Consider the following 51,122-nt stretch of genomic DNA (forward strand, 5'->3'; position numbering starts at 1 on the left):
CACCGCTGGGCGCTCCAGCCGCCCGCGGGCGCGGCGAAGCGCCAGACGACCGGGCGCTTCTCGCCGTCGCCACGCCGCATGCCATTGTTGTCGACGCCGATCCAGGCGCCCTCGGCATCGACCCAGAGGCTTCGACGTTGCCGTAGAGCGCCGAGTAGCGGCGTTCCTCGGTCAGCGCCTCGGCGGCGAACGACCAGCAGCGCTCGACCGCTCCGCTGGCAGGGTCGCGCCGGCAGAGCCGGTAGGCCGATGGTTCCAGGACGAACAGCTTGCCGTCGAAGAACGACAGCGCCGAGAAACTGCGCGACACCGGCGTGTCCCCCAGTGCCGCCGGCGGCAGTTCGCTGCCACCTTCGGACATCAGCACACAGCTGCCGGTGCATTGCCAGCTGCTCTGCTGACGATGCAGCACCAACAACCCGCGGCGCTCGCGCTCGGCGGCCAGCCACAGGCGTTCGGCATTCGGGTCGACGGCAATGCCTTCGAGCATCGCGTTGAAGTGCAGCAGCATGCCGCTGGCGCGCGCCTGGCGCACCAGCGAATCGGGCAACGGCAGCCATTGCGCGGTACCGGCCGGACTTACCTGAAGCACCGCGGCATGGGCCTCGCTGACCAGATAGCGATTGCCCAGGGCGTCGCAGCTGAGCCCTTCGAAGTCCATCTGCCCGCCGCGCACCTGGCCGCTGACCCAGGCGCGTATGCGCATGCCCCAGGGCAAGCCGCTGTTCGCTGGCGGCGGCAACTCGAAGCGCTCCGCCTCGGCCTGCCAGGGCGTGGTGCCGGTATCCAGACGAAACAGCTGGTCGTCCTGGCGATCGGACACGGCCCACAGCGCATCGCCGCACCAGGCCAGGCCGGAGAGGTTGCCGTCGGGCATGCCTTCCAGCGGATGCTCGCTGAGCAGCTTCAGTTCCACCGGTGCGTCGCTGGCGTACAGCGGCGCCGCAGCGAGGCACAAAAGCGCTAGGGTCCGTTGCCACTTCGTTCGCGGCCGCGCCGGAGCCGGTTTTTGCGCGGAGCAAGGCATGAGGAGTGAAGTTTGTTCAGCACATCCCTGTGCTTCACCCCTTCGGGGCTTGCGCGCAAAACGCTCCAGGCGTTTTTGTGGTCATTCCAAATGAACGACGAAAAACGCCGCACCGCGCGAAAACCGGCCCGGCCCGAAGGGTTGCGCGTCAAATGGCGCCATACGGCGTTGCGGGACTTGGCAAGGGAACCACCATTACCTGCGTCCCGCGCCTTGCCTGGCGCCATTTGACGCGGCAACGCGGCTCGCGACGAAACGGCAACGGACCCTAACCAGCGGCGGATCAAACCAGCACCTCGGCCAGGTTGCCCTTGGATTCGAGCCAGCTCTTGCGGTCGCCGGCGCGCTTCTTGGCCAGCAGCATGTCCATGATCTCGCGGGTGTTGTCGACGTCGTCCAGGGTCAGCTGCACCAGCCGGCGGGTGTTGGGGTCCATGGTGGTCTCGCGCAGCTGCGGCGGGTTCATCTCGCCGAGGCCCTTGAAGCGCGTCACCTGCGGCTTGCCGCGACGCTTCTCGGCCACCAGGCGCTCGAGGATGCCGTCGCGCTCGGCTTCGTCGAGGGCATAGAAGATGTCCTTGCCCAGGTCGATGCGGTACAGCGGCGGCATGGCGACGTAGACGTGGCCGGCCTCCACCAGCGGGCGGAAGTGCTGGACGAACAGCGCGCAGAGCAGCGTGGCGATGTGCAGGCCATCGGAGTCGGCGTCGGCGAGGATGCAGATCTTGCCGTAGCGCAGTTGCGCGAGGTCGGCAGCGCCCGGATCGACGCCGATGGCCACGGCGATGTCGTGGACCTCCTGGCTGGCGAGCACCTCGCCGCCGTCCACTTCCCAGGTGTTGAGGATCTTCCCGCGCAGCGGCATGATCGCCTGGAATTCCTTGTCCCGCGCCTGCTTGGCCGAGCCGCCGGCCGAATCGCCCTCGACCAGGAACAGCTCGGCGCGCATCGGGTCCTGCCCGGCGCAGTCGGCCAGCTTGCCCGGCAGCGCCGGGCCCTGGGTGATCTTCTTGCGCTCGACCTTCTTGCCCGCCTTGAGGCGGCGCCCGGCGTTGCTGATCGCCAGTTCGGCCAACTGCAGGCCGAGTTCCGGATGGGCGTTGAGCCAGAGGCTGAAGGCGTCCTTGACCACGCCGGATACGAACGCCGCGGCCTCGCGCGAGGACAGCCGCTCCTTGGTCTGCCCGGAGAACTGCGGCTCCTGCATCTTCATCGAGAGGACGAAGGCGATACGCTCCCAGATGTCCTCGGGCGCCAGCTTCACGCCGCGCGGCAGCAGGCTGCGGAACTCGCAGAATTCGCGCATGGCATCCAGCAGACCCTGGCGCAGGCCGTTGACGTGGGTACCGCCCTGGGCGGTGGGGATCAGGTTGACATAGCTTTCCTGGACGCTGTCGCCACCCTCGGGTAGCCACAGCAGCGCCCAGTCCACGGCCTCGGTGTTGCCGGCCAGCGCGCCGACGAAGGGCTCGTCGGGCAGGCGGACGAAGTCGCTGACCGAATCGACCAGGTACGAGCGCAGGCCATCCTCGTAATGCCACTCGACCTTCTCGCCGGTGCTCTTGTCCTCGAAGCTGACGCTCAGCCCCGGGCACAGCACGGCCTTGGCCTTGAGCACGTGCTTGAGGCGGCTGATGGAGAACTTCGGCGAGTCGAAATATTTCGGGTCGGCCCAGAACTGTACGCTGGTGCCGGTGTTGCGCTTGCCAACGCTGCCGACGATTTCCAGATCGCTGGCCTTGAAGCCGTCGGCGAAGCTCATGCGGTACTCGTTGCCGTCGCGCTTGACGGTCACCACCACCCGCGTCGACAGCGCGTTGACCACCGAGATACCGACCCCGTGCAGGCCGCCGGAGAACTGGTAGTTCTTGTTGGAGAACTTGCCGCCGGCATGCAGCTTGGTGAGGATCAGCTCGACGCCCGGCACGCCCTCTTCCGGGTGGATGTCCACCGGCATGCCGCGGCCGTCGTCGATCACTTCCAGCGAATTGTCCTGGTGCAGGATCACCTGGACCGAACGGGCATGCCCGGCGAGGGCCTCGTCGACGCTGTTGTCGATGACTTCCTGGGCCAGGTGGTTGGGCCGCGTGGTGTCGGTGTACATGCCCGGGCGCTTGCGCACCGGATCGAGGCCGGAGAGGACCTCGATGGCTTCTGCGGTATACGACATCTGTCTGGCACTGTCCTTATGTTCTGAACGATCGGCCCGTGCGGGCCGCGAAAAAATCGGCGCACCGACCAGGAGTGGCGCCTGCCGGGCAGGCTCGCCGAGCTGCGGACGTCTGCCTGCGCCCAGTGGTCGAGGCCATTGCGCTCAGAGCCGCCCCTGCCACGTCTGCGGGTCGAAGCCGGCAAAGGCCAGCAGCGCCGGCAGGCGCTCGTCGAAGCCCTGGAAACCATGGTCGCCGCCGGCCTGGATGCGCAGCGCACAGCCGCGATAGAAGCGCTCCGCATCGCGGTAGTCGAGCGTTTCGTCACCGGTCTGCAGCCATACCTGGTAGCGCCCGGTATCCTGCGGTGGCGCGGTTTCCAGCTCGGCCAGCGCCGCCACGTGATCCTTGGTGAGTTCCCAGACTTCGCCACTGTAGAGATTGGTCTGCGGCCCGAGATAGCCGTCGAATCGTCGGTGCGGCGTCACCGCTGGATTGATCAACAGGGCCTTCAGGCCATGACGCTCGGCGAGGTGCGTCGCATAGTAGCCGCCAAGCGAGCTGCCGACCAGCACGGGGCGCCCGAGCTCGGCGATGCAGGCCTCGAGCTGTGCGATGGCCTGCCGGGGATGATGGTGCAAGGCCGGAACCCGCAGGCGATCGGCCAGGCCGAGACCGTCCAGCGCGACGCTCAGCCGGCTGGCCTTCTGCGAGAGCGGCGAGCTGTTGAGGCCGTGGATATAGAGGATCGAGGGCGGGCAACTGGACATGGATACAGTTCGATGGAAAAAGGGCAAGGCTACAAGGCAGCCGATACCTCCTGCAACCCGTGAAGCCCATGGGAGACAACGCATTCACATTCGCAACCCTACGCCGACTACCCCTGTAGGAGCAGGTCATGCCTGCGAACAACCCCAGGGACAGGTGCGGCTGCCTTTTCGCGGGCATGGCCCGCGCCTACAAGAAGGCCTTCAGCATATCCGCGGGGGCGAGCCATGCCTGCGAGACATACCCATCCGCGGGCGTAACACCCCTTCGCGAATCTGCCCCGCCCCCTACGGCCTTCAATATCCCTTGACGCTGTAATCCACCTCGAAATCGATACCGCTGACGCGCGAGACCCCGGTCTCCAGGCGGCCATCGGCATACAGGCGCAGCCAACGGTAGCCCGGCGCCTGGCTATCGATCTGGAAAGCCTCGCTGCGCGGCGCGAACTGCACGCCGGTGGAGGGCGACGCCAGCAGGCGCACGCCGTTGCGCCACTGGTCGAATTCCTGGTGGATATGCCCCCAGAGCAGGGCGCGGACATTGCTATGGCGATCCAGCACCTCGAACAGCGCCTCGGGGTTGCGCAGCCCGATGCTGTCCATCCAGCGGCTGCCGATGGACACCGGATGGTGGTGCAGACAGACCAGGTGATGCTGATCGGGGGCCTCGCGCAGCGCCTGCTCGAGCAGTTCGAGCTGATCGCCACGCAGCATGCCGTACACCGAACCGGCCACCAGGGTATCGAGCATGACCACCCGCCAGCCGCCGAGCTCGAGCACCGGCTCCATCAGCGCGGTGCCGCGGGTCGCCTCGCGCATTGCACACAATTCGTCGTGATTGCCGGGGCACCAGCGGGCCGGCGCCTCGATGCGTTCGGCCATGCGGCGAAAACGCTGATAGGACGCCACCGAACCATCCTGCGACAGGTCGCCGGTGGCGAGCACCAGGTCGATACGCGGCTGCTCGTCGATGGCCAGTTCGATCACCTGCCGCAGACTGTCGCAGGTATCCATGCCCAGCAGCTTGCCGTCCGCCTCGGCGAACAGGTGGCTGTCGGTAAGCTGCACCAGCAATACCGAATCTTCAACAGCAGTCAGGGACGCACCAGGCAAGGCCCTTCTCCTCGAGCGAAATCGCAACGGAATTATGGTAGGAGCCAATCGGAGGGGTAAACCTCGGGATGTGGGCCTGGATCACAGAACCGCGCGACCACTCCCTGGGCCTAGACATTCGCACCCTCCTGGTGCTCCGTGCTTCTAACGGATCAGACCACCGGCTCCAGTTCGTGCCCGCAGGCCAGGCAATGCCCCAGCCATTCGCCGAGAAACAGGTTGAGCTGATTCTTCTCGTCCGGCTGATGCATCTGCGCGTTGGGGTAGTGGTAGATGCCGCGGAAGCGCCGCGTGTTCTCCGCGCGAACGACCTCGGCCATGCGCGCATCGTGGTACACCCGCACCTCCATCTGCGGCACCGGCAGCCAGCTCAGGCAGTGTTCCTGGCTGACCCGCAGGGTGGTGGTGTAGGGGCAGCTTTCCAGCACCTCGAGCACCAGCACGCCGAGCAGCAGGTCGCCCTGGCTGATGGCGATGCGGCGTGTCTCGCACGGTTGGCGCATCTGCGGCAGCAAGCGCATCAGCCGCAGGTAGTTGGCCTCGCAGGCTGCCTGCAGTTCGAGCAGGTCGACTCGGTAACGTTCACGCACCGTTCTCATGTCCACTCCCCCCGCACCCGCTCGCGATTCAAGGCCAGCCATTGCAGGGCGATGATGCTCGCAGCATTGTCTATGCGCCCATCGTCCACGGCCTGCAGCGCCTGCTGCAGGGGCCAGACGTGCACGCGGATGTCCTCCCCCTCCTCGGCCAGGCCGAAGATGCCGTCGACGCCTTCGCTGTCGCAGCGGCCGACGTACAGGTATACACGCTCGTCGCTGCCGCCAGGCGAAGGAAAATACTGGCTGACCGGCCACAGCGCCCCCAACTCGAGCCCCGCCTCCTCGACCGCCTCGCGCCGTGCGACCTCCTCGGGCTGCTCGTCCTTGTCGATCAACCCGGCCACCAGCTCGATCAGCCACGGATTCTCGACCTTGCCCAGCGCCCCGACACGGAACTGCTCGATCAGCACGACCCGGTCCAGACGCGGGTCGTAGGGCAGTACGCAGACGGCATCGTGGCGCACGAACAGCTCGCGGCTCAGCTCCGCGCCCATCAGCCCGCTGAACTGGCGATGACGCAGGTGCAGGCGTTCCAGCCGGTAGAAACCGCTGAAGCATTGCTCTCGACGAAGGATCTCGACATCATCCGGGCCGGGCTTGAAGGTCTCGCTCATGGGGCACTACTCACATATCGGTTGATCCGCCGCCAGCCTCTTCGAGGCAGCATCGGACTGACTACAGCCGTCACTTCGTGAGCGGTCTCCGTGGTCATCGTAGGGTCTGTTCCCGCCTCGTCGCAAGCCGCGTCGCTGCGCCACATGTCGCCCTGGCCGGACGGCAGGACGGCAGGACGGCAGGACGGCAGGACGCGGACGCGGACGCGGACGCGGACGATGGTCCCTTGCCAAGTCCCGCAACGTCGCATGGCGACATTTGCCGCGCAGTCCTTTGCAGACCACCGCGCGCAGAGAAAACTCCGCCGACCGCGTGTCGCGAACTTCGCGCCCCCTCGGCAATCGAAAGCGCACCGTCACGTATGGACGAACCATGACCCCATCCGCCACCACCCGCAACGCCATCACCCTGGTCATCCTCACCCTGCTGCTGAGCGCCTGCCAGCACCTTGTCCCGGAGCGCTCCGTCGAGGTCCACCGGAACCTCAGCGAGCAGCGCCCGGCCGGTTGCCACGAGGAAAGCTGCCCGCTGGTGAACATCGACAGCCTGCAGTTCGCCGACGAACCAGCACTGGACCGGCTCATCGACGAGCGCCTGCGGCGGATGACCGTCAACGCTCCGGACGACCGGCTGCCCGAGTCGCTGCAGGGCTACCAGGAGCGCTTCCTCAGCACTGCCGAGCCGAACTGGAGCAGCTACCTGCAGGCCAAGCTGCGCGAACAGCATGGCGATCTCCTGGTCGTCGAGCTGTCCAGCTACCTCTATACCGGCGGCGCCCACGGCATGCCGGGGCGCGGCTTCATCAACTACGACCGGAAGCGGGACCGCGAACTGCGCCTGGAGGACGTCCTGATCCCGGGGCAGGAAGGCAGCTTCTGGCGCGTCGCACGCCAGGCCCACCAGCGCTGGCTGGCGGAGAACGGGCATGCCCAGGATGCCGAATTCATCGACTTCTGGCCGTTCCAGCAGACCGCGCATATCGCGCTGCTGAAGGATCGGGTGCTGCTCAAGTACGACGTCTACAGCATCGCGCCCTACTCCAGCGGCCACCCCGAGCTGTTCATTCCCCATGACCAGCTCAAGGGCATCCTGAAAGCGGAATACCTCTGAGGACAGGAAGCGGACCGGACTCCACCGGCCCGCTTCGCCACGCCTCGCCGGTCACACCTGCTTGTAGATCACCGAGCCCTCGTCCTTGAAGCGCGAGGACTGCTCGGCGAAGCCCGCCTCGATAGCCTTCTGCTCGTCGGTCAGGCCGTGCTCGGCAGCGTATTCGCGCACTTCCTGAGTAATCTTCATCGAGCAGAACTTCGGCCCGCACATGGAGCAGAAGTGCGCGACCTTGGCCGATTCCTTCGGCAGCGTCTCGTCGTGGAAGGCGCGCGCGGTGTCGGGATCGAGGCCGAGGTTGAACTGGTCTTCCCAGCGGAACTCGAAGCGCGCCTTGGACAGGGCGTTGTCGCGGATCTGCGCACCGGGATGGCCCTTGGCCAGGTCGGCGGCGTGGGCGGCGATCTTGTAGGTGATGATGCCGGTCTTGACGTCATCCTTGTTCGGCAGGCCGAGGTGCTCCTTCGGCGTGACGTAGCAGAGCATGGCGCAGCCGAACCAGCCGATCATCGCCGCGCCGATGCCGCTGGTGATGTGGTCGTAGCCCGGGGCGATGTCGGTGGTCAGCGGGCCGAGGGTGTAGAACGGCGCCTCGTCGCAGCATTCCAGCTGCTTGTCCATGTTCTCCTTGATCATCTGCATCGGCACGTGGCCGGGGCCTTCGATCATGCACTGCACATCGTGCTTCCAGGCGATCTTGGTCAGTTCGCCGAGGGTTTCCAGCTCGCCGAACTGCGCGGCGTCGTTGGCATCGGCGATGGAGCCCGGGCGCAGGCCGTCGCCCAGCGAGAAGCTGACGTCGTAGGCCTTCATGATTTCGCAGATTTCCTCGAAGTTCGTGTAGAGGAAATTCTCCTTATGGTGCGCCAGGCACCACTTGGCCATGATCGAGCCGCCGCGCGAGACGATGCCGGTGACGCGCTTGGCCGTCAGCGGCACGTAGCGCAGCAGCACGCCGGCATGGATGGTGAAGTAGTCCACGCCCTGCTCGGCCTGCTCGATCAGGGTGTCGCGGAACAGCTCCCAGGTCAGATCCTCGGCGATGCCATTGACCTTCTCCAGCGCCTGGTAGATCGGCACCGTGCCGATCGGCACCGGCGAGTTGCGGATGATCCACTCGCGGGTCTCGTGGATATGCTTGCCGGTGGACAGGTCCATCACCGTGTCCGAACCCCAGCGGATGCCCCAGGTCAGCTTGGCCACTTCTTCCTCGATGGAGGAGCCCAGCGCCGAGTTGCCGATATTGCCGTTGATCTTCACCAGGAAGTTGCGGCCGATGATCATCGGCTCCAGCTCGGTGTGGTTGATGTTGGCCGGGATGATGGCGCGGCCGCGGGCGACTTCCTGGCGGACGAACTCGGGGGTGATTTCCTTGGGAATCGACGCGCCGAAGCTGTGGCCGGCGTGCTGTTCCTTGAGCAGCCCGGCCTCGCGGGCCTCGGCCAGCTTCATGTTCTCGCGAATGGCGACGAATTCCATCTCCGGGGTGATGATCCCCTTCTTGGCATAGTGCATCTGGCTGACGTTGTGACCGGCCTTGGCCCGGCGCGGGTTGCGCACGTGGGCGAAGCGCATGGCGGTCAGTTCGGCGTCGTTGAGGCGGCGCTGGCCGAATTCGGAGGTCAGCCCCGGCAGCTTCTCGGTGTCGCCGCGATCCTCGATCCAGGCGCTGCGCACGTCGGCCAGGCCCTTGCGCACGTCGATCTGCACATTCGGGTCGGTGTAGGGGCCGGAGGTGTCGTAGACGGTGACCGGGGCGTTGATCTCGCCACCGAAGTCCGTGGGCGTGACATCGAGGCTGATTTCGCGCATCGGCACGCGGATATCCGCTCGTGTGCCCTGCACATAGACCTTCTGCGAACGCGGGAAGGGCTGGATGGACTGCTGGTCGACCTGGGCGGACTCGCTCAGGTTCTTGTTGGTTTGCACGCTCATCGGCTTCTCCTGGGGAAATGTCGGAGCGAACCTGAGCAACACGGCGGATCAAGGGCATCGGGGGCGCCGCAGCGGCGGCTAGAGACTCGCCAAGAGGCGGGCGAGGACATCTTGTTCCCTACGCAGGCCTTAACCTGATCAGGTTCAACGGGATCCGGAACTGTCCGATCTCAGCCTTCGCTTCAAGGCACCCCGACAAGAACGGGAGTGAGTCTAATCAAGAGCCGCAGGGAAAACCATCGCGCCGGAGCAAATCGCCGACCGTTCGGTCATTTTCGCGCCCCGATGCCATGCGCGTCGAAACCCGGCGGACGGCGCGTACGCCCGCCTTGACCCTCCGCCACGTGCCGCTTAGCCTTGCCCATCAGCTTTGTTCAGGATGAATCCAAAATGCTGCGCAGACTTCCCCTGGCTCTTGCCGTGGCCGCCCTCTCCAGCGGAGCGGCCTGGGCGGAAAGCCCCGTTCCGCTCGCCAGCAAGACCGACCTGGTCAGCGTCTATCAGCAAGCCGTCAACAACAACGCCGACCTGGCCGCGGCCCGCGCGCAGTTCCGCGCCCGCCAGGAAGTCGTGCCCCAGGCGCGAGCGGGCTTGCTGCCCAACCTCAGCGCCGGTGCCGACCTGAGCGATACCGAGACCGACGTGGACACCAGCATGGGCTCAAGCTCGCTGTCACGCAGCGGCACCGCCTACCAGGCCACCCTGAGCCAGCCGCTCTTCCGCGCCGACCGCTGGTTCCAGCTCAAGGCCGCCGAAGCCGTCGGCGAGCAGGCGGCACTGGAATATTCGGTCGCCGAACAGGACCTGATCCTGCAGAGCGCCCAGGCCTACTTCGCGGTGCTGCGCGCGCAGGACAACCTGGCCGCGCTGAAGGCCGAGGAAGCCGCATTCAAGCGCCAACTGGACCAGGCCAACGAGCGCTTCGAGGTCGGCCTGTCCGACCGTACCGATGTGCTCGAGGCCCAGGCCGGCTTCGATACCGCACGCGCCAACCGCCTCATCGCCCAACGCCAGGTGGATGACGCCTTCCAGGCGCTGTTCACCCTGACCAACCGCGAATACATCGCCCTGGAAGGCATCCGCCACACCCTGCCGGTGCTGGCGCCGACGCCGAACGACGCCAAGGCCTGGGTCGATACCGCCACGCAGCAGAACCTCAACCTGCTGGCGGTGAACTACGCGGTGACCGCCGCCGAGGAGACCCTGCGCCAGCGCCGCGCCGGCCATGCGCCGACGCTCGATGCGGTGGCGTCCTACCGCAAGGGCGACAATGACTTGCTGGGGTTCAGCAATACCCAAAGCATTCCGGGTTTCGACCTGCCGCGCTACACCGGCGATGCCGAGCAGCGCAGCATCGGCCTGCAGCTGAACATCCCTATCTACAGCGGCGGCCTGACCAGCTCGCAGAGCCGCGAGGCCTATCACCTGCTCAGCCAGAGCGAACAGCAGCGCGAAAGCCTGCGCCGGCAGGTGGTCGAAACCACGCGCAACCTGCACCGGGCGGTGAACACCGATATCGAACAGGTACAGGCGCGCCGGCAGTCGATCATCTCCAACCAGAGCGCCCTGGAAGCCACCGAGATCGGCTACCAGGTGGGTACCCGCAACATCGTCGACGTGCTCGACACCCAGCGCCGGCTGTACGCGGCCGTGCGCGACTACAACGACGCACGCTACGACTACATCCTCGACAACCTGCGCCTGAAACAGGCCGCCGGTACGCTCAACCCGGGCGACCTGCAGGAGCTGGCCGCCTACCTCAAGCCCGACTACGACCCGGATAGCGACTTCCTGCCGCCGGACCTGCCGCAGACCATCGGCCAGCCGGTGCGGATGGATTATTAGGGGGCACCCTCGCAGGCCTGCCATCTTGAAAGCATCGCCCCGGGGCGGGCCTCCCACTCAAAGCAGCCGGTGCACACCGAACCCTGTGGGAGGCGCGACCTCGCGGCGATGCAGGCCGAAGGACTGCCAAAAGAAATGTGAAGGCTGGGTCGGTGCGCGCTATCGAACCAACCGCTCCAGCCCCGCCAGTAACCGCTGCAGCGCGCCCTGATTGTTCCGCAACACCATCAGTCCCGCCGTACGCATCCGCTCGGCAAGGGGCGGATCGCTCCAGAGCGCCTCGACCGCACTCGCCAGTTCGGCCGCACTGGCCACTTCCCGCAACGCACCGGCGTCACGCAGCTGCGCGGCGATCTCGAGGAAATTGAACAGGTGCGGGCCACTGAGCACCGGTTTGCCCAGTGCCGCCGGCTCCAGCAGGTTGTGCCCGCCATTGGGCACCAGGCTGCCGCCGACGAAGGCGACATCCGCCAGCGCATAGAGAAACAGCAGCTCGCCCATGGTGTCGCCGACCAGCACTTCGATCCCGGCGCCGACCGCCTCGCCCTGGGAGCGCCGCACGCTGGCAAAACCCTCCTTGCGGCACAGCTCGGCCACCGCGGCGAAGCGCTCCGGGTGCCGTGGCACCAGCACCAGCAGGGCCTGCGGATGCTGCGCCAGCAACTGCCGGTGCGCCGCCAGGACGATCTCGTCCTCGCCGACATGAGTGCTGGCGGCGATCCACAGCGGCCGCTGCCGGGCATCCCACTGCGTGCGCAACGCCGCCGCCCGCTCCAGCAGTGCCGGATCGATGCTCAGGTCGAACTTGATCGAACCGGTCACCTCGACGCTTGCCGGGCGCGCACCCAGCTGGCGAAAGCGCTCGGCCTCGGCCGCAGTCTGCACTGCTATCAGGCTCAGCTCGGCCAGCATCGGCGCGGTCAGCCGGGCGAAGCGCGCATAGCCGCGGGCCGAGCGCTCGGACAACCGCGCATTGGCCAGCGCCACCGGAATGCCGCGGCGTGCGCACTGGTGGATATGGTTGGGCCAGAGCTCGGTTTCCATCACCACCGCCAGCCTCGGCCGCACGCGATCGAGAAAACGCGCCGCGGCCCACGGCAGGTCGTAGGGCAGGTAGCAGTGCTGTACCCGGTCGCCGAACAGCGCCTGGATGCGCTCCGAGCCGGTCGGCGTCATGCAGGTGACGGTGATCGGCAGCCCGGGGTGACGCGCCATCAGTTCGCGGATCAGCGGCGCTGCGGCGATGCTCTCGCCCACCGATACCGCATGTACCCAGATACCGCCCGGCGCGAGCGGCGGCAGGCCGATGGCAAAGCGCTCGCCGATGCGCCGCGCGTAAGCCGGCGCGCGCCAGGCACGCCAGAGCAGACGCAGGAAGATCAGGGGCAGGCCGAGATGGAACAGCAGGGTATAGAGGGTACGGTTCATGGAGGCGGAGTTTACTCGAAAGCTGGAAGCTGGAAGCTGGAAGCTGGAAGCTGGTCAGTGTATGCGCGCCAAATGGGGAACGGCGGCCTTAGGGCCTTCATACCTGCCCGCGAGCCTGGCGAGTCTCAAAGCATCGCCCCGGGGCGACCCTCCCACAAAAAGCAGCCAGCACAACCGTCCCCTGTGGGAGGCGCGACCTCGCGGCGATGCAGGCCGCAGGCCTGCCCGAGAATCAAAAGCATCGCCCCGGGGCGGGCCTCCCACAACAGCAACAAAGCAGCCAGTGCACACCGGCCCCATGACGGCGCTGGCCGGGCTCCGGGTTATACTGCCGCCCCGTATTTACAGCTTTACAGGCGAGGTCTGCCCATGCCCGAATCCCTCAGCACCGACGTCCTCATCGTTGGCGGCGGTGTCGCCGGCCTCTGGCTCAATGCACGCCTGCGCCAGCAGGGTTTCGCCACACTGCTGGTGGAGAAAGGTGCACTGGGCGGCGGACAGAGCGTGAAATCCCAGGGCATCATCCACGGCGGCACCAAGTACGCACTGCACGGCGCGCTGACCGGCGCCTCCGAAGCCATCGCCGACATGCCGCGGCGCTGGCGCGAGGCGCTCGAGGGTAGCGGCGAGCTGGACCTCAGCGGTGTCCGCCTGCTGTCCGATGCGCATTACCTGTGGTCGCCGGGCACCCTGGCCGGCAACCTCACCAGCTTCTTCGCCAGCAAGGCCGTGCGCTCGCGGGTCGGCCAGGTCAAGGGCGACGAGCTGCCACCGGCGCTGCAGCACCCACGGTTCAAGGGCAAGGTCTACCGCCTCAGCGAGCTGGTGCTGGACGTGCCGAGCCTGATTGCCCGCCTGGCGGAGCTGGCCGGCGACAGCCTGCTGGCAGGCGAACGGATCGAGCCGCTGCGTGAAGGCGACGAATTGGTCGGCCTATGTGTCGATGGACGAGCGATCCGCGCGCAACGGATCGTCTTCAGCGCCGGTGGCGGCACTGCCGAACTGCTCGCCGCGCTGGGCCTGCAGCAACCGGCCATGCAACGCCGGCCACTACACATGGTGATGCTCAAGGCGCCGACGCTCAAACCGCTCTATGCCCACTGCCTGGGTGGCGGAACCAAGCCACGGGTCACGGTGACCAGCCACCCGGCAGCGGACGGTCAGTGGGTCTGGTATCTCGGCGGCGACCTGGCCGAAGCCGAGGGCGTGGCGCGCGACGAGGCCCGCCAGATCGCCGCGGCGAAGCAGGAACTGGCCGAACTGGTGCCCTGGATCGACCTTTCCGCCGCGCACTGGGCCACCCTGCGCGTCGACCGCGCCGAGCCGGCGCAATCCAGCCTGGCCCGCCCGGACAATGCTTTCCTGGCCGAGCAGGGTCGCCTGCTGGTCGGCTGGCCGACCAAGCTGGCGCTGTCGCCGGACTTCTCCGACCGCGTCGAAGCCGCCCTCGCCCGCGACGGCATTCGTCCCGGCGAGCATCCCGCACCACCGCCACTGCCGCGCCCAGCGCTGAGCAAACCGTTCTGGGAGGGCCTGCTGCCATGAACAAGACCCTGCATGGCCTGCATCGTCCGCTCGGCAGCACCGGCCTGACGATCTCCCCGCTGGGCCTGGGCACGGTCAAGCTGGGCCGCGACCAGGGCGTGAAGTATCCCAATGGCTTCGCCATTCCCGACGACGTGCAGGCACGCCAGTTGCTGGCGCTCGCCCGCGAGCTGGGGATCAACCTGATCGACACCGCACCGGCCTACGGTGTCAGCGAGGAGCGCCTTGGGCCGCTGCTGGCCGGCCAGCGCGACGAATGGGTGATCGTCAGCAAGGTGGGCGAGGAGTTCGAGAACGGCCAGTCACGCTTCGACTTCTCCGCTGCACACACGCGCTTCTCCGTCGAACGCAGCCTCAAGCGCCTGCGCACCGACCGGATCGAGCTGGTACTGGTGCATTCGAGCGGCAACGATCTGGAAATCCTGCAACATAGCGAGGTCTACCCGACTCTCGCCGAGCTCAAGCGCGAAGGCAAGATCCTGGCGTTCGGCCTCTCCGGCAAGACCGTCGAAGGCGGGCTGCTGGCGCTGGAGCAAGGCGATTGCGCGATGGTGACCTACAACCTCAACGAACAGGCCGAACGCCCGGTGATCGACTATGCCGCGACCCACGGCAAGGGCATTCTGATCAAGAAAGCCCTGGCCAGCGGCCACGCCTGCCTCGGGTCGGGCGAAGATCCGGTACGACGCAGTTTCGAGCTGCTGTTCCGGCAACCCGGCGTGAGCGGCGCCATCATCGGCACCATCAACCCGCGCCACCTCACCGACAACGTGCATGCTGCGGCCGCCGTCCTGATGGGCAATTGAGCGGCAACTGGGCTAGTCTTTTCCTCCCGCCCCAGGGGGCGATACCACCCGATGCCGCCCAGCGGCCGAGCGACGCAAGGAGGAGCCGGATGCCGAGAGTTCTGCTGCGCAAGAGCCCTGCCGCATTCAAGACCCTGCCACTATACGTCGAAGCCAGCCCGGACAGCCTGAGCTACCAGAGCCTGGGCCGCCCCCTGAACTTCAGCGAGGTGATCGAGCGGCGCCGCCCGGTGGAGGTGCCCACCCCCGGTCATTTCGCCATCGAGCTGGCCAACCTCGGCGTCTCGGTACGCCTGACCCTCAGCTGGCAGGGCCGCGAATTCTGGGTCCTGGTCCGCCAGCAGCGCCTGGACCGGGGCGACGTGGTGCTCAAGCTGATTTCCGGCTACGTCCCGGCACACGAGCTGAACCTGCCGCTGCTCACCGCCATCCAGGAAATCGCCGAGGAGTGCCTGCTGGAAACCCCGGAAGGCTGGCTCGCCGGGCGCTTCGGCGATACCTGGCTGCCCACGCCGTACGAAAGCAGCCTTCAGTATCGCGAAGCGGTGCACTTCAAGCTCGCCTCGCAGTCGGGCGCCACGCGCCCGGTGCACTGCGGCAACATGGTGCTGATGGAGCGCCCGCGCGCCTATGTACACCTGCCGACCGCCTCGCTGCAACTGGTCTACGACATGCGCCTGGAACTGCCGAAGGAAGCGCGCCAACTGAGCCTGTTCCACGTCGACGAACGCCTCGAGGACGGCCGGCTGGTGGCCCGCCTGGAGCGCAGCCGGCCGGACCTCTACCTGATCCCGCTGCATCAGGGGCAGCCCCAGGATCAGCTGCTGCAACTGCGCAACGGCCAGTTCAGCCCGGTGGGCACGCGGGGGCTGTGGCTCTCGGAAAGCTTCGCCCGGCAGGACGGCTGGATAGTACGTGACGAACGCGTCCGTTGGAGGGACTGGTGGGCTGCCCGGCCGGTTGCCCTGGCGCGCTGAAAGCTGCGGCGCCGATAGGCGCGCCCCCGCGGCGATTGCCGGCACCAGGCCAGCCAGAAGCTTGAAAGCATCGCCCCACAGGCGGGCTTCCTACAGCACGTAGGGCGGTGAAACCCGCGCGATCATTGCACGCATCGGCGGGTTGCAACCCCGTCCTACGCCTTGCGGATCTTCTCGACGATGGCCGTGGTCGAGCTGTTCTCCACCAGCCCCAGCACCTTCACCACGCCGCCATAGGCCTTGACCAGCTCGGCCCCGACCACCTGGTCGACGCCGTAGTCGCCGCCCTTGACCAGCACATCGGGACGGACCTGGGCCAACAGGTTTTCCGGCGTGTCCTCGGCGAAGCACACCACCCAGTCCACCGCTTCCAAACCGGCCAGCACCGCCATGCGGCGATCCACCGAATTGATCGGTCGCCCCGGGCCCTTCAGGCGGCTGACCGAGCCATCGTCGTTGACCGCGACGATCAGCCGATCGCCCTGGGCGCGCGCCTGTTCGAGATAGGTCACGTGCCCCGCATGCAGGATGTCGAAGCAGCCGTTGGTGAAGACGATCTTCTCGCCCTGCGCGCGGGCGTCCTCGACGACGGTCAGCAACTGCTCGACGGTCATCACGCCGCGCTCGGAGCCCTCCTCGCGCTGCACCGCACGGCGCAACTCCGGTGCGCTGATAGCGGCAGTGCCGAGCTTGCCGACCACGATGCCGGCGGCCAGATTGGCCAGCGCCACCGCCTGCGGCAGTTCCTCGCCGGCGGCCAGGGAGGCGGCGAGCGTGGAAATCACCGTGTCGCCGGCACCGGTCACGTCGAAGACCTCGCGCGCCCGCGCCGGCAGGTGCAGCGGTGCATGCTCGGGGCGCAGCAGGGTCATGCCATGCTCACCGCGGGTCACCAGCAATGCGCCCAGCTCCAGCTGGCGCATCAGCTCGGCGCCCTTGGTCGCCAGCTCGGCCTCGTCGGTACAATGCCCGACGATCGCCTCGAATTCGCCAAGGTTGGGTGTGATCAGCGAAGCACCACGGTAAATCTCGAAATCCTTGCCCTTGGGATCGGCCAGCACCGGAATGCCACGGCGGCGAGCCGCCTGGATCAGTGCCTGGTGATTCTTCAGCGCCCCCTTGCCATAGTCGGACAGCACCAGCACCTTGACCCCGGCCAGCAGGCTTTCCACCTCAGCGAGCAAGGCATCCGGATCGGTATCGAATGGCTCTTCGAAATCCATGCGCAGCAGTTGCTGATGACGGCTCATCACCCGTAGCTTGACGATGGTCGGCTGGTGCTCGAGGCACTGGAAATGTGCCCGCACACCCGCCGCAGCGAGGCTGTCGGCCAGGCTCTGGCGCGCCTCATCCTCACCAGCCACCCCCACCAACGAAGCGGGAGCGCCCAGCGCGGCGATGTTCAACGCCACGTTGGCCGCGCCACCGGGACGATCCTCGATCTGCTCGACCTTGACCACCGGCACCGGCGCCTCCGGCGAAATCCGTGACGTACCGCCATGCCAGTAGCGATCGAGCATGACATCGCCCACCACCAGAACGGGGGCTTGGTCGAAACGGGGCATGGACAGCTTCATGGAGGCTCCGGAGAGGAAGAGAAACGGCAGCGATCATAACATGCGAGAGCCGAGCGCCAGGCAGCAGGGACACACGGCCAACTACGGCTACAGCTTGCGCACCCAGAACAGCTCGTGCCGACGCACGGCCTTGCGGAAGAATTCATCGTTGCCCGTGGTAGGCCAGCGGCGGCCAATCAGAATGCGCTGGATATGCCGGCGGATGCGCTTCTTCAAAGGCAAGGGAACCTGCAGATCATGCTGCATGGCCAGCGCCATGGCTTTGTCCAGGCAGGTTTCCGGCGAAAGCTGCGGGCTCCAGAGAGCATGCGACGGCAACGTACCGAACACGGGCGGGAGTGCAACGCCATGATCGGCCGGCCCCATGGGCCAGCGATCGTTGTCATACAGATGGTTAGCGTAGAGGAGCTGGACGGCCGGCTTCCAATTGGAGCAGCCGATGGCTTCATCGACGGCGATCGTCGCATGCACATGGTCCGCGTGGGGATCGAGCTCGGGATGGGGGACCAGCAATACCTCCGGGCGGTAGTGTTCCAGCAGGCAGACCAGATCGGCAATCAGGTTCTTCCAGCTGGAAGCACCGTCGCGATCGCCCGGCAAGGGGCGCTCATTGAGCCGGCGTACATTGCGGATATCCCGCTCCCCCGACTCCAGCGAACCGAAAGCCTGATCCGGGCTGGCCCGCATTTCCGCCAGGCGCAGGCAGTAGTAACCGAGCTGCAGGCAGTCGTGTCCATGCACGCCACCCCACAAGGGTACGGCCAGGCTGTTCCAGGCGCGCAGGCGACCTTTCAAACGGGCGGCACCCTCCTTGTCGAGCCCCAATCTGCGGTAGTACCTGGCCTCGATCTCTCCTTGGGTGAGCGTCACGATGGAAACCTCACGGCAGCGACTGTAGAAACCGAACGCCGCGAGCTCCGCATCGTCGGCATGGGGGGCGATGACCATCGCCCGACGCTGTGCATAGTCCGGATTGCTGAAGCAATAGAGTTCTGCCTCTGGCGCCATACGCAGGAAACGTCCTCGCAGCCGGATCGCCCCGGCGTTCAGTGCAGCTTCGCAGCCAGAAAGGTTCAGGTAACGCCAGCCACTGCAGCGCCGTTCGAAATCCTGCCGGTCAGCCAGATCCGGCCCGTCGATGTGGATGCGCGGATCGAACAAACAACCAAGCCAGGTGCTGCGCACCCTCACCTTCAGGATCAGGGTTTCACTGCCGGCAGGCAGAGCAGTCCCGGTCGCAGGCCTCGGCACGCCCGCCACGATTTCAATCGGCAGGCAGGGAGTCCCCGGCGGGAAGGCGTACTCATAGGATTCCGCGGGTGAATAGAACAAGTGATCGGCGAACCAGGCCTCGTGGATCAGCCAGAATGCCAGCGCCAGCAAGGGCGCCACCCACCAGGGGCCGATATTGACGACACTGTTGTCTAAGAACGCCGCCATGACAAGGACAGCGAGAGAAAGCACTAGACGCTTGTTACGGCGGTGACGCCTCAACAACTCTTGCTTGCGATTGGACATAGGAGCCTAGTCATGACTGGTATACCGGCACACGATGGCACCAGCGGTCCTTGTATTCGCAATCGGCTCGGCCGAAGGAATAACGCAGGGGCTTGCCCAGGCTCCGCGCATCCGCCCAGGCAGCCTGGGTATTGATGAAGCTGAGAACGCTGCCGGGGCTGAAATGATGGGTGCGGGGGTCGACACCACCATTGATGTACTCGTAGCTGATCCAGTCTAACGACTCGACCCTGTACAGCACCTGAACGGCCACGGGAAAACCGTCCAGCATCAGCAGCGAGCCACGCAGGAAATCCTGCAACAGGCCGAAGACCTCGGCCAGGTGGGACTTGCCTGGCACCTCGAAGCCCCAGCGGCGCTCGAACAGGTCGGTATAGATGGCGGCCAGCTCGACGGGGGTGAGCTCCGCCAGCGGACGCACCTCGCCGCCCGCCTCTTCGAACAGACGCTGCTCGCGACGCAGGTTGTAGCGGAATTTCTTCGAATAATCCTCAGGCTGGCGCGCCAGTGCCAGGCCCTCGGGCTGCTTGCGCAGAGTGACGATGCGCCCGGCATTGAGCTCGGAAACATAGCGCAGACGCTGGCGTACCGGCACGCGGGCCTCCTCGGCCAGCGGCAGGATAATCTCGGCATTGCCCAGGTCGAACAGTCCGCGCTTGCCACGCTTCTTCAGCACTTCCTTGGACAGGGCCAGATGCCGCCCCCAGCACGGCACCGCTGCGACCAGCCCGCCATTTTGCTCCCACCCCAGGTATCGCACCGGAATTTGCGCCAGCCCGGCCAGCCGCTCGATCACATCAGGATGGGTCGCCACGCTGCCGCCGAAACGTTGCCACACCTGCCGATAGGTGGTCGCATCGATAAGCTGCCAACCGCGTTCGCGCCAGGCACGCCATGGATGCAATGTCATTCGCGCCCCCTGAAGCGAGGTAAGGGTCGTGCGAAACTTTGACGATATCCCTCGATAAAGGCCACCCAGCGTTCACTCTTCCAGCCGGAGCGACGAGCGATCTGACTCAGATCATGACGTGCAGCCTGGAACCGGCTCAGGCGGATACGGCTCTTTTCCAGATCTATCAGCGCAACCTGGAAGGCTCCCTCACTGACGTTGACGAAAACGTGCTTCAGATAAAGGCAGCCATGCTGGCGGCATGCTGCGTTCAAGAGCCCGATCACCCGGCCGACTTCGCGAATAATCTGCAGATGCAGTACCTCCCCCAACACTGTTCGGCCTTTCGCCGATAGCAATCCTCCAGACTTTCAAAGCCTTCAAGCCCCTCCGTGAGCAAGACCGCCTGCCAGACGCCCTCCCGCTTACGGCAGCCGGCAAAGACCAGAGCAGGCACCGGCACCCCCAGCCGTCGACAGTGCATCAGCGCATCCTGCTCACGCATCACGGTGGGATAGCCCAAGGGTCTACTCAGACTACGGTAGACATGGCCGGTCTGCTGTTTGCGATAGAGTAGCTGGCCATCGTGGCCGTATATGCGTTGAACACCGCTGAGCCCACCCCGCCGCTCATTCGGCGGCTCGACCCATTCGCCCGGAACGGCAAGCCAGCGTTCGAGTTCTTTCTCCCGGCTCATGACGGTACTCTCCATTTCGTGAGCTCAGGGCTCATCCTTGAACTGCGTTTCGTGCAATTTGGCGTAGGCACCATTGGCTGCGAGCAATTCGGCATGCGTACCGCGTTCGACGATGCGCCCCTGCTCCATGACCAGGATGAGATCAGCCTTCTCGATGGTGCTCAGACGATGAGCGATGACCAGCGTGGTGCGGCCCGCCATCACATGATCCAGAGCGCCCTGGATATGCCGTTCGGATTCGGTATCCAGCGCCGAGGTCGCCTCGTCCAGGATCAGCACCGGCGCATCCTTCAACAGCGCGCGGGCGATCGCCAGACGCTGACGCTGGCCGCCGGAAAGCAGCACGCCATTCTCACCGACCTGGGTCTGGTAACCCTGTGGCATTTGCTCGATGAACTCGTCGGCATAGGCTGCCTGGGCTGCCCGGCGGATATCCTCGATCGGCGCGCCTGCCAGATCGCCATAGGCGATGTTGTTGGCGACCGTATCGTTGAACAACGTGACCTGTTGAGTGACCAGTGCGATATGCCGGCGTAGATTGCGCAGCCTGTAGTCTTCGATCTCCGCGCCATCCAGCAATATCTGCCCCCGATCATGGTGGTAGAAACGCGGAATGAGGTTGGCCAGGGTCGACTTGCCCGAGCCCGAGCGCCCGACCAACGCTACCATCTGGCCTGGCTCGGCGGTGAAGCTGATATTGTGCAGCACCTGCTTGTCGGTACCGGGGTAAACGAAGCTCAGATCGTTGATTTCCAGGCGCCCGGCAACGCGCTCACGCTCAAGCGTCCCGCTGTCGATCTCGGGCGCCTCATCCAGTTGTTCGAAGATGCTCTCGGCCCCAGAAACGCCTTTCTGGATCGTGGAACTCACCTCCGAAAGCTGCCTGATCGGCTTGGGTAGCAGCCCCGCCAATGTGATGTACGCCACCAGATCGCCGGCTGACGCATCACCACGCATGAACAGCACCAGGAACATCAGCACGGCCATGGCGCTATAGATCACCAGTTGCAGCGTCGGCGTATAGACCGCGTTGGTCTTGACCATACGCAACTGCTTACCGGTATTGTCCAGACTGGCGTCGAGAAAGCGAGCCTGCTCGTAAGCCTCGCCGCCAAAGCTGCGCACCACCCGATAGCCCTGAATGGTCTCGGAGGCGACATGAGTGACATCGCCCATCGCGACTTGGATCTTCTTGCTCTGCTTGCGGAACTTCTTGCTGGCGCTGGTCACCATCACCCCTATGACCGGCAGGATTGCCACCATCACCATGGTCAGCTTCCAATTCATCCAAAGCAACGTGGCGAACAGGAAGATCACTGTCATCCCTTCGCGCACCACCACCTTGATCGCATCGGTGGCCGCCCCCGTCACCATCGTCACGTTGTAGGTGATGCGCGAAATCAGGTGGCCGGAGTTGTGGCTGTCGAAGTAGCGATTGGGCAGTGTCAGCATGTTGTTGAACAGCGCGACACGCAGGTCATGCACCAAACCTAGTGAGACCCTGGCCAGAAAATAGTTGCCGAGAAACGAGCCGATGCCCTGCATCAGGGCGATGAGCACGATCAGCAGCGGCACCGCCTGCAGCAGCTTCAGCTCCGCCAACCAGGCCTGGTCTTGAAGATAAGGAACCTGCGCGAAAAAACTGGCGTCCGGGTTGTTCAGCCCATCAACGAAAAATTTGAGGATGTAACCGAGCATCGGTTGTGTAGAGGCGAAGATCAGGAAGCCAAGCAGGCTGATGGCAAACAGGCCCCAGTAGGGAATGACGTAACGCAGCAACCGTAAATACACTTTCACACTGGATTGCTGGGTAGAATTGGCCATGCGGCGGCCCCATGAAATGGCTAGAGGAACAAGATGCGGATTGTAACAGCGCGGGAATTGGAAAGCTGGCTGGCCAGCGGCAAGGTGCTGGAGAAAGATGCCCGGGGGCCAAAGGTAGTCGCACTGGAGAATGGGCTGTTTTTGAAGATTTTTCATACCCGGCGGCAACCTTGGTTAGCACGTTTGCGTCCCGCAGCTACACGTTTCGCCTGCAATGCCGAGCGTCTACGCTTAGCCGGCGTACCAGTCCCTGAGGTACTGGAGCAGCTCTGGTTGAATCGCCAAGCAGGACTCAGTGCCTGCCTCTATCGGCCGCTTCCCGGGCAATCCATCGAACAGCTGTATCTTCAAGCCCCACAACATGCAGAACAGCTACTGCCCTCGCTTGCCAGTTTTATTTATCAACTTCATCGTAGCGGCATCTATTTTCGCTCCCTCCACTTGGGCAATATCTTGCTGTTACCCGATGGCGGCCACGGCTTGATCGATATCCTGGATTTGCAATGTAAACGCCGGCCACTCAGCCCCTGGCTGGTGCAGCGCAACTTCCAGCATCTGAAACATTATCTGAGCCGGCGCAAGTTGACGGATTTCCCCATCGACAGCCTGATCGCGCACTATCAACTCTGCGCCGGGCGCTGAGTACGGCGTGACTGAAGATATTCCTGTACCGCGCTGCGCTGACCATCCAGCACAGCCATAAACACAGGCAGCCAGAAATAAATCCATAACGGTTGCGGCGAAGTCAACACACCATTACTGGTTGTCAGCAAACTGCCCCAGCCAAGCAGTGCCAGCAATAGCCAACGCGAGCGGGCACGCCATGCGTAATTTAGCCACAGCAATGCAAACAGGCTGAACAACACGCCACCTAATAGGCCATTGCGGTAGAGCATGGCGAAGTAGCCACTATGTGGATGTTCGAACCGACCCAAGAATCGATACTCATCGGCACCACAGCCGAGCCAGATGCCACATTGATTGACTAGGCGCGACCCAGCATCCTGCCAGATGTCCAAGCGATAACTGAAGCCACGACGCAGCAGCAGCTCATCACCGCCCAAGCCATACAACAGCCCCCCCAGCAACAGCAGCACCGCCAGCCCTAGTAGAAACATGCGCCGATACAGCAAATAACCCAAAAAGAACAAGACGAAGCCTGCCACTGTCGAGCGGGATTGAAATATCGTGGCGCACAACAGAATGGCACCACCCAGCAACAACAACCCTGCCGCCAGGGTCAGCGGTGAGCGCCGTTCAAGCCCATCCGCCACCCGAAAAAGCCAGAGGAAAATCAGTGCATTGCTGATCAGCAATGAGAAATGCACCGGGTTAATAGGCTCGCCAAGAAAGCGGCCATAGCGCACCAATTTTCCGGTCTGTAACCAGATCCATAGCCAGTCGAGGGCAATGAACACGAGAATACCCAAACTGATCCAGGCGCATAGATCGTACACCGCCTTCACATCCCAACGGCGGTCCTGCAACAGCAGGCAGCTGGCGCAAAAAAGCAGTAGGTACAGCGCTTTCTTCAGCCCGGCCGCATCCCCCGCATCCAACGCAACTAATGCCACCAGCAGAATCACCAGCCAGCCAAAAGGGCGAACCAGCACGGTCAAGGCGGCCGGCCGCAATAGCAACCACCCAAGGCAAGGTAAGGCCAAGCCTGCATAGAAGATATTATTGATTGTCTTGGAAGACAGCGGCAGATAGAACGCCAGGCAGAACAATCCAAACAGTGCGGCGAACAACCAAGGACCGTAGCGCAGCCACTCCTTGCCAAACCACGTCATTGGAAAACCTCAAAAACAAGGAAAAGAGCGCAACAGGCCAGCCTGCAAGTCAGATAATCCCGGACGCTCATACTCGCCAATCAACTCAGCCACATCCTCTCGCCCAAGACGCTCAAGTGCAGAGGAGCACAAAGGCTCGGGCTCGTTCAGCGAGAAGGCCGAGTAGTAGTCAACGAATTTGAAATCAGAAATCAGCCCGCTCGACAGACGCAGACGTCGATTGGGCACCTCAAATGCATCCGCCACGATCAGTCCGTGCATGCTTGAAGAGAGCACGAAATCACAAGCCTGTATCGAACGTAGCACTTCCTCCACCGGCCAGAAAACATCAATTAGCAACACTCCAGGCTGCTTCGATGCAGCAATTATGGCGGGATGCTGGCGATCGACATAATGCGGAATGATGCCTACCTTGTGAGTCTTGGCCGGCTTGGCCTTGCCATCCCACCAGTGACTGGCCAGCAATCCCGGATCTCCCAGGGCTGGACTGCCACGCAAACCAACTACCTGCTCGCAGCTTTTGACACCCCGTAGCGCATGATAATGGTGTCGCGCGGAGAAACTCAGCCCTGGCGCATCCGTGCCCGCCCCCCAGATATGCAAGCGATGCGGTAAGAAAAAGCGCTTGGCCTTACGTTCTCTCGGCAGGATTGAGCCGATAGCCATCATTTCTGCCCGATTTATCGGAGCATAAACCACCGGCTTGCCCGCCAGCATTTCAACCAGCAGCGGAGACAGATAATCACCAAAATTTTGCTGGCTAGGATCGCTACGCCCCTTGCCACGACACCAATAAAGTTTAATTGTCATTCTAGATTCTCAATCCATATCGAATGCGCACCCAGGCTCGCTGCCAGAAGGTCAATCCTGGCCATGGCCGCATGGGCTCGACAATTTCTCGTGCCAGATCTCGTCCGACCCGAGCGAAGGTATAGCGCTGGCGGGCAAACTCCTGTCCCGCTCTGGCGATGCGTTCCACAAGAGCGGAGTCCTCCTTGAGGCGTTCAAGCTTCGCTATTCCCTCCTCGACAGAGCGATAGAGCATGACATTTTCGCCATCCTTAAAGCCCATAGCGGCATCCTCTTCCTCACCCTGACTCCAGGCAAGCAGCGCACAACCGCAAGCCATGGCCTCGAAATTCTTAACCATATACTCGCCCATACCGACATCGGCACTGACGAAGATACGGATACGATTGAGCAACTCCACATACCGCTGGCCTGAGTCGGTACGCGTTATCAACAGTTCGCTCCTTGCGGCGATAGACTCCAGCATCTTCCTGCGCCCCTCATAGGAGTGGCCATTCACGCTACCGAGGAAAGCCGCCGCAATATCGCGCTCAGCGCCTTTGTCCAGCACCAATTGCTCGTCGTAGCCTTTAGAAACGAAACGTGCATCCACACCTTCGCTTCGCAGGCGTCTAGCAACCCCCGCACCAGAGCTAAGGACCCTTGCCCAAGGCAACTTTCGATAAAAGAGAGAATAAAGGCGATAGTATTTGCTTCCTGGCATGTAGTTCTGGCAGGCGTCATGTTCCAGAAATACTAGTCCAGGAACGCACCGCAGCACATCTACCTGACGTCGCAGGCGCTTCAAGCGGGAGAAAACCACTACACGGTCATAGGTCGAACTGTTGTGCTGGCGAAGCACCCATCCTATTTTCTTTTGCTGCGACTTACTCAAGCGTATGAGGTCGCAATCACCAAGAGCCAGGCGAATTGAGTCATACAGGTGATCGAGATTGATGCGCTGTTCATCCATCACAAGCATCAAAACTTTCACAAACTTTCCATCTCCAGAAACCTAATGCGCAAAACGCTCTTGTACCAAGTTACATAATAACGTACGAGCCTCGAGAAACATCGCTCAACCTCTATACTTCAGATATCACTGACACTTCATATTGCTCATACATCTAGATACATAAACCATCACTTCAATAAATCCAGCCTGACCGGCGTATTGGCCTTGACATCCTGCTGTAAAATTTTACCCAACAACTGGTCAAGCAGCTTGGGAGCCACGCCATAGCCGGGACGAACACTCCTTACAGCATCGTGCTCGAGCCTATCGCCGGCACGCAAGTTCTTTACAAAATACAATGACCGTCGAAATTTCAAGTTTCCCTGTTCGCTCGACTTACGCCCATAATCCACCTTACCTAGCGCAGCCCACGCAGTCTTGCTGTCACGGCACAGCGCAGCGAGCTCTGCTGGCTCCAGCGAAAAGCTGTCATCGGGACCACCGCCGTTGCGGTCGAGAGTGAAGTGTTTCTCGATGACAGAAGCGCCAAGCGCCACGCTGGCGAGAGCGGTGGTATTGTCCAACGTATGGTCTGATAGACCGGTAACCAAACCAAAACGTTGCATCATGTCGGGGATGGTACGCAGGTTGTAGTCTTCGGCCGGCGCTGGATAGCCACTGACGCAGTGGAGAATAGCCAACTCCTTGCAGCCGCCGTCGCGGGCCGCCTCTACAGCTTCCTGGATTTCCTCGGCGTCAGCCATGCCGGTGGAGATGATCATCGGCTTGCCGGTACCAGCCACATAACGGATCAGCGGCAGGTCGACGGCTTCGAAGGAAGCGATCTTGTAGGCCGGAGCGTCGAGATCTTCCAGTAGGTCAACGGCAGTATTGTCGAAGGGCGAACTGAAGATGGTGATGCCCAACTGGCGAGCACGGTTGAACAACGGCTCATGCCACTCCCATGGCATGTGGGCTTCTTGATAAAGCTGATAGAGGGTCTTTCCATCCCACAGACCACCGTGAATCTGGAACTCCTCGGAATCGCAGTTCAGGGTGATGGTATCGGCAGTATAGGTCTGCAGTTTGATCGCATCGGCACCAGCCTTCTTCGCCGCCTCAAGGATCTTCAATGCAGTTTCCAACCTGCCATTATGATTAGCTGAAAGTTCGGCGATAATGTAGGGCGGCGCATCGTTTGCAATACGGCGACCGGCAATGTTGATACTGGGAATGCTCGTCATGGTCTTTTCTCTTAGAGATTCGCCTGCCATTCGCTGACAATCAGGCCAAAACACATTACGTCGTGGTAGTTAAGCCCATCGAAATGCTGCTGGCGCAGGATGCCTTCCTGCTGGAAACCCAGGCTCTGATGGAGACGGATGGAGCGTTCGTTGTAGATCAGCGCCTGGCCACAGAGTTTGTGCACTGCAGCCTCCGTGAAGGCATAGCGTAGTGCGGCTATCCCCAGTTGACGCCCGGTACCCTTAGGCGCATCAGGGGCGGCATAGAAACCCCAGTCGGCTATTCCTCCGGGGGCAATCTGGTGGATATTAATGAAACCGAGCGGTATGGCATTACTTTCGAACATCAGTAGATGACACTTGGGGTCCTGCGAGGCTTTTTCGAACCAGCGAACGTGCTCTTCCAGCGAAATCATATGCTGGGTATACATGTAGCGGCGAATTTCCAGATTATTACGCCAGACCAGTACTCTTTCGAGATCGGCAGCGGTCATTGGACGCACCCACTGTTGAGGAGATAGGGCCACGTCAAGACTCCATTAGCTGACTGATGATAGCCACACCCTGCCCATCGATAATGCTGCTAGCGGACAGGCTCATGGCTAAGAGGGATGCGGGGCGCGCAACCAGAGCCGAGAGAAGGCTCGGCAGAAATTCGGCAATGTGCTGCGCTTGCTGGACGACCAATGCGGCTCCTGCTTTTTCTAGGCCTTGAGCGACCTGCCGTTGATTGTCGGCTAGCACCAACATGATCGTCGGCAGCCCCAGGCAACAGCGTTCCCAAGAAGTAGCACCTGCCGCACCAATCGCCAAATCGCTATCGGCCATCAGCCGGGCCATATCGCTCACACCGACGAGAACCCGGGTCTTCCAAGGCATGCTCTGCGCCTGGCCGGTGACTTCGGACAGCCAAGCGCGCCAGCCCCCATGACTACGGTGATCTGACAGCCTGTCGGGAGCGAAGAGATGCGCAATGCTTCCAGCACCTTCCCGGTGGCGTTGTCCTTGTCGACCCCGCCCATACTGATCAACAGCTGACGCACCCGGGGCTCGGCACGGCGCTGCAGACTATAGGAGCGCAGCGCTGCGAATTCGGGGCGCAGTAACGCGTATTGCGAGCCGCAGAGCACTTGGCAATCGTTGGGCAGCCATGCTCGATAATCCTCCACAGTGCGGCCAAAGGTCTGATCGAGCAGCAGGTCGCATGCATGAGCCCTGTCAGCCAGGTCGTCGATGACCATCAGCCGTCGGCAATGTGGTCTGAGGAGCAACTCCCAGCGGGCATCCAGTGCGTAGTGATCGACGATCAACCAGTCGGGTTGCGGCTCGGCAAGAATGGGCGCGCAGGCCTCAGCATCTTCGGTCTGGGTGGCGCCGAGCCAATGGCTGTGGACGGGGACCGATTCATCGCCGACGGCAGTGATCGCAAGCGAGCTCGCTCCTACAGACGCCGACGTTACCGGCAGAGCGTGGGCGACATGGCCCTTACTGCGGATCAGGTCCAGCAGGTTGCCTGGGTGCGCGCGGCAGATGAACGCGCATGTCGCACCGCGGGCAACGAGCGCATCGGCCAGGGTCAGACAACGCATCACATGGCCGGTACCCATCTCAATTGACGCATCGACGCGAAAATATATAACAACCAAAGCGAATCGTCCTCTTCTGGAACAAATTACTCCGACTTGCCCACAGATTGCATTCGCGTTTCCGAATCCAACATATCAATTAAAGATCTATCAGCCCTGTATTTCAATGTCAGATGAGAGTTAATTGATGTAACTTCCGGATTCTCATCAAGAACCTTAAATATTTCCGCCGCACGCTTAACCCCACCCACATCATTACACTTTTTATAAAAGCCCTCAAAAAACTTCATATCCTCAGGATAATCAAGAGTCATCCTGTACGACCGAATATAATCTTCAGGCAAATCAACTAAATTAACCTTGAATACATCCTGATTATTCTGAAAATACCATGTCATATATTCCGAGTGCTTAGCCACACCAAAATATTCAGCAACACGCCGCAAGGAATCCACATTGATGATCTCACCTGAACTCCCTACAGCGCAGTTCCGAGCAGCCGTATAGTCAGCACCACTCTCAAAATGCCGAGCAAGCAGATATTCTAAAATTTCAGGCACTACAAGCGGGCAGTCTGCGGTTATTCGAACAACCACATCCACTTCAAATTTTTCACACGCACCAAGATAGCGCCCGATAACGTCATCCGGGTGACCACGCCATAAGTCGGCTCGCCCACCCAGAGTATAAAGTACCAGTTCATCGTCAGAAGAAAGATCGGAAGTAGCCAAAATTACCTTATCTACTCCAGCCACCCCGAAGCACTGTTCCAAACATCGTTCTACGGATGGCATGCCAGCTATGGGCAATATTGCTTTCTTTGGAAGGCGACTCGATTTCATACGACAGGCAACAATGGCTGCGACCCGAGCAGGCCGATAGTCTTGCTCAACTATGGTCGAATCTTTCTCCTTTGATCTAGCAAGTACATATCTTGCAGCTTGGGTTTTTTCTATAGCAGAAGCACTAATCCCAACTCTTGAAGTACGCCTGTATAAAAAATCCAGCGGACTCAGCAACGAGCCTGCCCGTACCTCACGCTTCAACACCGGAATCTGTATCGACTTCCTTAAATATTCGTGCTCCGCATCTTGGACAAACCTCCCTGTTGCCGCTACTTGCAGATCGTTTATCGCCTCACACAAGGCCTTCATTTGTGAAGGCTCAAGCGCGGAGTACTTATCATATGGCGATACTTTACGAGAAAGGCACATGTGCTTTTCTATATAGCCACAACCAAGAAGAACGCCATATATAGGAGCCCGTAATGAAAAATCTGTTTCCGCATCGGCATGATCTGCGATACAGATATCTAAGCTTGGAAATGCTGCTCTCAATACCGGAATCTTCTGCAAGCCCGTATCAGATATCCCAGTAGGATAAGATTGATATCCTATCTGCAAAATAATACTACAACAAATAAACTTAAACCTATCAACAAACGACGAAATTTGATCTATGTCGAAGCCAGAAACATTAATAATCAACTTTTTGCCCGATAGGTCAACCCTACTTAAGGCGTCAAAAACCTCATGATTCTGAAGGATTGAAGCTTGAAGTTTTAACCCCTCGACAAAACTCAAATTCTCAGAAAACACTTCTACGCCATAAGTATCAAACACATCTATCCAAACACCACCAAACGAACTAGCCTGCCGAATGAAAGCCCCCCAACGCTCGCGATCAAAATAAAGTTTTTCATAAACCGAAAACCATTCAAAATCAGGCAGTGCTATACGATCACTTTTAAAAATTTGAAATTTTATCCCCTTCCGTTCATAAGGAAGCTGACCAAACTCACGGATAATACTCTCCACACATGAAGCGTCACCACCATGCACATTAGCCACTTCACATAGAAGATAGGGCCGCTCGGTCAAATTCATTTCGCGCCACCTAACCTAGAAGTTATAAACTGTTAAAATTAAGCGCATCCACCAAAAGCTGGGCCATATACACATGACCCTCCTCATTAAGAGGATATCCATCTTCTAGGGTTAGCGCATCAATCAATTCTAAAGGAACGCTCACCACTTTACGCCATCATGCTTTCTCGCAACATTATCTACTATTGAGTTGTACTCACTAATAGATTCCCTGCGCCAGGGTTGATCCTAGCAAATTTTTTCCCGGCTCCAGTATTTTTACAACAACAGCACAGCCAACCCGACCAAGGAAAAGCTCAAAGTTCCGCCGACATTCATCCGAGCTAACGTAAGCCCTAATCCGGTCCTGCGCTCTTCTTAATTTAAAATAATCGATAACTTTAAATCTTAGTCCACGAAAAACCCTTGCAATCAATGAACTCTCTAGCTTGGCAAAGTATCTTAGCACGCAATCCACGATACCCAACTGAATGATAACAAGGTCAACCCCACCCAACTCTTGATTACGCAAAGCTTTCGACGTAGCTGCACGACGTGATTTATTCGAAACAACAAAATCAGCGCCACATTTCTCAGAAAAAATTTGTGGCCAACGACGATCCCACGGTATTCCATCACCGCGTTTTGCAGAAAGGGAGTCACCAACAATTAATATAAATCTAGGCCCCTTCCCCATAACAGCCTCCTCAGGCTGACCAACTAATTCATAGCTATTTTATTAAAATTGCCTTTTCAGGTGAGAAGCGCTCATCTTGGCAATTCCTTAGCCGACACCTATTCCTATACGTATGCCCCAAGATACTGAAGTCGGAATAAATTTATCCCATATTCTAGCCACCCAACGCCCCGCTTAATACGTTAGTGACTTCATCTTGCTGATTTTCAGTCAGCGTTTGGAACATCGGTAGGCTAATGGCCTCAGCGTAATAGCATTCGGCCTCAGGGAAATCACCACTCTGAAAGCCCATGCGCTGGTAGTACGGCTGTGTATGCACCGGGATGTAGTGCAGGTTGACGCCAACGTCCTGCTCCCGCAGCGACTCGAATACCTGGCGATGAGTCTTGTCGATCTTTTCCAGCTGCAGGCGGATAACGTAAAGGTGCAGGCCGGAGTAGCTGTCCGGATGCTGCCAGGGCGTGGTGACCGGCAAACCGGCCAGCAGTTCGTCATAACGCCGGGCCAACTGATGGCGGCGTGCAACATAGTGGTCCAGACGCTCCACCTGGGTAACACCCAGAGCGGCCTGCAGCTCCGTCATGCGGTAGTTGAAGCCGAGATCGATCTGCTGGTAATACCAGGGCCCATCGGCCTCATGAGTCATCTGGGCCGGATCGCGAGTAATCCCATGGCTGCGTAGCAGCGCCATCTTGCCGGCCAGTCCCGCATCGTTGGTCAGCGCCATCCCGCCTTCGGCAGTGGTGATGATTTTTACCGGATGGAAGCTGAACACCGTGATGTCGCTATAGCGGCAGTTGCCGATGAATTCGCCGCGGTATTTGCCTCCGATAGCATGCGAAGCATCCTCGATGATCTTGAAGCCGTAGCGCTGGGCCAATTCGTGGATTGCCTGCATATCGCAGGGCTGCCCACATAGATGCACGGCGACCACTACCTTGGGCAGCTTGCCGTCGCGCTCGGCCTTCTCCAACTTATGCGCCAGGGCTTGGGGGCAGAGGTTGTAGGTGCGCGGATCGATATCGACGAAGCCGACCTGAGCGCCACAGTAAAGGCCGCAGTTGGCCGAGGCAACGAAAGTGATCGGTGTTGTCCATAGCCAATCCCCCGGCCCCAAATCCAGTGCCAGGCAGGCGATATGCAATGCCGAGGTGGCACTGTTCACTGCCAGCGCATGACGGGCGCCGACATGCTGCGCCACGGCATTCTCGAAGCGCGGCACCATTGGTCCCTGGGTGAGAAAATCCGATTGCAGCACACCCACCACCGCGTCGATATCGGTCTGGGTAATGTCCTGACGGCCGTAGGGAATCATCGGTTTAAATGCTCCCGATCTTTTCGCGATTGGCGTCGATCCAGGCCTGCAATTCGCTGTCGCTCATCCACTCGCTGTTGTTGTCGCTGGCATAGACGAAGCCTTCCGGGACCTTCTTGCCGTCCTTGATGCGCTTCGGACAGGTGGCCCAGCCGTGAATGGTCGGCAGGATCTTGAAATGCTCGGGATACTCGTAGGTGTAGTAAGCATCCTCGGCACTGATCATCTGCTCGTGCAGCTTCTCACCGGGACGGATACCGATGATCTCCTGGCGAGCCTCGGGGGCAACGACGCGGGCCAGGTCGGTGACCTTCATCGACGGAATCTTCTTCACATAGATCTCGCCACCTTCCATGTCTTCGAAGGCGTGCCAGACCAGTTCCACACCCTCCTCCAAGGAAATCATGAAGCGAGTCATACGCTCGTCAGTGATCGGCAGTACGCCCTTGGCCTTGATGGACATGAAGAACGGAATCACCGAACCGCGCGACCCCATGACGTTGCCATAGCGCACCACGGAAAAGCGGGTACCATGCTCGCCGGAATATGAGTTGCCAGCGACGAACAGCTTGTCAGAAGCCAGTTTGGTGGCGCCATACAGGTTGATCGGACTGCTGGCCTTGTCGGTGGACAGCGCAACCACGCCCTTGACGCCCTTGTCGATACAGGCATCGATCAGGTTCATGGCACCGTCAACGTTGGTCTTGACGCACTCAAAGGGGTTGTATTCGGCGGTCGGCACGATTTTGGTGGCGGCGGCATGCACTACATAATCGACCCCATCCAAGGCTCGGTAGAGGCGATCCTTGTCACGCACATCGCCAATGAAGAAGCGCACGCGCTTGTCGCCCTCGAACTTCTTGGCCATGTCCCACTGTTTCATCTCGTCACGGGAAAAGATGATGATTTTCTTTGGGTTGTACTTGGCCAGAGTCATCGGCACGAAGGTGTTGCCAAACGAGCCGGTGCCACCGGTAACAAGGATAACCTTATCTCTCAACATACTGTTCACCTAACAAGAAAACTGGTGGATATAGCTTCGGCGACCCGTTGGTTGGCCAAACGATCCCGCTTGCCAAAAACCCAGGAAAAATAATCCTGCCGCCGCTGCGCACGATCGTCTCGCTCCAGCAAAGCTCTTTCGATAGGGACGGAAAGATCCACCCCTTCTTCTTTTACAAATACCGAGGGCCCACACTCGTAAAGCGTCAACAGCTGGGCCATGTCGTCAGGGTGCATCCCCTCATCACGTCCCATTTGGGCCATTACGTCCCGCGAAAACTGGGGAGTCTCGATTAACAGTTGCGGCACATCGTAGAACAGAGACTCCTCGGCCGGAGAGTTGGCATCTGACACCACCAAATCGGCCACGGATAACAGTGCTGAGAGAGGATAGGATGTCAGATCCAGCAGCGTATGCGGGCGCCGCTGAGCCAAGGCAGCCACTCGCCGAAAGCTATCGCGATCCTTGGCGCGCGAGGTCAGCGCCTGGCTGGGATGGGGGCGCAAGATGAGATTGAAATGCGAAGGGATTTTCTGCACCAGGCTTTCTGCCAGCAGATCCCACGAACCAACGCCACGCCGACTCGGTGTAAAAAGTATGGTTTGCCGGTCCGCTGCCAAACCCAGACCAACCAGCACTGATTCACGCTGCGCCAGAGACTGTTCGGGAAACTCGCAAAAAGGGAGAAATCCTGTCGCAGCGGTATTGACCTGAACCTGATCGGCAAATCGGTCGATCATCTGCTGCATGCGCGGCCCAATTACACAGAGCAGATCGAAATGTGCATTGCTGAGCAATGCATCCTTGCTCAGCAGCATGTAGGTGCCATGAAAAACCGTACACTTCTTTGCCGCGTAGGGCTTCAGGAAACTGCGATAAGGCGAGCCAGTAACGATCACATCGGCGTCGTTCAATATCCGGTTACCCACTGCCAGCCGCCCCAGCCACCTCGAATAGCGAGCCTGCTCAAGCTGAGGGTAAAGCTTGCGTGCAGCCATCAACGTAGAGCGGCGACTGGAAACAAAGGTGCCAGGCAGCAATGCAGCTACCTGCGCCAGGTGAGGAACGGCCTGGAACATCTTTGAGAAATAAACGATACGGCTCATCTCACCTGTCCCTGATGCATCTCAAAATAGCGGAAGCCGACAGGTGCCAAACGCCCCCATTCGTCTATTGCGGGCCATATCAATCCTTGCCTTCCTTCACCACCAACACATCCTCCATGATCAGATACTGCAGATCCGACCCATAGAACATGTTCAAGGCATCAGTGGGCGAACAGATCATCGGTTCGCCACGGCGGTTGAGCGAGGTGTTCAGCGACACGCCATTGCCGGTCAATTTTTCCAGCTCGACCATCAGGTCGTACCAGCGCGGGTTGTGGCGGCGCTCGAGGACCTGGGCGCGGGAGGTGCCGTCTTCGTGGACGACTTCGCCGACGCGCTCCTTCCAGCCCTCGTTGACCTCGAAGGTGAAGGTCATGAACGGGCTCGGATGATCGACCTTGAGCATCTGCGGTGCCACGGTGTCGAGCATCGACGGGCAGAACGGGCGCCAGCGTTCGCGGAACTTGATCTGCTCGTTGATGCGGTCGGCCACGCCCGGCACGCTCGGGCAGCCGATGATGGAGCGCCCGCCGAGGGCACGCGGGCCGAACTCCATGCGCCCCTGGAACCAGGCGACCGGGTTGCCGTCGACCATGATTTTCGCGATGTACTCGGGGACGTTTTCGATCTTCTGCCAAACCGGTTTGCTCGGATGGCGTGCACAGGCGGCGATGACGTCCTCGTTACTGAAGGCCGGCCCAAGATAGACGTGTTCCATCTTCTCCACCGGCACGCCGCGTTGCACCGACACGTAGGCTGCTGCGCCGACGGCGGTACCGGCATCGCCCGAGGCCGGCTGGACGAACAGTTCCTTGACTTCGGGGCGGGCGATGATCTTCTGGTTGAGCTTGACGTTCAACGCGCAACCACCGGCGAAGGCAATCTTGCCGGTCTCGCGGATGATGTCGCCCAGGTAGTAGTCCATCATTTCCAGCGCCAGCTTCTCGAACAGCGCCTGCATGCTGGCGGCGTAGTGGATGTAGGGATCGTCGGCGATATCGCCTTCGCGCTTGGGCCCCAGCCATTCGATCAGCTTGGGCGAGAAATAGTAGCCCTTGCCCTTTTCCTTGTAGCGGCGAAAGCCAATGACATTGGCGTAGTCGGTGTTGATGATCAGCTCACCATTCTCGAACTTGGCCAGGCGCGAGAAGTCGTACTTGGCCGCATCGCCGTAGGGCGCCATGCCCATGACCTTGAACTCGCCGTCGAGCATCTCGAAGCCGAGGTATTCGGTGATCGCGCCATACAGGCCGCCGAGCGAGTCCGGATCGTAAAACTCCTTGATCTTGTGGATCTTGCCATTCTCGCCCCAGCCGAAGAAGGTGGTGGCGTACTCGCCCTTGCCGTCGATACCGAGGATGGCGGTCTTCTCGGTGAAACCGGAGCAGTGATAAGCACTGGAGGCATGGGCCAGGTGGTGCTCGACCGCTTCGATCTTCACTTTTTTCACGTCGAAGCCGAGTTGCTGCAGGCACCACTGGATGCGCTTCTTGTAGCGGTGGTAGCGGCGATTGCCCATGAGGATGGCATCGAGTGCACGATCCGGTGCGTACCAGTAGCGCTTGGCGTAATGCCAGCGGGCCTTCTCGAAGATGCTGATCGGCGCGAAGGGAATCGCCACCACGTCGACGTCGGACGGCTTGATGCCGGCCTGTTCCAGGCAGAACTTGGCCGACTCGTAGGGCATACGGTTCTTGGCATGCTTGTCGCGCACGAAGCGCTCTTCTTCGACAGCGGCGATCAGCTTGCCGTCGATGTACAAAGCGGCGGAGGGATCATGACTGAGGGAGCCGGAAAGGCCGAGAATCGTCAATGCCACGGGTAATGCCTCTTGAAAGCAGCTACAAGCTTCAAGCAACAAGCTTCAAGCAACAGCGGTTATTGTCCTGCCCCATGGGGCTTTACGTGCAGCTTGAAGCTTGCCGCTTGAAGCTGCTTTTAGGTATTCGTTCGTCCAGCAGCCGATACAGCGCCGAATCGACTGGCCAGTTGCGTAGAAAGCGCGCCCGATCCTTGGCGTAGGCTCGAGCGAAACTGGCATTGCTGCTGTGCTGCTGCGCAGCATCAAGATCGATCAACGCCCAACGGTCCTGCTCCCAGAACAGGTTGGTGCCCTTCATATCGCCGTGGCTGATACGCTCACGCAGCAATGCTTCGAACAGCCGGTCCAGCGCCGACAGCTCGGGTTCGGGCGGTGTGCTGGAGAGATACGGCTGAAAACGGGTAATTATATCCTCGCCGGCGGTGTATTCGGTAATCAGATAACTGCGCCGGCGCAGGCCGAGCCAACGCAGCTCCAGCATCGCCAACGGCCGGGGCGTGGCGATGCCAAGAAAGCCCAGGCGATTGCCTTCGATCCAGCTGTGCCAGGCGCGACTCGGCCGCCAGCAGCGCTTGAGCCAGTGAAGAACACCCTTGATGTTGTAGCGCTTGATGACCAGCTGCCGAGCGGGCTGCTCGACCAGCGCCACGGTGGCGCTGCCGCCCAGTTTCAAGGCACGGCCCGCCTCGATAGCCGCATCCGGGGCAGCCAGCAGTTCGTATAGTGCTGGCTCGTCCTCGCGCCGAATCACGCGCAGCCCGCCGAGGCCGCGGCGCACACTGAATAACGAGCAGTCGCGCCCGAGCTTGCTCAGGTAATCGCGCAACCGCCACTTCCGGACGGTGGCGATTTCCCGCAGCAATGCCTCCAGGGGGAGCGCATGCTCGCCATTGACCAGAAGGTAATGTACGAGCAGTTCCTCGATATGGGGCTCGAGGCCAGTGGGCAGCTGAGCGAAGAAAACGCCCAGGTTCTCCAGTACCTTGTCGCGCGCCAGCGGCTTGCCCGGGATCTGCGCCTGCACGCCGCCGCCATCGATGAGATACAGCCGCCCGTCATGGCGCAGCAGATTGTCCAGATGCAGGTCGCCCTGCCACAGTCCTCGGGCATGCAATTGAGCGATCGCACCCAGCGCCTCGCCGAGCACAGCCTGCTGCGCATCGGACAATAATGGCTGCCGCTCCACCTCGTGCCAGGCTTGCTCCAGACTTTGCGCGCCGGCAAGGTAGTCGAACAGCAGCCAGCCGCCCTGGCCTGCGGAAAAGCCCTCGGCGATCAGTGCGGGCGTATTCATTCCCTGCTCGGCCAGCAGCCGTGCACCACCGCGCTCACGGTCGAAATGGCGTTCGGCCTTGTTGCCCACCAGCAGTTTCGCCAGCACCTCACGGCCCTGCCATTCGGCCTTGGCGACATAGCGCTGCCCGGGCAGCACACGCAACCATTGGCGCAATATCAGTTCTCCGCCGGGCAGCGTCACGCTCAGCGGCAATACCGGCGAGCGCCCGGCACGTGCAAGTTCCATCAATGTCATGTCCGTGCCACCTTGCTCCGCCGCCGACCGGCCATTTTCTCCAGCCAGGAATCGATGTCCGGGTCATTGGCGCCATGATCGAGATAGGCTTCGATCAACCGTCGCTGTTCGCCTTCGCTCCAGACGCCCGCGTGGCGGGTCAGTGCCTCCAGATCCACGATCCGGTCAGCGCGGCCGAACAGCAGCGGACGGGTCTTTTCGAGATCGATTAGGCAGGCCTCGAACCGCTCACCAGCCTGACGGAGAAAAATATGCTTGGGGTAGAAACAACCATGGCGCAGCCCGGCCTGGTGAAGGGTCCGTGCCAGTTTTGCGCACGCTTGCAACAACTGGTCGCGCGTCGCTGCCTCCAGCTCATGCCAACGGCCCAGCCAGCCGTATAGATCCCGCCAATCATCCAGCGCGCGAGTCAGCAGAATGGCCCGGCGCTCACCATCGACACGACGCTCGCCGAAGTACGCCGCACGCAAGGCCGGGATGCCCAGACGTCGATAGCGCTGGATATTGCGAAACTCGCAGGCGAACGTCGGCTCGCCGAGTGGATGACGCAAGGTGTGCGTCAGGTAATTGCTCTGCCGCTTCAGGTAGTAGGCCGCCTCGTCCAATTCCAGGCGGAATACGCTGCTCCAACCACCTCGGCCGACATTTGGCGCATCCACCGAATCGAGCTGCAACGCCCAGAGCGCATCGAAGCTATCCAGCCCATGCGCCTGAAGAATTCCCCTGTCGGTCACTGAAAAATGATCGCTCATTCCCGCCCCACGAAATACTTGAGCACCTGATCGATGAGGGCTCGGTCGGCCGAAGTCAGACGCGGGCGCCGTTGGTACTGCAGATAGAAACGCAGCCGCTGCGTGCGGCTCAAGTGGTACTTGGCCACCTTATCCAGACAGGCCAGGTCCTTGACGATGCGCCGCCGCAGGAATGGCCCCCACCAGAAGTCCCCGGAGGGGCAATCGATCAGGAAAAGCTCGCCAGCGCCGTTGACCAGCAGGTTCCGCCATTTCAGATCGTTATGGGCAAAGCGATTATCGTGCAGGGTCCGCGTCGCCTGTGCCACTTGCCGGCTGACGTGCTCGACCCAGCACCGATCGGCCAGCCGTGGATCGCTGTTCTTCGCCATTGCCGCCATGTCGACGGTATTCGGCACCTCCAGCGTGATCAACGCACCACGCACGAAGAGCCCCGCACGACGCTCCAGGCCCCACGCCACCAACGGTGCCACGGGTATACCCCAGCGCTCGAAATGCTTGAGATTCTGCCACTCGGCCTTGACCCGGGGGCGCCCCAGATAGCGACGCAATCCCTTCCCCGCGGCCCAGTAGCGCTTGATGTAATAGCGCTGCCCGCCGCGTTCGACGCGGATTACCTCCGATAGCGGATCCTGCGCTATCGGTTCGCCTTCGAGCGCGAACACCGAGTCCAGGTTGGCAAAGGCCCGGGCTGCATCGGCACTGATCCCATCGACGACCGTCCAGGTGCTCACCCTTGTGCTCCCGGCGCGTACTTGCGGCCATAGCGGGCCAGCAACCGTTGCGCCTTGCGCTGCAACCAGGCGAGCAGAGCCGCCTCTTCGCGCAGGATCTCCCGCAACGGCCGCTGGAAGTAGCCGCGCAGGAAACGCAACCTGTCACGCCGGGTCAGGCCTATCTCCAGTGCCGAGAAATACAATCCGGCCAGGTCCTTGTCGCGCCAGCGGCGCGGGGTCTGGCCACGGGCCTGGGCGCGGTGAAGATCGATCAGCGACAGCTGCAGATCACCCGCCGTCACCGGCCTGTCCGTGTGCAGCAGGAAGTGGCAGATATAGAGATCGCGATGGTTGACCCCGGCGCGGTGCATGGTGCCGGCCATGCGCGCGACTTCGGCGATCAATGCGCGCTTGAGCGCCGGTGGCGGCGGCTGCTCGCGCCAGTTGGCCGAGAAGTCCTCGAGGCTGATGGTCGGCGCCAGCTCTTCGGTGATGATGAACGAATGCTGCGCAGCCGGATTGCCGCCACGCTCGCCATAGGCCACCGCTGTCATGGTCGGCACTCCGGCTTCGTGCAAACGCTGGATCGCCTGCCATTCCTGGCCGGCGCCGAGCACCGGGGCCTTGGCCGTCAGCAGGTTCTTGGCGATCTCACCCCAGCCGATGCCGCGGTGGATCTTGACGAAGTAGCCGCGCCCGTCGACCTCGGTACGCAGCGTGCGGCGGCCCTCCAGCTCGCGGTAGACCTGGCCCTCGAGGCGCTCGACCTCGACGAAGGGGTCCTTGCCCTGCCAGAGGGTCTTGAAGGGTTCCGCCAGCATCAGGCGCATATGGCCTCCGCGATTAGGGGATACTTCAACACTTCGCGCAGGCCTACGGCCTGCAATCGCCGCGAGGGCGCGCCTCCCACTGGCCCGGTGTGCGCTCGCTGCCTTTGTGGGAGGCCCGACCTCGGGGCGATGCTTTTGAGCCCCTTGGGCAGGCCTGCGGCCTGTATCGCCGCGGGCGCCCCCCTCCCGCAGGAGCTGCTTTCGTAGGAGGTCCGAGCCGAGGTCATCCGCCGCGTAGGCGTGCCGGCCATGGGCTTCATATTCATACCTGCCCTCCCAGAATCACATCGGCGGCCTTCTGCGGCATGGAATAGAGGTCGGCCGTGGCGGCGAAGGCCAGCGCGTTGCGGCGCCAGACGGCGCGCTGCTGGTCGTCGGCGAGCATCTGCGCCAGCAGGCGGTCGAAGGTGCCCTGCTCGAAGGGGCTGGGCACCACGCAGCCGCAATCGGCATCGGCGATGTAGTGGGCATAGCCGCAGACGTCGCTGACCAGCACCGGCAGCCCGGCGACCAGCGCCTCCAGCAGCACGGTACCGGTATTCTCGTTGTAGGCCGGATGGATCAGCAGGTCGGCGCCCAGCAGAAAGCGCGGGATGTCGCTGCGGCCCTTGAGGAACTCCACCATGCCCGAGACGCCCAGCGCCTTGGCCTGCAGCTTGAACGGCTTGGGATCGTCCTGGCCGATCACCAGCAGGCGGGTGCGCTGGCTCAGTTCGCGCGGCAGAGCGGCCAGCGCCTTGAGGCTGCGGTCGACCCCCTTGGTCTTGAAGCCGGAACCGATCTGCACCAGCAGCAGCTCGTCGGGCCGCACCTCGAACTCCTCGCGGAACTCGGCGCGGATCTCGGCGGCATTGACCGGCGCCCGGCGGTCCTGGGCGATGCCCGGCGGCAGCAGATGGAAGCGCGCGGCCGGCGTGCCGTAGTGCTTGACGAACAGCGGCTGCTGCACCTCGGAGATCATCAGGATCTCGGTGCTCGCCTCGGGTGCGAACACCGCGCGCTCGTATTCGGCGAAGTGCTTGTAGCGGCCCCAGCGCCGGTAGATCGGGTTGCGCAGGGTCTGCGCCTTGTCCTCGAAGCAAGGGTCGGCGGCGTAGTAGACGTCCAGCCCCGGCATCTTGTTGAAGCCGATCACCCGGTCGACCGGCCGCTTGGCCAGGTCGGCCTCGACCCAGGCGGTGAAGCGCTCGTTGCGGGTGTGGTTGAACAACGCCTTGACCGGCGCGATCAACACCTCGAAGCCGTCCGGCACCTCGCCTTCCCAGATCATCGCGTAGACGCGGATGGCGTGGCCGCGGCGCTGGCATTCCAGGGCGATGCGCATGAAGTCGCGCTGCAGCCCGCCGAAGGGGAAGTACTTGTAGAGAATGAAGGCCAGTTGCATCAGACGGACTCCGGGGCCCGCAGCAGGGCTTTCAATTCGGCGACGACGCGCTCGGGGCGCAGATCGTCGAAACAGGGCTTGTGGCGGTCGCCGCTACCGGCATTCGGGCCGCTGGCGCACAGGTGCACCTGCGAACGCCCATAGGCGCCGACCCGTCCGGGCAGGGTCGGACCATAGAGCGAAATGCTCGGCACATCCAGCGCCGCGGCCAGGTGGCCGAGGCCGGTATCCACCGCGACGCAGGCACGCGCACCGGCGATCACCCGGGCGATGCCGGCCAGATTCAGCTTCGGCAGCACCGCGGCATTGGCCACGCCGCTGGCAATACGCTCGGCGCGGGCCTTTTCCTCGGCATTGCCCCAGGGCAGGCGGATCGCCCAGCCGAAATCGCTCATGCGCTCGGCCAGCTCGCGCCAGTAGGCTTCCGGCCAGTGCTTGCTCGGCCAGGTGGTGCCGTGCAGGAACAGCAGGTAGAGCTGTTCGCTGGGCGCGGCCATCTGCGCGCGATCGAGCCCGTAGTCGGCGAAGCCGTCCGGCAGCGGATAGCCGAGCGCCTGGGCGAACAGCTGGCGCACCCGCTCCAGCGCATGCTGGTCGCGCGGCACGGCGTAGCGACGATCGTAGAAACGCGCCGCCAGCGGCTCGCGGGCCGACTCGCGATCCAGCCCGGCCACCGGCGCCTTGACGTAGCGGGTCAGCCAGGCGCTCTTGAGCAACCCCTGGGCATCGATCACCAGGTCATACTGGCCTTCGCGCAGGCGTGCCTTGAAACGCCGCCATTCGCCGGAGCGCAGGGTCTGGAGCGGATGCTTGCGCCAGCGGCGGATCGCCACCGGGATCACCTGGGCCACCGCCGGGTGCCAGGCGGGAATCTCGGCGAAGCCCTCCTCCACCACCCAGTCGAAGCGGATGCCGGGGATCGCCCGCTGCGCATCGGTCAGCGCCGGCAGGGTGTGCACGACGTCGCCCAGCGAGGATGTCTTGACCAGCAGGACCTTCAATCAGCGTACCTCGACCGGCTGCGGGACCAGGCGCTCCAGTGCCTCGATCACCGCCTGCGGCTGCAATTCGCGCATGCAGTTGTTGTGGCCGAAGCGGCAGGTGCGCTCGAAGCAGGGGCTGCAATCGAGCCCCAGGCGCACCACTTCCACCTGCTCGGACAGCGGCGGCGTGAACGCCGGCGAGGTGGAACCGTACACCGCCACCAGCGGCCGGCCGAGCGCGGCGGCCACGTGCATCAGCCCCGAGTCGTTGGAGACCACCGCCTCGACGCAGGAGAGCAGGTCGATCGCCTCGGCCAGGCTGGTCTCGCCGGCCAGGTTCAGCGCCTCCTCGCGCAGGCCCGGGATCAGCCGCTCGCGGATGTCCTCGCCGACCGCATGGTCGTTCTTCGAACCGAACAGCCAGACCTGCCAGCCCTCGCGGATCTTCGCCTCGGCGACCCTGGCGAAGTGCTCCGCCGGCCAGCGCTTGGACTCGCCGAACTCGGCGCCGGGACAGAGCGCCAGCACCGGCCGGTCCAGGCTCAGGTCGAAACGCGCCAGGGCCGCAGCGCGGGTCTGGGCATCGATGCGCAGCGACGGATTCGGATAGGGCCTGGGCAACTCGGCGCCCGGCTCGAAGGCCAGCGCCATGAAGCGTTCGATCATCAGCGGGTAGCGCTGCTTGTCGAGCTTGCGCATGTCGTTGAGCAGGCCGAAACGCATCTCGCCGCGCCAGCCGGTGCGCTTGGGAATGCCGGCGAAGAACGGCACCAGCGCCGATTTCAGCGAGTTGGGCAGCAGGATCGCCTGCTGGTACTGGCCGCGCAGGCTCTGTGCGACCTTGCGCCGGGTCGCCATGTCGAGCACGCCATGGCCGAGCGGAAAGCTCAGCGCCTGGCGCACCTCGGGCATGCGCTCGAGGATCGGCCGGCTCCATTCCGGCGCCAGCACGTCGATCTGGCAGCCGGGATGGCGCTGCTTCAGACAGATGAACAGTGTCTGCGCCATCACCATGTCGCCGACCCAGCTGGGTCCGATGATCAATATATTCATAAAGGCAGCTTCAAGTCGGTAGGTTGGGTTGAGCGCAGCGAAGCCCAACGAGCGACATCCGGCCCAATGCGTCGCCTCCGTTGGGCTTCAGCGCTATGCGCCTCAGCGGCACGCCGCCCGACCCAACCTACGGTTACTTGACCAACGTCCGCCATTCGGCGTGGGCTTCGGTCTTGCCGCTGACCAGGTCGAAATAGGCCTTCTGCAGCTTCTCGGTGATCGGACCACGACGACCGATGCCGATGGCGCGACCGTCGACTTCGCGGATCGGCGTGACTTCGGCGGCGGTGCCGGTGAAGAAGGCCTCGTCGGCGATGTACACCTCGTCGCGGGTGATGCGCTTCTCGACCACCTTCAGCCCCAGCTCGCCGGCCAGGGTCAGCACCGTGCCGCGGGTGATGCCGTTCAGGCAGGCGGTGACTTCCGGGGTGTAGATCACGCCGTTCTTGATGATGAAGATGTTCTCGCCCGAGCCTTCGGCGACGTAGCCTTCCGGATCCAGCATCAACGCCTCGTCGGCACCGCCGGAGATGGCTTCCTGCAGGGCCAGCATCGAGTTGATGTAGGCCCCGTTGGACTTGGCGCGGGTCATGGTGATGTTGACGTGATGGCGGGTGAAGGAGCTGGTGCGCACCTTGATACCCAGTTCCAGCGCCTCGTCGCCCATGTAGGCGCCCCAGTGCCAGGCGGCGACGATCACGTGCACCTTCAGGCCGGCGGCGCGCAGGCCCATGCCTTCGCTTCCGTAGAACACCATCGGACGGATGTAGGCGCTTTCCAGCTCGTTCTCGCGAACGGCGGCGCGGGTCGCCTCGTTGATCTCGTCCCTGGAGTACGGGATCTGCATGTTCATGATGTGCGCGGAATCGAACAGGCGGTCGGTGTGCGCCTGCAGGCGGAAGATCGCCGTGCCGGCCGGGGTGTTGTAGGCGCGCACGCCTTCGAATACGCCCATCCCGTAGTGCAGGGTGTGGGTCAACACGTGGGTGGTCGCATCGCGCCACTGCACCAGTTCGCCGTCATACCAGATCACGCCATCACGATCGGCCATCGACATCTTTGCCAGCTCCTCAGAATTCGATATTGCTCGGTAGCCCGACGAGGGGCTCAGCTCAGCCCCAGCTCGCGCCAGATGCGCATGACCGCGCGGCGCTCGTCGTGGAATTGATCCCCACTCACCACTCCGGGCTGCTTCTGCAGTGATTGCCGGTGGGCTGCCGCACGGTAGGCCTTGTAGGCGTCCTGCAGCAGCCGGACCTCATCGCCGGTCATCAACCCGGCCTGCTCCAACCCATCGAGAATGCGGATGTTATCGGTATAGCGCAGCAGTTCCGGATGCTGGTGCGACCACGCCAAAGCCGCGTATTGCACCATAAATTCGATATCCACGATACCACCGGCGTCCTGCTTGAGATTGAACTCGGCCCCAGCCTCGAAGGCCTGCTCGGCGGTGCCGGCCAGGGTCGCGCGGGTGCCGAGGTTGTCGCGCATCTTCGCGCGCATCTCGCTGACCTCGCGGCGTAGCACCTGCAGATCGCGCGCACGGCCCAGCACGCTGGCCCGCACCCGCTCGAAATCCGCCGTCAGCCGCGGGCAGCCGACCAGCACCCGCGCGCGCACCAGCGCCTGGTGCTCCCAGGTCCAGGCTTCCTGGCCCTGGTAGCGTTCGAAGGCGCCGAGCGAACTGACCAACAGCCCGGCCGCACCGGACGGACGCAGGCGCATATCCACTTCGTAGAGCTGGCCCGAGGTGGTCTGGGTGGTCAGCAGGTGGATGATGCGCTGGCCCAGGCGGGTGAAGAACTGCGTCGTGTCGATGGGCTTGGCGCCGTTGGTTTCGCCAGCCGGATCGCCGTCGTGGATGAACACCAGGTCCAGGTCCGAACCATGCCCCAGCTCGATGCCGCCGACCTTGCCGTAGCCGACGATGACGAAGGCCGGATCGCACAGCGAGCCATCGCTGCGCGGCGGCTGGCCGTGGCGCGCCACGCTGTAGCGCCAGGCCAGGGCCAGCACTTCCTGCAGGATCGCCTCGGCCAGCCAGGTCAGGTAGTCACTGACCTTCATCAGCGGCAGCGTGCCGGCGATCTCGGAAGCCGCCACGCGCAGGCGGTGCGCCAGCTTGAAATGCCGCAGCGCCTCCATCTGCTGCTCCAGGTCGTCCTCGGGGATGCGCATCAGCCGCTCGCGCAGCTCGGCCGCGAGTTCCGGCGCCTGTGGCGGGCTGTACAGGCGCCCGGCATTGAGCAATTCATCGAGCAGCAGCGGGAAGCGTGCGATCTGCTCGGCGACCCACGGGCTGGCGGCGCAGAGTTCCAGCAGCCGCTGCAACGCGCCGGGATTCTCGCTGAGCAGCACCAGGTAGGCCGAGCGCCGCGCGACCGCCTCCACCAGCGGCAGCACGCGTTCGAGTACCAGATCCGGATCGTCCTGCTCGACGATCTGCGCCAGCAGGCGCGGAATGAAGGCATCCAGCCGCTCGCGACCGAGGCGCTGCATGGTGCGCACCTGGCTGGTATTGCGCAGCGCCGCCAGACGCTGACAGGCGCCCTGGCCGTCGCGGAAGCCCGCCTCGGACAGCTGCCGGCAGGCGAACTCCTCGTCCCAGTCCTGTTCCCACAGCGGCAGCCACTCGCCGCCCACCAGCGCTTCGCCCTCGGCGCTCTCGTCCTCGTCGGGGTCGGCGATGACCTGGCGGAAATGCCAGTCGATCCGCCCGCGCCAGTGCAGCAGTCGCTCGTGGAACGCCGGCCAGCCGTCGAAGCCGAGCATGAACGCGACCCGCGCGCAGTCCGCCTCGGTCTCGGGCAGCATCTGCGTCTGCCGGTCGGCGATGGCCTGCAGCGCATGCTCGGTATAGCGCAGGAATTCGTAGCCCTCGCGCAGCTCGGCGACCGCCGCGGCCGGCAGGTAGCCCTGCCCTTCCAGTGTCGCCAGCACGCCGAGCAGCGCCCGCTGCTGCAGGCTGAGGTCGCGGCCGCCATGGATCAGTTGGAAGGCCTGGGCGATGAATTCCACTTCGCGGATGCCGCCGGCACCGAGCTTGATGTTGGCGGCCATGCCCTTGCGCCGGACTTCCTGCTGGATCAGCTGCTTCATGGTGCGCAGCGCCTCGATGGCGGAGAAATCCAGGTAGCGTCGGTAGACGAAGGGCCGCAACATCTCCAGCAGTTCCTTGCCCGCCTGCTGGTCGCCGCCGATGACCCGCGCCTTGATCATCGCGTAGCGTTCCCAGTCGCGGCCCTGATCCTGGTAGTACTGCTCCAGCGCATTGAAGCTGTAGACCAGCGGGCCGGACGAGCCGTACGGGCGCAGGCGCATGTCCACGCGGAACACGAAACCGTCGACGGTGATCGCATCCAGCGCCTTGATCAGCCGCTGCCCCAAGCGCACGAAGAATTCCTGATTGTCCAGCGAGCGCCGGGCACCGACGGTTTCGCCGCCTTCCGGATAGCCGAAGATCAGGTCGATGTCCGAGGACAGGTTCAGCTCGTGGGCACCCAGCTTGCCCATGCCGAGGATCACCATGTGCTGCGCGGCACCGCTGCGCCGCCCGGTGGGCACGCCGAACTGCTCGCAGTGGCGGTCGTAGAGCCAGTGGTAGGCCAGGTCGACGCAGGCATCGGCCAGCTCGGAGAGGTCGCGGCAGGTCTCGGCCAGGTCAGCCTGGCGGGTCAGGTCGCGCCAGATGATGCGTACCTGCTGGCGGTTGCGAAAGCGCCGCAGGGTCAATGCCAGCGCGTCCTCACCGTCGCATGCGGCGAGCAGCCCGGCCAGCGCCGCGCGCATCTCGCCGGCTTCCAACGAGCGCTGCAGCCAGCCCAGCTCGGCCAGCTGCAGCAACATCTGCGAATCTCGGCTAACCTGATCGCTGACGAAATCGCTGGCCGCGCAGACCCGTGCGAACGCCTCGCGGTGGCTATCCAGCCAGGCGCGGCAACGTGCCGCGTCGGCCTCCGACAGGCTGCCGGCGGCGGCGAGGAACGACTCTTCGGCACGACTGACAAAAGGCAAGAGTGAGGGAGGCAATGCAACCAGCGATGGCAGACTCATTGAAGGTTTCCTTTCACGGCAGCGAAAACAGTGACACCGTGCGATTCAGAGCCCCGCCCATGCCTTCGCGGAAACATGACAGCGCCACTGATCTGTAGTTTTACTACTAAAGAGTATTTCGGGGGGCTGATCCTGACGTCATTTTGTAGTAAAACTACAGACGCCCGGTCCTACCTCCGGCACTCATCCAAGAACATTACACGCCCCGGCCCACAAAGCCGGTAGCGAAGCAGGCAACCGATTCTGGAAGCCTTTCCGCCATGGAGCAAGCCATGCAAGATCTCGATCCCGTCGAAACCCAGGAATGGCTGGACGCCCTCGAGTCCGTCCTCGACCGCGAGGGTGAAGACCGCGCTCATTACCTGTTGACCCGGATGGGCGAACTGGCCACCCGCAGCGGCACCCCGCTGCCCTACGGCATCACCACCCCCTACCGCAACACCATCCCCGTCACCCGCGAAGCGAAGATGCCCGGCGACCTGTTCATGGAGCGGCGCATCCGCTCCCTGGTCCGCTGGAACGCACTGGCAATGGTGATGCGCGCGAACCTCAAGGATCCGGATCTGGGCGGGCACATCTCCACCTTCGCCTCGAGCGCGACGCTGTACGACATCGGCTTCAACTACTTCTTCCAGGCGCCCAACGAAGAACATGGCGGCGACCTGATCTACTACCAGGGCCACGCCTCGCCCGGCATCTACTCGCGCGCCTTCCTCGAGGGCCGGCTGAGCGAGGAACAGATGAACAACTTCCGCCAGGAAGTGGACGGCGGCGGGCTCTCGTCCTATCCGCACCCACACCTGATGCCGGAGTTCTGGCAGTTCCCCACCGTTTCCATGGGCCTCGGGCCGATCCAGGCGATCTACCAGGCGCGCTTCATGAAGTACCTGGAGAACCGTGGCTTCATCCCGGCCGGCAAGCAGCGCGTCTGGTGCTTCATCGGCGACGGCGAGTGCGACGAGCCGGAAACCCTCGGCGCCATCTCGCTGGCCGGGCGCGAGAACCTGGACAACCTGATCTTCGTCATCAACTGCAACCTGCAGCGCCTCGACGGCCCGGTGCGCGGCAACGGCAAGATCATCCAGGAGCTGGAAGGCGTGTTCAAAGGCGCCAACTGGAACGTCAACAAGGTCATCTGGGGCCGCCTGTGGGACCCGCTGTTCGCCCAGGACGAAGACGGCCGCATGCAGCGCCGCATGGACGAAGCCATCGACGGCGAGTACCAGAACTACAAGGCCAAGGACGGCGCCTACGTGCGCAAGCACTTCTTCGGCGCCGATCCGGAGCTGCTCAAGCGCGTCGAGAACATGTCCGACGAGGAAGTCTGGAAGCTCAACCGCGGCGGCCACGACCCCTACAAGGTCTATGCGGCCTACCACCAGGCGGTCAACCACAAGGGCCAACCGACCGTCATCCTGGCCAAGACCATCAAGGGCTACGGTACCGGCGCCGGTGAGGCGAAGAACATCGCCCACAACACCAAGAAGGTCGATATCGAGAGCCTGAAGCTGTTCCGCGACCGCTTCGACATCCCGGTCAACGACTCGCAACTCGAAGAGCTGCCCTTCTACCGTCCGGCCGAAGACAGCGCCGAGATGCGCTACCTGCGCAAGTGCCGCGAACGCCTCGGCGGCTCCCTGCCGCAGCGCCGGACCAAGAGCATCAGCATCCCGACGCCGCCGCTGGAAACCCTCAAGGCGGTGCTCGACGGCTCCGGCGATCGCGAAATCTCCACCACCATGGCCTTCGGCCGCATCCTCGCCTCGCTGGTCAAGGACAAGGACCTGGGCAAGCGCATCGTGCCGATCCTCGCCGACGAGGCGCGCACCTTCGGCATGGAAGGCATGTTCCGCCAGCTGGGCATCTACTCCCCGGTCGGCCAGTTGTACGAGCCGGTCGACCGCGACCAGGTGATGTACTACCGCGAGGCCCAGGACGGGCAGATCCTGCAGGAAGGCCTGAACGAGGCCGGCGCCATGTCCAGCTGGATCGCCGCCGGTACCGCCTACAGCAACTACAACACGCCGATGCTGCCGGTCTACATCTTCTATTCGATGTTCGGCTTCCAGCGCATCGGCGACCTCGCCTGGGCCGCTGGCGATGCCCATGCCCGCGGCTTCCTGCTCGGCGGCACCTCCGGACGCACCACGCTCAACGGCGAAGGCCTGCAGCACGAGGACGGCCACAGCCATATCCTGGCCAGCACCATCCCCAACTGCCGCAGCTACGACCCGACCTACGGCTACGAACTGGCGGTGATCATGCGCCAGGGCATCCACGAGATGATGGAGCTGCAGAAGGGCGTCTACTACTACATCACCGTGATGAACGAGAACTACCCGCAGCCGGCCATGCCGCAAGGCGTGGAAGACGGCATCATCAAGGCATGTACCTGCTCGAGGAAGCCAAGGGCGACTTCAAGCACCGCGTGCAACTGCTCGGCTCGGGCACCATCCTGCGCGAAGTTCGCGCCGCGGTGGACATCCTCGCCAAGTTCGGCGTGGGCGCCGATGTCTGGAGCGTCACCAGCTTCAACGAGCTGCGCCGCGACGGCCTGGCGGTGGATCGCTGGAACCGCCTGCATCCGGCCGAGGAAATGCGCAAGAGCTACGTCACGCAGTGCCTCGAAGGCCGCGATGGCCCGGTGATCGCCTCGACCGACTACATGAAGCTGTTCGCCGACCAGATCCGCCAGTGGGTCCCGAGCGACGAATACCAAGTGCTGGGCACCGACGGCTTCGGCCGCAGCGACAGCCGCCGCAAGCTGCGCGACTTCTTCGAAGTGGATCGCCGCTGGGTCGCGCTCGCCTCGTTGCAGGCTCTCGCCAACAAGGGCGCCCTCGAACGCAAGGTCGTGGCCGAGGCCATCGCCGAGTTCGGGATCGACCCCGAGAAGCGCAACCCCCTGGATTGCTGATGCCGAGAGCGAAGAGGAGTATCTACAGTGAGTGAAACCATTCGCGTACCCGACATCGGCAGCGGTGAGGGTGAAGTGATCGAGATATTCGTGAAGGTCGGTGACCGGATCGAAGCGGACCAGAGCATCCTGACGCTCGAGTCCGACAAGGCCAGCATGGAGATTCCGGCGCCCCGCGCCGGTGTCGTGAAGAGCCTGAAGGTAAAACTGGGCGATCGCCTGAAGGAAGGCGACGAGTTGCTCGAAATCGACGTCGAAGGCGGCGAGCAAGCGCCCGCGGCCGACGCCGGCAAGGCGGCCGCCGAG

The 51,122-nt window shown here is 62.5% G+C and carries 40 protein-coding genes, 3 pseudogenes and 1 riboswitch; of the genes and pseudogenes, 8 read left to right on the forward strand and 35 right to left on the reverse strand.

The window, feature by feature from the left end:
* From BAY1663_RS09680 to BAY1663_RS09705, 6 genes and pseudogenes are all read right to left on the reverse strand, one after another.
* A pseudogene (locus BAY1663_RS09680) lies at positions 1-1,027 on the reverse strand (esterase-like activity of phytase family protein); the annotation flags it as partial.
* Positions 1,028-1,310: 283 nt separating this feature from the next.
* On the reverse strand, positions 1,311-3,197 hold the full coding sequence (parE, locus tag BAY1663_RS09685; protein ID WP_037039985.1) for a DNA topoisomerase IV subunit B: 1,887 nt from the start codon (positions 3,195-3,197) through the stop codon (positions 1,311-1,313).
* Between the two features lie 144 nt (positions 3,198-3,341).
* A complete protein-coding gene (locus BAY1663_RS09690) occupies positions 3,342-3,947 on the reverse strand; it encodes a YqiA/YcfP family alpha/beta fold hydrolase (protein WP_037039986.1) in 606 nt (201 codons plus the stop codon).
* Between the two features lie 294 nt (positions 3,948-4,241).
* A complete protein-coding gene (gene cpdA / locus BAY1663_RS09695) occupies positions 4,242-5,057 on the reverse strand; it encodes a 3',5'-cyclic-AMP phosphodiesterase (RefSeq protein WP_037039987.1) in 816 nt (271 codons plus the stop codon).
* Positions 5,058-5,209: 152 nt separating this feature from the next.
* On the reverse strand, positions 5,210-5,656 hold the full coding sequence (locus BAY1663_RS09700) for a DUF1249 domain-containing protein (protein ID WP_037039988.1): 447 nt from the start codon (positions 5,654-5,656) through the stop codon (positions 5,210-5,212).
* Positions 5,653-6,270 carry an NUDIX domain-containing protein gene (locus BAY1663_RS09705; protein ID WP_037039990.1) on the reverse strand — a complete coding sequence of 206 codons (618 nt, stop codon included), beginning with the start codon at positions 6,268-6,270 and terminating at the stop codon, positions 5,653-5,655. The genes BAY1663_RS09700 and BAY1663_RS09705 overlap by 4 nt, the downstream gene beginning before the upstream one ends.
* A 373-nt stretch (positions 6,271-6,643) precedes the next feature.
* Here BAY1663_RS09705 and BAY1663_RS09710 point away from each other — a divergent pair, with 373 nt between their 5' ends.
* Complete coding sequence (locus BAY1663_RS09710; protein ID WP_037039992.1) at positions 6,644-7,381, forward strand: RsiV family protein; 738 nt, start codon at positions 6,644-6,646, stop codon at positions 7,379-7,381.
* A gap of 51 nt (positions 7,382-7,432) precedes the next feature.
* Here BAY1663_RS09710 and thiC read toward each other — a convergent pair whose 3' ends face one another.
* Positions 7,433-9,316 carry a phosphomethylpyrimidine synthase ThiC gene (gene thiC, locus BAY1663_RS09715; protein ID WP_037039995.1) on the reverse strand — a complete coding sequence of 628 codons (1,884 nt, stop codon included), beginning with the start codon at positions 9,314-9,316 and terminating at the stop codon, positions 7,433-7,435.
* Between the two features lie 98 nt (positions 9,317-9,414).
* A riboswitch (TPP riboswitch) is annotated at positions 9,415-9,521 on the reverse strand.
* A 185-nt stretch (positions 9,522-9,706) separates the two neighbouring features.
* Here thiC and BAY1663_RS09720 point away from each other — a divergent pair.
* On the forward strand, positions 9,707-11,161 hold the full coding sequence (locus BAY1663_RS09720; RefSeq protein WP_037039997.1) for a TolC family outer membrane protein: 1,455 nt from the start codon (positions 9,707-9,709) through the stop codon (positions 11,159-11,161).
* A 159-nt stretch (positions 11,162-11,320) separates the two neighbouring features.
* On the opposite strand, the gene waaA is transcribed toward BAY1663_RS09720, so the two are convergent.
* Positions 11,321-12,589: a lipid IV(A) 3-deoxy-D-manno-octulosonic acid transferase gene (waaA, locus tag BAY1663_RS09725; RefSeq protein ID WP_037039999.1), complete on the reverse strand. Its 1,269-nt coding sequence runs from the start codon at positions 12,587-12,589 to the stop codon at positions 11,321-11,323.
* Positions 12,590-12,958: 369 nt separating this feature from the next.
* Here waaA and BAY1663_RS09730 point away from each other — a divergent pair, with 369 nt between their 5' ends.
* The 3 genes from BAY1663_RS09730 (at position 12,959) to BAY1663_RS09740 (ending at position 15,917) form a co-directional block, all read left to right on the forward strand.
* Positions 12,959-14,134: an FAD-binding oxidoreductase gene (locus BAY1663_RS09730; protein WP_037040003.1), complete on the forward strand. Its 1,176-nt coding sequence runs from the start codon at positions 12,959-12,961 to the stop codon at positions 14,132-14,134.
* Positions 14,131-14,940 carry an aldo/keto reductase gene (locus tag BAY1663_RS09735; protein ID WP_037040005.1) on the forward strand — a complete coding sequence of 270 codons (810 nt, stop codon included), beginning with the start codon at positions 14,131-14,133 and terminating at the stop codon, positions 14,938-14,940. Before BAY1663_RS09730 ends, BAY1663_RS09735 begins: the two co-directional genes overlap by 4 nt.
* 89 nt (positions 14,941-15,029) lie before the next feature.
* On the forward strand, positions 15,030-15,917 hold the full coding sequence (locus BAY1663_RS09740) for a hypothetical protein (protein ID WP_037040007.1): 888 nt from the start codon (positions 15,030-15,032) through the stop codon (positions 15,915-15,917).
* A gap of 155 nt (positions 15,918-16,072) precedes the next feature.
* Here BAY1663_RS09740 and hldE read toward each other — a convergent pair whose 3' ends face one another.
* From hldE to msbA, 5 genes and pseudogenes are all read right to left on the reverse strand, one after another.
* The gene (hldE, locus tag BAY1663_RS09745; RefSeq protein ID WP_037040011.1) at positions 16,073-17,494 is read right to left on the reverse strand and encodes a bifunctional D-glycero-beta-D-manno-heptose-7-phosphate kinase/D-glycero-beta-D-manno-heptose 1-phosphate adenylyltransferase HldE; all 1,422 of its coding nucleotides are present in this window, start codon (positions 17,492-17,494) and stop codon (positions 16,073-16,075) included.
* A gap of 87 nt (positions 17,495-17,581) precedes the next feature.
* Complete coding sequence (locus BAY1663_RS09750; RefSeq protein WP_037040013.1) at positions 17,582-19,012, reverse strand: PIG-L deacetylase family protein; 1,431 nt, start codon at positions 19,010-19,012, stop codon at positions 17,582-17,584.
* A 10-nt stretch (positions 19,013-19,022) separates the two neighbouring features.
* Positions 19,023-19,922: a GNAT family N-acetyltransferase gene (locus BAY1663_RS09755; protein ID WP_037040018.1), complete on the reverse strand. Its 900-nt coding sequence runs from the start codon at positions 19,920-19,922 to the stop codon at positions 19,023-19,025.
* Positions 19,919-20,598 (reverse strand): annotated as a pseudogene (locus BAY1663_RS09760) (lipopolysaccharide kinase InaA family protein). Before BAY1663_RS09760 ends, BAY1663_RS09755 begins: the two are co-directional and overlap by 4 nt.
* Positions 20,599-20,622: 24 nt before the next feature.
* Positions 20,623-22,422, reverse strand: coding sequence for a lipid A export permease/ATP-binding protein MsbA (msbA, locus tag BAY1663_RS09765; protein WP_037040020.1), 1,800 nt, complete (start codon positions 22,420-22,422; stop codon positions 20,623-20,625).
* Between the two features lie 33 nt (positions 22,423-22,455).
* Between msbA and BAY1663_RS23585 the strand changes: the two genes are divergently transcribed.
* Positions 22,456-23,064 carry a lipopolysaccharide kinase InaA family protein gene (locus BAY1663_RS23585; RefSeq protein WP_125871914.1) on the forward strand — a complete coding sequence of 203 codons (609 nt, stop codon included), beginning with the start codon at positions 22,456-22,458 and terminating at the stop codon, positions 23,062-23,064.
* On the opposite strand, the gene BAY1663_RS09770 is transcribed toward BAY1663_RS23585, so the two are convergent.
* The 22 genes from BAY1663_RS09770 to glnE form a co-directional block, all read right to left on the reverse strand.
* Positions 23,043-24,215 (reverse strand): hypothetical protein, encoded by a 1,173-nt coding sequence (locus BAY1663_RS09770; protein ID WP_037040022.1) that lies wholly within the window; start codon positions 24,213-24,215, stop codon positions 23,043-23,045. The genes BAY1663_RS23585 and BAY1663_RS09770 overlap by 22 nt on opposite strands.
* Before the next feature lie 9 nt (positions 24,216-24,224).
* Positions 24,225-25,025: a polysaccharide pyruvyl transferase family protein gene (locus BAY1663_RS23590; protein ID WP_037040025.1), complete on the reverse strand. Its 801-nt coding sequence runs from the start codon at positions 25,023-25,025 to the stop codon at positions 24,225-24,227.
* Position 25,026: 1 nt separating this feature from the next.
* Positions 25,027-25,998, reverse strand: coding sequence for a glycosyltransferase (locus BAY1663_RS09780; RefSeq protein WP_037040028.1), 972 nt, complete (start codon positions 25,996-25,998; stop codon positions 25,027-25,029).
* A gap of 149 nt (positions 25,999-26,147) precedes the next feature.
* The gene (pseI, locus tag BAY1663_RS09785; RefSeq protein WP_037040031.1) at positions 26,148-27,203 is read right to left on the reverse strand and encodes a pseudaminic acid synthase; all 1,056 of its coding nucleotides are present in this window, start codon (positions 27,201-27,203) and stop codon (positions 26,148-26,150) included.
* Positions 27,204-27,214: 11 nt separating this feature from the next.
* Complete coding sequence (pseH, locus tag BAY1663_RS09790; protein WP_037040064.1) at positions 27,215-27,697, reverse strand: UDP-4-amino-4,6-dideoxy-N-acetyl-beta-L-altrosamine N-acetyltransferase; 483 nt, start codon at positions 27,695-27,697, stop codon at positions 27,215-27,217.
* Between the two features lie 34 nt (positions 27,698-27,731).
* Entirely contained in the window at positions 27,732-28,082 is a 351-nt protein-coding gene (locus BAY1663_RS25905; protein WP_371257603.1) for a glycosyltransferase, read from the reverse strand.
* A complete protein-coding gene (gene pseG, locus BAY1663_RS09795) occupies positions 28,049-28,849 on the reverse strand; it encodes a UDP-2,4-diacetamido-2,4,6-trideoxy-beta-L-altropyranose hydrolase (protein ID WP_371257604.1) in 801 nt (266 codons plus the stop codon). The genes BAY1663_RS25905 and pseG overlap by 34 nt, the downstream gene beginning before the upstream one ends.
* A gap of 26 nt (positions 28,850-28,875) precedes the next feature.
* Positions 28,876-30,675 carry a cytidylyltransferase domain-containing protein gene (locus BAY1663_RS23595; protein WP_128576187.1) on the reverse strand — a complete coding sequence of 600 codons (1,800 nt, stop codon included), beginning with the start codon at positions 30,673-30,675 and terminating at the stop codon, positions 28,876-28,878.
* Between the two features lie 199 nt (positions 30,676-30,874).
* Positions 30,875-31,351, reverse strand: coding sequence for an SGNH/GDSL hydrolase family protein (locus tag BAY1663_RS23600; protein ID WP_128576189.1), 477 nt, complete (start codon positions 31,349-31,351; stop codon positions 30,875-30,877).
* Between the two features lie 154 nt (positions 31,352-31,505).
* Positions 31,506-32,666 (reverse strand): UDP-4-amino-4,6-dideoxy-N-acetyl-beta-L-altrosamine transaminase, encoded by a 1,161-nt coding sequence (pseC, locus tag BAY1663_RS09800; protein ID WP_037040034.1) that lies wholly within the window; start codon positions 32,664-32,666, stop codon positions 31,506-31,508.
* A gap of 4 nt (positions 32,667-32,670) precedes the next feature.
* Positions 32,671-33,669: a UDP-N-acetylglucosamine 4,6-dehydratase (inverting) gene (gene pseB, locus BAY1663_RS09805; RefSeq protein WP_037040066.1), complete on the reverse strand. Its 999-nt coding sequence runs from the start codon at positions 33,667-33,669 to the stop codon at positions 32,671-32,673.
* Between the two features lie 5 nt (positions 33,670-33,674).
* Positions 33,675-34,775 carry a hypothetical protein gene (locus BAY1663_RS09810; RefSeq protein ID WP_037040036.1) on the reverse strand — a complete coding sequence of 367 codons (1,101 nt, stop codon included), beginning with the start codon at positions 34,773-34,775 and terminating at the stop codon, positions 33,675-33,677.
* 79 nt (positions 34,776-34,854) lie between these two features.
* Positions 34,855-36,594, reverse strand: coding sequence for a carbamoyltransferase (locus BAY1663_RS09815; RefSeq protein ID WP_037040038.1), 1,740 nt, complete (start codon positions 36,592-36,594; stop codon positions 34,855-34,857).
* Positions 36,595-36,676: 82 nt separating this feature from the next.
* On the reverse strand, positions 36,677-38,128 hold the full coding sequence (locus tag BAY1663_RS09820; RefSeq protein ID WP_037040040.1) for a lipopolysaccharide kinase InaA family protein: 1,452 nt from the start codon (positions 38,126-38,128) through the stop codon (positions 36,677-36,679).
* Positions 38,125-38,880 carry a lipopolysaccharide kinase InaA family protein gene (locus tag BAY1663_RS09825; protein WP_037040042.1) on the reverse strand — a complete coding sequence of 252 codons (756 nt, stop codon included), beginning with the start codon at positions 38,878-38,880 and terminating at the stop codon, positions 38,125-38,127. The genes BAY1663_RS09820 and BAY1663_RS09825 overlap by 4 nt, the downstream gene beginning before the upstream one ends.
* Positions 38,877-39,614: a lipopolysaccharide kinase InaA family protein gene (locus tag BAY1663_RS09830; RefSeq protein ID WP_037040044.1), complete on the reverse strand. Its 738-nt coding sequence runs from the start codon at positions 39,612-39,614 to the stop codon at positions 38,877-38,879. Before BAY1663_RS09830 ends, BAY1663_RS09825 begins: the two co-directional genes overlap by 4 nt.
* Entirely contained in the window at positions 39,611-40,426 is an 816-nt protein-coding gene (gene rfaP, locus BAY1663_RS09835) for a lipopolysaccharide core heptose(I) kinase RfaP (protein ID WP_037040046.1), read from the reverse strand. Before rfaP ends, BAY1663_RS09830 begins: the two co-directional genes overlap by 4 nt.
* A gap of 262 nt (positions 40,427-40,688) precedes the next feature.
* Positions 40,689-41,810: a glycosyltransferase family 4 protein gene (locus tag BAY1663_RS09845; protein ID WP_037040050.1), complete on the reverse strand. Its 1,122-nt coding sequence runs from the start codon at positions 41,808-41,810 to the stop codon at positions 40,689-40,691.
* Positions 41,810-42,811, reverse strand: coding sequence for a lipopolysaccharide heptosyltransferase I (gene waaC / locus BAY1663_RS09850; protein ID WP_037040053.1), 1,002 nt, complete (start codon positions 42,809-42,811; stop codon positions 41,810-41,812). The genes BAY1663_RS09845 and waaC overlap by 1 nt, the downstream gene beginning before the upstream one ends.
* A complete protein-coding gene (gene waaF / locus BAY1663_RS09855; RefSeq protein WP_037040055.1) occupies positions 42,812-43,846 on the reverse strand; it encodes a lipopolysaccharide heptosyltransferase II in 1,035 nt (344 codons plus the stop codon).
* Positions 43,847-43,979: 133 nt separating this feature from the next.
* Complete coding sequence (ilvE, locus tag BAY1663_RS09860) at positions 43,980-44,903, reverse strand: branched-chain-amino-acid transaminase (RefSeq protein WP_037040057.1); 924 nt, start codon at positions 44,901-44,903, stop codon at positions 43,980-43,982.
* Between the two features lie 50 nt (positions 44,904-44,953).
* Positions 44,954-47,899: a bifunctional [glutamate--ammonia ligase]-adenylyl-L-tyrosine phosphorylase/[glutamate--ammonia-ligase] adenylyltransferase gene (gene glnE, locus BAY1663_RS09865; RefSeq protein ID WP_037040060.1), complete on the reverse strand. Its 2,946-nt coding sequence runs from the start codon at positions 47,897-47,899 to the stop codon at positions 44,954-44,956.
* A gap of 272 nt (positions 47,900-48,171) precedes the next feature.
* On the opposite strand from glnE, the pseudogene aceE reads away from it, so the two are divergent.
* Positions 48,172-50,816, forward strand: a pseudogene (aceE, locus tag BAY1663_RS09870) (pyruvate dehydrogenase (acetyl-transferring), homodimeric type).
* 27 nt (positions 50,817-50,843) lie between these two features.
* Positions 50,844-51,122: biotin/lipoyl-containing protein (locus BAY1663_RS09875; RefSeq protein ID WP_037040062.1), on the forward strand; the 279-nt coding region annotated here is incomplete at its 3' end.

Source organism: Pseudomonas sp. BAY1663, assembly GCF_000582595.1.
In the GTDB taxonomy this organism is placed as follows: domain Bacteria; phylum Pseudomonadota; class Gammaproteobacteria; order Pseudomonadales; family Pseudomonadaceae; genus Stutzerimonas; species Stutzerimonas stutzeri_AF.

Excerpts from the sequence above, each read along its gene's own strand:
- parE (WP_037039985.1), bottom strand. The coding sequence starts at position 3,197 with ATGTCGTATACCGCAGAAGCCATCGAGGTCCTCTCCGGCCTCGATCCG.
- BAY1663_RS09690 (WP_037039986.1), bottom strand. The coding sequence starts at position 3,947 with ATGTCCAGTTGCCCGCCCTCGATCCTCTATATCCACGGCCTCAACAGC.
- BAY1663_RS09700 (WP_037039988.1), bottom strand. The coding sequence starts at position 5,656 with ATGAGAACGGTGCGTGAACGTTACCGAGTCGACCTGCTCGAACTGCAG.
- BAY1663_RS09705 (WP_037039990.1), bottom strand. The coding sequence starts at position 6,270 with ATGAGCGAGACCTTCAAGCCCGGCCCGGATGATGTCGAGATCCTTCGT.
- BAY1663_RS09710 (WP_037039992.1), top strand. The coding sequence starts at position 6,644 with ATGACCCCATCCGCCACCACCCGCAACGCCATCACCCTGGTCATCCTC.
- thiC (WP_037039995.1), bottom strand. The coding sequence starts at position 9,316 with ATGAGCGTGCAAACCAACAAGAACCTGAGCGAGTCCGCCCAGGTCGAC.
- BAY1663_RS09720 (WP_037039997.1), top strand. The coding sequence starts at position 9,707 with ATGCTGCGCAGACTTCCCCTGGCTCTTGCCGTGGCCGCCCTCTCCAGC.
- waaA (WP_037039999.1), bottom strand. The coding sequence starts at position 12,589 with ATGAACCGTACCCTCTATACCCTGCTGTTCCATCTCGGCCTGCCCCTG.
- BAY1663_RS09730 (WP_037040003.1), top strand. The coding sequence starts at position 12,959 with ATGCCCGAATCCCTCAGCACCGACGTCCTCATCGTTGGCGGCGGTGTC.
- BAY1663_RS09735 (WP_037040005.1), top strand. The coding sequence starts at position 14,131 with ATGAACAAGACCCTGCATGGCCTGCATCGTCCGCTCGGCAGCACCGGC.
- BAY1663_RS09740 (WP_037040007.1), top strand. The coding sequence starts at position 15,030 with ATGCCGAGAGTTCTGCTGCGCAAGAGCCCTGCCGCATTCAAGACCCTG.
- hldE (WP_037040011.1), bottom strand. The coding sequence starts at position 17,494 with ATGAAGCTGTCCATGCCCCGTTTCGACCAAGCCCCCGTTCTGGTGGTG.
- BAY1663_RS09750 (WP_037040013.1), bottom strand. The coding sequence starts at position 19,012 with ATGTCCAATCGCAAGCAAGAGTTGTTGAGGCGTCACCGCCGTAACAAG.
- BAY1663_RS09755 (WP_037040018.1), bottom strand. The coding sequence starts at position 19,922 with ATGACATTGCATCCATGGCGTGCCTGGCGCGAACGCGGTTGGCAGCTT.
- msbA (WP_037040020.1), bottom strand. The coding sequence starts at position 22,422 with ATGGCCAATTCTACCCAGCAATCCAGTGTGAAAGTGTATTTACGGTTG.
- BAY1663_RS23585 (WP_125871914.1), top strand. The coding sequence starts at position 22,456 with ATGCGGATTGTAACAGCGCGGGAATTGGAAAGCTGGCTGGCCAGCGGC.
- BAY1663_RS09770 (WP_037040022.1), bottom strand. The coding sequence starts at position 24,215 with ATGACGTGGTTTGGCAAGGAGTGGCTGCGCTACGGTCCTTGGTTGTTC.
- BAY1663_RS23590 (WP_037040025.1), bottom strand. The coding sequence starts at position 25,025 with ATGACAATTAAACTTTATTGGTGTCGTGGCAAGGGGCGTAGCGATCCT.
- pseI (WP_037040031.1), bottom strand. The coding sequence starts at position 27,203 with ATGACGAGCATTCCCAGTATCAACATTGCCGGTCGCCGTATTGCAAAC.
- pseH (WP_037040064.1), bottom strand. The coding sequence starts at position 27,697 with ATGACCGCTGCCGATCTCGAAAGAGTACTGGTCTGGCGTAATAATCTG.
- BAY1663_RS25905 (WP_371257603.1), bottom strand. The coding sequence starts at position 28,082 with ATGCCTTGGAAGACCCGGGTTCTCGTCGGTGTGAGCGATATGGCCCGG.
- BAY1663_RS23595 (WP_128576187.1), bottom strand. The coding sequence starts at position 30,675 with ATGAATTTGACCGAGCGGCCCTATCTTCTATGTGAAGTGGCTAATGTG.
- BAY1663_RS23600 (WP_128576189.1), bottom strand. The coding sequence starts at position 31,351 with ATGGGGAAGGGGCCTAGATTTATATTAATTGTTGGTGACTCCCTTTCT.
- pseC (WP_037040034.1), bottom strand. The coding sequence starts at position 32,666 with ATGATTCCCTACGGCCGTCAGGACATTACCCAGACCGATATCGACGCG.
- pseB (WP_037040066.1), bottom strand. The coding sequence starts at position 33,669 with ATGTTGAGAGATAAGGTTATCCTTGTTACCGGTGGCACCGGCTCGTTT.
- BAY1663_RS09810 (WP_037040036.1), bottom strand. The coding sequence starts at position 34,775 with ATGAGCCGTATCGTTTATTTCTCAAAGATGTTCCAGGCCGTTCCTCAC.
- BAY1663_RS09820 (WP_037040040.1), bottom strand. The coding sequence starts at position 38,128 with ATGACATTGATGGAACTTGCACGTGCCGGGCGCTCGCCGGTATTGCCG.
- BAY1663_RS09825 (WP_037040042.1), bottom strand. The coding sequence starts at position 38,880 with ATGAGCGATCATTTTTCAGTGACCGACAGGGGAATTCTTCAGGCGCAT.
- rfaP (WP_037040046.1), bottom strand. The coding sequence starts at position 40,426 with ATGCGCCTGATGCTGGCGGAACCCTTCAAGACCCTCTGGCAGGGCAAG.
- BAY1663_RS09845 (WP_037040050.1), bottom strand. The coding sequence starts at position 41,810 with ATGCAACTGGCCTTCATTCTCTACAAGTACTTCCCCTTCGGCGGGCTG.
- waaF (WP_037040055.1), bottom strand. The coding sequence starts at position 43,846 with ATGAATATATTGATCATCGGACCCAGCTGGGTCGGCGACATGGTGATG.
- ilvE (WP_037040057.1), bottom strand. The coding sequence starts at position 44,903 with ATGTCGATGGCCGATCGTGATGGCGTGATCTGGTATGACGGCGAACTG.
- glnE (WP_037040060.1), bottom strand. The coding sequence starts at position 47,899 with ATGAGTCTGCCATCGCTGGTTGCATTGCCTCCCTCACTCTTGCCTTTT.